48 protein-coding genes and 1 tRNA gene (1 of these 49 running past the window's edge) are annotated in these 57,671 nt (G+C 47.3%); 29 read left to right on the plus strand and 20 right to left on the minus strand.

Annotated elements, in window-relative coordinates; translation table 11 throughout:
* The coding region (locus ACYVI9_RS12620) for a helix-turn-helix domain-containing protein (RefSeq protein ID WP_460764940.1) at positions 1 to 330 on the minus strand (330 nt) is incomplete at its 3' end.
* Between the two features lie 233 nt (positions 331 to 563).
* Between ACYVI9_RS12620 and ACYVI9_RS12625 the strand changes: the two genes are divergently transcribed.
* The 7 genes from ACYVI9_RS12625 (at position 564) to ACYVI9_RS12655 (ending at position 8,602) form a co-directional block, all read left to right on the plus strand.
* Positions 564 to 743 (plus strand): transposase, encoded by a 180-nt coding sequence (locus ACYVI9_RS12625; RefSeq protein ID WP_460764995.1) that lies wholly within the window; start codon positions 564 to 566, stop codon positions 741 to 743.
* Between the two features lie 85 nt (positions 744 to 828).
* Positions 829 to 2,307 (plus strand): aldehyde dehydrogenase (NADP(+)), encoded by a 1,479-nt coding sequence (locus ACYVI9_RS12630; protein WP_460764941.1) that lies wholly within the window; start codon positions 829 to 831, stop codon positions 2,305 to 2,307.
* Positions 2,308 to 2,429: 122 nt separating this feature from the next.
* Positions 2,430 to 3,395, plus strand: coding sequence for a polyprenyl synthetase family protein (locus ACYVI9_RS12635; RefSeq protein ID WP_460764942.1), 966 nt, complete (start codon positions 2,430 to 2,432; stop codon positions 3,393 to 3,395).
* 148 nt (positions 3,396 to 3,543) lie between these two features.
* Positions 3,544 to 5,238 carry an amino acid permease gene (locus ACYVI9_RS12640; RefSeq protein ID WP_460764943.1) on the plus strand — a complete coding sequence of 565 codons (1,695 nt, stop codon included), beginning with the start codon at positions 3,544 to 3,546 and terminating at the stop codon, positions 5,236 to 5,238.
* A gap of 69 nt (positions 5,239 to 5,307) precedes the next feature.
* Complete coding sequence (locus tag ACYVI9_RS12645; RefSeq protein ID WP_460764944.1) at positions 5,308 to 6,324, plus strand: Smr/MutS family protein; 1,017 nt, start codon at positions 5,308 to 5,310, stop codon at positions 6,322 to 6,324.
* A gap of 165 nt (positions 6,325 to 6,489) precedes the next feature.
* The gene (locus tag ACYVI9_RS12650; protein ID WP_460764945.1) at positions 6,490 to 7,512 is read left to right on the plus strand and encodes an LLM class flavin-dependent oxidoreductase; all 1,023 of its coding nucleotides are present in this window, start codon (positions 6,490 to 6,492) and stop codon (positions 7,510 to 7,512) included.
* Between the two features lie 7 nt (positions 7,513 to 7,519).
* Complete coding sequence (locus tag ACYVI9_RS12655) at positions 7,520 to 8,602, plus strand: NAD(P)-binding domain-containing protein (RefSeq protein WP_460764946.1); 1,083 nt, start codon at positions 7,520 to 7,522, stop codon at positions 8,600 to 8,602.
* A gap of 27 nt (positions 8,603 to 8,629) precedes the next feature.
* On the opposite strand, the gene ACYVI9_RS12660 is transcribed toward ACYVI9_RS12655, so the two are convergent.
* The 12 genes from ACYVI9_RS12660 to ACYVI9_RS12715 form a co-directional block, all read right to left on the minus strand.
* Complete coding sequence (locus ACYVI9_RS12660; RefSeq protein WP_460764947.1) at positions 8,630 to 8,887, minus strand: hypothetical protein; 258 nt, start codon at positions 8,885 to 8,887, stop codon at positions 8,630 to 8,632.
* A gap of 428 nt (positions 8,888 to 9,315) precedes the next feature.
* Positions 9,316 to 9,768, minus strand: coding sequence for a carboxymuconolactone decarboxylase family protein (locus ACYVI9_RS12665; protein ID WP_460764948.1), 453 nt, complete (start codon positions 9,766 to 9,768; stop codon positions 9,316 to 9,318).
* A 61-nt stretch (positions 9,769 to 9,829) separates the two neighbouring features.
* Positions 9,830 to 10,177, minus strand: a complete 348-nt coding sequence (locus ACYVI9_RS12670) for a YciI family protein (RefSeq protein WP_460764949.1) — start codon at positions 10,175 to 10,177, stop codon at positions 9,830 to 9,832.
* A gap of 67 nt (positions 10,178 to 10,244) precedes the next feature.
* Entirely contained in the window at positions 10,245 to 11,015 is a 771-nt protein-coding gene (locus tag ACYVI9_RS12675) for an alpha/beta hydrolase (protein WP_460764950.1), read from the minus strand.
* 48 nt (positions 11,016 to 11,063) lie between these two features.
* Positions 11,064 to 11,249, minus strand: coding sequence for a hypothetical protein (locus ACYVI9_RS12680; protein WP_460764951.1), 186 nt, complete (start codon positions 11,247 to 11,249; stop codon positions 11,064 to 11,066).
* A gap of 209 nt (positions 11,250 to 11,458) precedes the next feature.
* Complete coding sequence (locus tag ACYVI9_RS12685) at positions 11,459 to 12,214, minus strand: SDR family oxidoreductase (RefSeq protein WP_460764952.1); 756 nt, start codon at positions 12,212 to 12,214, stop codon at positions 11,459 to 11,461.
* A gap of 67 nt (positions 12,215 to 12,281) precedes the next feature.
* Positions 12,282 to 13,265 carry an alpha/beta hydrolase gene (locus ACYVI9_RS12690; RefSeq protein WP_460764953.1) on the minus strand — a complete coding sequence of 328 codons (984 nt, stop codon included), beginning with the start codon at positions 13,263 to 13,265 and terminating at the stop codon, positions 12,282 to 12,284.
* Positions 13,266 to 13,321: 56 nt separating this feature from the next.
* Complete coding sequence (locus tag ACYVI9_RS12695) at positions 13,322 to 13,618, minus strand: hypothetical protein (protein ID WP_460764954.1); 297 nt, start codon at positions 13,616 to 13,618, stop codon at positions 13,322 to 13,324.
* 385 nt (positions 13,619 to 14,003) lie between these two features.
* On the minus strand, positions 14,004 to 16,694 hold the full coding sequence (locus ACYVI9_RS12700) for a sigma-54-dependent Fis family transcriptional regulator (RefSeq protein WP_460764955.1): 2,691 nt from the start codon (positions 16,692 to 16,694) through the stop codon (positions 14,004 to 14,006).
* A 396-nt stretch (positions 16,695 to 17,090) separates the two neighbouring features.
* Positions 17,091 to 17,474, minus strand: a complete 384-nt coding sequence (locus tag ACYVI9_RS12705; RefSeq protein ID WP_460764956.1) for a type II toxin-antitoxin system VapC family toxin — start codon at positions 17,472 to 17,474, stop codon at positions 17,091 to 17,093.
* Positions 17,459 to 17,674, minus strand: a complete 216-nt coding sequence (locus ACYVI9_RS12710; RefSeq protein WP_460764957.1) for a hypothetical protein — start codon at positions 17,672 to 17,674, stop codon at positions 17,459 to 17,461. Before ACYVI9_RS12710 ends, ACYVI9_RS12705 begins: the two co-directional genes overlap by 16 nt.
* Positions 17,675 to 17,677: 3 nt before the next feature.
* The gene (locus ACYVI9_RS12715) at positions 17,678 to 18,046 is read right to left on the minus strand and encodes a helix-turn-helix domain-containing protein (RefSeq protein WP_460764958.1); all 369 of its coding nucleotides are present in this window, start codon (positions 18,044 to 18,046) and stop codon (positions 17,678 to 17,680) included.
* 583 nt (positions 18,047 to 18,629) lie between these two features.
* Between ACYVI9_RS12715 and ACYVI9_RS12720 the strand changes: the two genes are divergently transcribed.
* Positions 18,630 to 19,181 (plus strand): dihydrofolate reductase family protein, encoded by a 552-nt coding sequence (locus ACYVI9_RS12720; RefSeq protein ID WP_460764959.1) that lies wholly within the window; start codon positions 18,630 to 18,632, stop codon positions 19,179 to 19,181.
* Here the strand turns inward: ACYVI9_RS12720 and ACYVI9_RS12725 are convergent.
* From ACYVI9_RS12725 to ACYVI9_RS12735, 3 genes are all read right to left on the minus strand, one after another.
* Positions 19,178 to 20,176: a hypothetical protein gene (locus ACYVI9_RS12725; RefSeq protein WP_460764960.1), complete on the minus strand. Its 999-nt coding sequence runs from the start codon at positions 20,174 to 20,176 to the stop codon at positions 19,178 to 19,180. The two genes, ACYVI9_RS12720 and ACYVI9_RS12725, sit on opposite strands and share 4 nt — an antisense overlap.
* Positions 20,177 to 20,515: 339 nt before the next feature.
* Positions 20,516 to 20,989 carry an anthrone oxygenase family protein gene (locus tag ACYVI9_RS12730; protein ID WP_460764961.1) on the minus strand — a complete coding sequence of 158 codons (474 nt, stop codon included), beginning with the start codon at positions 20,987 to 20,989 and terminating at the stop codon, positions 20,516 to 20,518.
* Between the two features lie 184 nt (positions 20,990 to 21,173).
* A complete protein-coding gene (locus ACYVI9_RS12735) occupies positions 21,174 to 21,359 on the minus strand; it encodes a hypothetical protein (RefSeq protein WP_460764962.1) in 186 nt (61 codons plus the stop codon).
* A gap of 251 nt (positions 21,360 to 21,610) precedes the next feature.
* Between ACYVI9_RS12735 and ACYVI9_RS12740 the strand changes: the two genes are divergently transcribed.
* The 16 genes from ACYVI9_RS12740 to ACYVI9_RS12815 all read left to right on the plus strand — a co-directional run bounded on the left by ACYVI9_RS12740 (position 21,611) and on the right by ACYVI9_RS12815 (position 46,439).
* A complete protein-coding gene (locus ACYVI9_RS12740; protein WP_460764963.1) occupies positions 21,611 to 22,771 on the plus strand; it encodes a XylR family transcriptional regulator in 1,161 nt (386 codons plus the stop codon).
* A 261-nt stretch (positions 22,772 to 23,032) separates the two neighbouring features.
* Positions 23,033 to 23,809, plus strand: a complete 777-nt coding sequence (locus tag ACYVI9_RS12745) for a glucosamine-6-phosphate deaminase (RefSeq protein ID WP_460764964.1) — start codon at positions 23,033 to 23,035, stop codon at positions 23,807 to 23,809.
* Positions 23,802 to 25,352 (plus strand): beta-N-acetylhexosaminidase, encoded by a 1,551-nt coding sequence (locus ACYVI9_RS12750; RefSeq protein WP_460764965.1) that lies wholly within the window; start codon positions 23,802 to 23,804, stop codon positions 25,350 to 25,352. The genes ACYVI9_RS12745 and ACYVI9_RS12750 overlap by 8 nt, the downstream gene beginning before the upstream one ends.
* Before the next feature lie 34 nt (positions 25,353 to 25,386).
* Positions 25,387 to 28,548 carry a SusC/RagA family TonB-linked outer membrane protein gene (locus tag ACYVI9_RS12755; protein ID WP_460764966.1) on the plus strand — a complete coding sequence of 1,054 codons (3,162 nt, stop codon included), beginning with the start codon at positions 25,387 to 25,389 and terminating at the stop codon, positions 28,546 to 28,548.
* A gap of 10 nt (positions 28,549 to 28,558) precedes the next feature.
* On the plus strand, positions 28,559 to 30,454 hold the full coding sequence (locus ACYVI9_RS12760) for a RagB/SusD family nutrient uptake outer membrane protein (RefSeq protein ID WP_460764967.1): 1,896 nt from the start codon (positions 28,559 to 28,561) through the stop codon (positions 30,452 to 30,454).
* Positions 30,455 to 30,488: 34 nt separating this feature from the next.
* Complete coding sequence (locus tag ACYVI9_RS12765) at positions 30,489 to 31,700, plus strand: DUF5000 domain-containing lipoprotein (RefSeq protein ID WP_460764968.1); 1,212 nt, start codon at positions 30,489 to 30,491, stop codon at positions 31,698 to 31,700.
* Between the two features lie 86 nt (positions 31,701 to 31,786).
* On the plus strand, positions 31,787 to 32,470 hold the full coding sequence (locus ACYVI9_RS12770) for a DUF4998 domain-containing protein (protein ID WP_460764969.1): 684 nt from the start codon (positions 31,787 to 31,789) through the stop codon (positions 32,468 to 32,470).
* A gap of 13 nt (positions 32,471 to 32,483) precedes the next feature.
* Positions 32,484 to 33,434: a phospholipase C/P1 nuclease family protein gene (locus ACYVI9_RS12775; RefSeq protein WP_460764970.1), complete on the plus strand. Its 951-nt coding sequence runs from the start codon at positions 32,484 to 32,486 to the stop codon at positions 33,432 to 33,434.
* 83 nt (positions 33,435 to 33,517) lie between these two features.
* Positions 33,518 to 34,345, plus strand: a complete 828-nt coding sequence (locus ACYVI9_RS12780; protein WP_460764971.1) for a phosphodiester glycosidase family protein — start codon at positions 33,518 to 33,520, stop codon at positions 34,343 to 34,345.
* A gap of 70 nt (positions 34,346 to 34,415) precedes the next feature.
* Positions 34,416 to 35,228, plus strand: coding sequence for a sialate O-acetylesterase (locus ACYVI9_RS12785; protein WP_460764972.1), 813 nt, complete (start codon positions 34,416 to 34,418; stop codon positions 35,226 to 35,228).
* 60 nt (positions 35,229 to 35,288) lie between these two features.
* Entirely contained in the window at positions 35,289 to 36,620 is a 1,332-nt protein-coding gene (locus tag ACYVI9_RS12790; protein WP_460764973.1) for a sugar MFS transporter, read from the plus strand.
* Between the two features lie 152 nt (positions 36,621 to 36,772).
* On the plus strand, positions 36,773 to 37,963 hold the full coding sequence (gene nagA, locus ACYVI9_RS12795) for an N-acetylglucosamine-6-phosphate deacetylase (protein WP_460764974.1): 1,191 nt from the start codon (positions 36,773 to 36,775) through the stop codon (positions 37,961 to 37,963).
* 1 nt (position 37,964) lies between these two features.
* On the plus strand, positions 37,965 to 38,549 hold the full coding sequence (locus ACYVI9_RS12800) for a carbohydrate-binding family 9-like protein (protein WP_460764975.1): 585 nt from the start codon (positions 37,965 to 37,967) through the stop codon (positions 38,547 to 38,549).
* Positions 38,550 to 38,967: 418 nt separating this feature from the next.
* Positions 38,968 to 41,757: a glycoside hydrolase family 2 TIM barrel-domain containing protein gene (locus tag ACYVI9_RS12805; protein WP_460764976.1), complete on the plus strand. Its 2,790-nt coding sequence runs from the start codon at positions 38,968 to 38,970 to the stop codon at positions 41,755 to 41,757.
* Between the two features lie 84 nt (positions 41,758 to 41,841).
* The gene (locus ACYVI9_RS12810; protein WP_460764977.1) at positions 41,842 to 44,373 is read left to right on the plus strand and encodes a glycosyl hydrolase 115 family protein; all 2,532 of its coding nucleotides are present in this window, start codon (positions 41,842 to 41,844) and stop codon (positions 44,371 to 44,373) included.
* A 614-nt stretch (positions 44,374 to 44,987) separates the two neighbouring features.
* Positions 44,988 to 46,439, plus strand: coding sequence for a serine hydrolase domain-containing protein (locus ACYVI9_RS12815; RefSeq protein WP_460764978.1), 1,452 nt, complete (start codon positions 44,988 to 44,990; stop codon positions 46,437 to 46,439).
* Positions 46,440 to 47,577: 1,138 nt separating this feature from the next.
* Here the strand turns inward: ACYVI9_RS12815 and ACYVI9_RS12820 are convergent.
* Both ACYVI9_RS12820 and lepA read right to left on the minus strand, forming a co-directional pair.
* Positions 47,578 to 47,663: transfer RNA gene (locus ACYVI9_RS12820), tRNA-Leu, on the minus strand.
* Between the two features lie 107 nt (positions 47,664 to 47,770).
* Complete coding sequence (gene lepA, locus ACYVI9_RS12825; protein ID WP_460764979.1) at positions 47,771 to 49,564, minus strand: translation elongation factor 4; 1,794 nt, start codon at positions 49,562 to 49,564, stop codon at positions 47,771 to 47,773.
* Positions 49,565 to 49,740: 176 nt separating this feature from the next.
* Here lepA and ACYVI9_RS12830 point away from each other — a divergent pair, with 176 nt between their 5' ends.
* Positions 49,741 to 50,418, plus strand: coding sequence for an outer membrane beta-barrel protein (locus ACYVI9_RS12830; RefSeq protein WP_460764980.1), 678 nt, complete (start codon positions 49,741 to 49,743; stop codon positions 50,416 to 50,418).
* A 64-nt stretch (positions 50,419 to 50,482) separates the two neighbouring features.
* Here the strand turns inward: ACYVI9_RS12830 and ACYVI9_RS12835 are convergent, their stop codons facing one another.
* Positions 50,483 to 52,879, minus strand: coding sequence for a hypothetical protein (locus ACYVI9_RS12835; protein ID WP_460764981.1), 2,397 nt, complete (start codon positions 52,877 to 52,879; stop codon positions 50,483 to 50,485).
* A gap of 232 nt (positions 52,880 to 53,111) precedes the next feature.
* On the opposite strand from ACYVI9_RS12835, the gene ACYVI9_RS12840 reads away from it, so the two are divergent.
* Positions 53,112 to 54,104, plus strand: a complete 993-nt coding sequence (locus tag ACYVI9_RS12840) for an LLM class flavin-dependent oxidoreductase (protein ID WP_460764982.1) — start codon at positions 53,112 to 53,114, stop codon at positions 54,102 to 54,104.
* Positions 54,105 to 54,119: 15 nt separating this feature from the next.
* On the opposite strand, the gene ACYVI9_RS12845 is transcribed toward ACYVI9_RS12840, so the two are convergent.
* On the minus strand, positions 54,120 to 54,947 hold the full coding sequence (locus ACYVI9_RS12845; protein ID WP_460764983.1) for an alpha/beta hydrolase: 828 nt from the start codon (positions 54,945 to 54,947) through the stop codon (positions 54,120 to 54,122).
* A gap of 252 nt (positions 54,948 to 55,199) precedes the next feature.
* On the opposite strand from ACYVI9_RS12845, the gene ACYVI9_RS12850 reads away from it, so the two are divergent.
* The 3 genes from ACYVI9_RS12850 to ACYVI9_RS12860 all read left to right on the plus strand — a co-directional run.
* Positions 55,200 to 56,216: a LacI family DNA-binding transcriptional regulator gene (locus ACYVI9_RS12850; RefSeq protein ID WP_460764984.1), complete on the plus strand. Its 1,017-nt coding sequence runs from the start codon at positions 55,200 to 55,202 to the stop codon at positions 56,214 to 56,216.
* An 88-nt stretch (positions 56,217 to 56,304) separates the two neighbouring features.
* Positions 56,305 to 57,360 (plus strand): phosphotransferase enzyme family protein, encoded by a 1,056-nt coding sequence (locus tag ACYVI9_RS12855; protein WP_460764985.1) that lies wholly within the window; start codon positions 56,305 to 56,307, stop codon positions 57,358 to 57,360.
* Between the two features lie 241 nt (positions 57,361 to 57,601).
* Positions 57,602 to 57,671 carry the beginning of a hypothetical protein gene (locus tag ACYVI9_RS12860; protein ID WP_460764987.1) on the plus strand. The gene runs 572 nt beyond the window's last position, so 70 of the gene's 642 nt are visible here — the first part of the coding sequence; its start codon is at positions 57,602 to 57,604; its stop codon lies beyond the right edge, outside the window.

Raw genomic sequence — 57,671 nt, forward strand, 5'->3', positions numbered from 1 at the left:
TTTTCTCCGTTTACTTTTAAATCGGGGGAACTTAGCATTACCTCTAAAAAAGTTCACAAAGGCGGTGTCTAAATTTCGCAAGGCGGTTTGTAATGTTTGACTGTTTACTTCCTTTAACCATTCAGTTGCTTCTTTCTTTTTTAACTGGGTCAAAGCACCGGCCTGTTTAAGATAATTATCTGATTTTTTATTCTCCTTATACTGCTCAATTCTTTCGTTTAAAAAGTGATTGAACACAAAGCGAACACACCCGAAATGCTTACTCAAAAGCAGTTCCTGTTGCTTTGCAGGCAACAATGCAAAACGGTATGTCTTATGTATTGTTTTCAATTATAGTCTTAATGTTAAGTAATATGTATTGAATATACTAACAATAAATATTATATATATAATCAAAAATAGATAATAATGCACAAAAACATTGTTAAAAGATCTTTAAAGAAGTTATACTATCACAAATATTTAAAATATATTCAAAATGCCATCTCATTTTCGTTTGTAAGTACCGTAAAAAGCTGCTTGTAGGAGATTTGGATAATGACATGAAGTCTATTATGTAGTCAATTACTGCTAAATCTGATTTTGAAGTCGTAAACCACTATTACCTTTGGCAAAAGCACAAAACCATATTGTCAAAGAACTTTTGGGAAGAACATGCTTTCTGGTCAGATGGTTACTTTGTTTGCTCTATTGGAGAAGCAAGTCCTGAAACTGTCCGTCAATATATTCTTTCACAGGGCTAAATTTTTCTTGTGCCTTACATCCCAAAAGCTAAAGACTTTTGGGTTTTGCGGCACGTTTTATAAACTTTAAAAGAAATTCAAAATCATGTACGAAGATGCCAGTCCGGAAACCGTAAATTCAGTTATTGAACAGGCGCATGCGGCTTTTTCAATCTACCGTAATTGCAGCTTAAAGCAACGCGCCAGCCTGATGCTTGCGATGGCGGGGGCATTGGAAGCTACCGGCGATCCTTTACTGGAACTGGCCCATCAGGAAACCCGCCTGCCATTGGAACGTTTGCGAAATGAGCGGGCCAGAACCGCCTTCCAGCTGCAGTCTTATGCACAGGCCTGTGAGCGGGGTGATTGGATGGATATCCGAATCGATACCGGTCGGCAGGAAAGCTCGCCGGATATCAGGAAAATGATGATCCCCCTGGGCCCGGTAGTTGTATTCGGTGCTGCTAATTTTCCCTTTGCCTACTCGACAGCCGGAGGAGATACCGCCTGTGCACTGGCAGCGGGCTGCCCGGTTATCGTCAAAGCACATCCCGCACATGCCGGTACCAGTGAAATGGTTGCCAACGCCCTTAAAAATGCGGTCTCCAAGTCCGGATTGCCTGAAGGTGTATTTTCTCATATACATGGCGCTTCCAATGAAATCGGCAGAATGCTGGTCGAGCATCCTCAGGTCAAAGCGGTGGGTTTCACCGGCTCCCTGGCAGGTGGACGGCAACTTTTTGACTGGGCCGGTCAACGCCCGGAACCGATACCGGTTTTTGCGGAAATGAGCAGTACCAACCCGGTGTTTCTTTTGCCGGAAAAAATGCGGCAGGAGGCTGCAAAAGTGGCTACCGACTATGCGGCTTCCATTAATCTTGGGATGGGGCAATTCTGTACCAATCCGGGATTGATTATTGGTTTGGAGGGGCCTGAACTGGAACTTTTTCTGGCCACCTTAAAAGAAGCAGTAGAAAAAGTGGTCCCGGCATCCATGCTGCACAGCGGTATTCATAAGAATTTTATGGGTAAAAGAACACAGGTACTGGAGCAAAAAGAAGTACAGCTTCTGGCAACAGCCAGTACGACTCCCGGCGAACAACAAGGCCTTCCGACCATTGCCATGACAACAGCCGAAGCATTTATCCAAAATCCACTCCTGCACCAGGAAGTTTTCGGGCCATTTTCGCTGATTATCCGATGCAGCAGTCCTGACCAGATGCTTGAAGTGGCCCGTAGTATTGATGGTCAGCTTACGGCAACACTCATGGCCACTTCCAACGATATTCAGGAGCAGGCTGCCCTGGTAGATGCCATCAAGTACCGGTGTGGGCGTTTTATCCTCAACGGGGTACCCACAGGTGTCGAAGTCTGCCTGAGCATGCAGCACGGCGGACCCTATCCCTCGACAACGGATAGCCGGTTTACGGCTGTGGGCGCTGATGGTATCAGGCGGTTTGCCCGTCCCCTGGCCTTTCAGAACTGGTCTGATGAGCTTTTGCCGGAGGAATTAAAGGATGAAAATCCCTTAGGCATCTGGAGAACCGTAAACGATAATTTGACACAGACGGCTGTAGTACGCTGATTTTGATAACTATAATCCATTTTATTTTTTAATGATCGTATCTGAAGTTTGTAATTTGGCAATCGAAACCATCGTACGGAATCTATATTGATCGCTAACAGTTTTCTTATTATTTTTGGCGCATGCAATCATTTCAGGAATTATCAAAGAAGTTTTCCTCACATTTTGGCCGTACCCATTTCCCCCAGCATCCCGAAACCTTATATACGCCTAATAACTATTTTTTATCCATAGCCGGTAAAAGATTCCGGCCGGTGCTCTGCCTGATGGCCAATGAGCTGTTTGGGGAGATTCATCCGGATGCCTGGAACCTGGCTTCGGCCATTGAGCTTTTTCACAATTTCACCCTGATCCACGATGATATTATGGACAATGCTCCGCTAAGAAGAGGAGAAGCCACCCTCCATAATAAATATGGTCTGAATACCGCCATTCTGGCGGGAGACGTGATGATCGTCAAGGCTTATGATTATATCAACCTGCTGAATCCGGATTTTATTCCGCGCATCCTGCATCTTTTCAATAAAACGGCAACCGAAGTTTGTGAGGGCCAGCAGCTGGATATGGACTTCGAGAAAAGGGATAAGGTTTCTTATGATGAATACCTGCATATGATTACCCTGAAAACTTCCGTTTTGCTGGCTGCCAGTCTGCAGATGGGGGGTATTCTGGGTGGAGGCGGTTTGGGTAACCTGGAACTTTTGTACGAAGCCGGTAAAAGTATCGGCCTGGCATTTCAAATGCAGGATGATTATCTGGATGCATTTGGCGACCCGGAAAAATTTGGTAAGCAAACCGGAGGCGATATACGTTCGAATAAAAAGACTTTTTTATTGATCCAGGCAATGGAACAGGCCAATGCTGAACAGAAAGAGGTGCTGACTGCCTTATTGAAAACCGATGATGCGGATAAGGTACCCCGGGTGCTGGAGATCTATAAGGCCAACCATATTGATGATTGGGCCCGTGAGGAAAAAAGCCGTTTTCTGAATCTGGCCATGCAGCATTTTGATGATATGGCTGTTGTGTCTAAAAGAAAACAGCCTTTAAAGGATCTGGCGCAGCTATTGGTAAAAAGAGATCATTAGGCAGCCGGATCGGTGTGGGCCGGCCAGGTTCCGCTGAGACACCAGTGACCAGTAGGAAAATGGTCGGAATTTCAAAACGGCGGAAAGGCGATAGCCAGGATAGAAGCGCTGGTCCATAGATTGAATCCTATATCAAAAAAAACAGCATATGTCGATACTGCGTAAGAAAAACATTGCTACCATATTAAAGGATGCTGCGGAGGGCTATGGTGACGGCCATGGTTCGGCCCTGCACAAAGTACTTAAAGTAAAAGACCTGACGGCACTGGGCGTCGCCGCCGTGATCGGTGCCGGCATCTTCAGCAGTATTGGTAAGGCTGCGGCCGATGGGGGACCCGGCGTGGTTTTCCTTTATATATTTACGGCCATTGCCTGCGGCTTTGCGGCCCTCTGTTATGCGCAGTTTGCGTCTACAGTTCCCGTTTCAGGAAGCGCCTATACCTATTCCTATGTAGCTTTCGGAGAGATTTTTGCCTGGATCATCGGCTGGGATCTGCTGATGGAATATGCCATCGGTAATATTGCGGTAGCGATTTCCTGGAGTGACTATTTTACCGGCCTGCTGGATAAGGCGGGTTTGCATATCCCGGATTGGCTGAGTATGGACTTTGTTACCGCCCGCCATGGGTTTGAACAAGTGGGGGATGCCCTGGCTGCCGGAGCCACAACTGTAACAATGGAACCCGCCCTGCTTAGCGCCCACACGGCCTGGTCGGAGGCGCCGCGCCTGTTGGGACTGCCCATCATCATGGATTTACCCGCCCTGGTGATCGTTTTTATTATTACCTATATCGTTTATATCGGCGTCAAGGAATCCCGTAATTCGACCAATATTATGGTACTGCTGAAACTGGCTGTTATTTTTCTGGTGATTATCGCCGGTGCTTTTTATGTCAATACGGATAACTGGTCACCCTTTACGCCCACAGGCATCAGTGGCATCCTCAAAGGAGTTTCTGCCGTATTTTTTGCCTATATCGGTTTCGATGCTATATCGACGACGGCGGAGGAATGCCAGAATCCCCAGCGGGACCTGCCCCGGGGTATGATCTATTCGCTGATCATTTGTACCGTCATTTATGTTCTGGTGGCATTGGTACTGACGGGGATGGTCCCTTATACCCAGCTGAATGTCGGCGACCCGCTGGCAATGGTCTTTGATGCCCGTGGGCTCAAAATGATCTCTGCCATCATTGCCGTAAGCGCCATCATCGCTACTGCCAGTGTACTACTGGTCTTCCAGATGGGCCAGCCCAGAATCTGGATGAGTATGAGCCGCGATGGATTGCTGCCCAAAGCTTTTTCACGCATACATCCCAAATACAAAACCCCTTCTTTTGCCACCATAATCACCGGTCTGGTGGTCGCCATTCCGGCCTTATTTCTGAACCTTAGTACCGTGTTAGCTTTGACGAGTATTGGTACCCTGTTCGCCTTTGTATTGGTCTGCGGCGGTATTCTGGTGCTGGACCAGCAAAAGGAGAAGCCGGAATCCAGATTTAAAGTACCCTATATTAACGGAAAATATATTGTGCCCTCCCTGTTTCTGATAGCGGTGATTCTTGTCGGAAGGGAGGCGCCGGCTCATTTTGCGGAACTTTTTACCCTGGAAAAATTCCCCATGCTGATTTTCTGGATCGTCATGGCAATTATTGCCGTGCTTTCCTTTATCAAATGTTTCTCTTTGTTACCTGTGCTGGGGATGGTGAGCTGTTTTTACCTGATGGCACAGGAGAGCCATACCAACTGGCTCCGTTTTCTGGTCTGGCTGGCCATCGGGCTGGTGATCTATTTTAGTTACAGCCGTTTCCATAGTAAACTGGCACAGAAAAAAGTTGCATAGGCAGTGACCTTGCAGGGGTTGGCAATGATCAAGGTTTTAATTCTGCCATAGTCTGTTTAAATTTGCATCATGAAGTTTCAGGTAGGGGATAAGGTGCTGGTATTGCACTCGGAGGAAGAAGGCGAGATTATTGAGTTTATCAATAAGAAAATGGCGCTGGTGGATGTGCGCGGTGTACGGTTTCCCGTTTACCTGGATCAACTGGATTTTCCATATTACAAAAGATTTACCCGGCAAAAACAACAGAAAACTCCTTCTAAAAGGCATATTGACGACATACCCAAAGAGAAGACCGATCATAAGGAGCGGCAGGAGGATGGCGTGATGCTGCAGTTTATACCGGTCATGGACGTCGATGAATTCGGAGATGAATATGTGGAGAAATTGAAAATTTATCTGGTCAATCACACAAAAACGGCTTATATTTTTGACTATCGTTTATCTTTCTTTGGAGAGACGGAGTTTGAGATCAAAAACACCATACAGCCATTCGAAAATTTCTACGTTCATGATGTGCCCTTTGAAGATATGAACGACAGCCCTTCTTTTGAACTGCGTTTTTCGCTGCTTGAGACTGTGAAGACTAAGGCAGAGGAATACGAAGCAATTGTCAAAATGAAGCCCAAACAGATTTTTTCCAGGATTGAGACCCTGCGGCAGAAGAATGAGTCCTCGTTTTCACAACTCCTGTTTGACAAATATCCGGATAGGGCAACACCCACCAAGCTGCCCCTGGACAGCCTTATTACGCGGGGATACAAAGTGTATAATGCTAAAGAAGCACGTCAGCATCTGGAGGCACCACAATCCGTCGTAGATCTTCATATCGAGAAGCTAACCGATGCCCCTGCAAGAATGAATAATTTTGAAAAGCTGACCCTTCAACTCAAGACCTTTGAAAAATATTATGACCTTGCCGTCACCCATATGCTGCCCCATCTCATTATCATCCATGGTGTAGGAACCGGTAAACTCCGCGATGAAATCCATGATCTGTTACGGCTTAAAAAAGAGGTCAGCTATTTTATCAATCAATACCATCCGAGATACGGCTATGGTGCCACAGAAATCTTTTTCAAACATTAAGTCCCGTCCTGAGGGCAATGCCCTTGCCTGTTAGCCTAAAAGGTCCGCTGCATGAGTTCGATGCTGGTAAACAAATGGATCGATCCGGATGTTATCTGCTATATTGTATATTCGGGGAGGCCGGGATCTCATCTGCCTAACCGGTTCACTTATAAATAAAACAACATGAAAAAGATCGGGTTTTTGTCATTTGGGCACTGGGCCGAACACCCGGCTTACCGTGCCAGAACTGCCAGCGACACCCTGTTGCAGTCCATAGATCTGGCCGTAGCGTCAGAAGAAATCGGTCTGGACGGGGCTTATTTCCGGGTCCATCATTTCGCCAAGCAGCTGGCCTCGCCGTTTCCACTGCTGGCAGCTATTGGCGCCCGTACCAATACCATCGAAATCGGCACCGGTGTCATAGATATGCGCTATGAAAACCCGCTTTATATGGTGGAGGACGCCGGCGCAGCGGATCTGATTTCCGGTGGACGACTCCAGCTCGGCATCAGCAGGGGGTCTCCCGAACAGGTTATTGACGGCTGGCGCTATTTTGGTTATGCTCCGGAACCCGGGACAACCGAAGAGGAATGGGGACGTCAGAAAGGACTGGCCTTTTTTGAGAAATTAAAGGGCGAAGGTTTTGCTGAACCGAATCCTAACCCCATGTTCCCTAATCCTGAGGGGCTCCTGCGGCTGGAACCTTTTTCTCCCGGTCTCCGGGATCGTATCTGGTGGGGGTCGGGTTCAGACGCTACCGCAGTATGGGCGGCTCAGATGGGTATGAACCTGCAAAGTTCTACCCTTAAGTTTGATGAAAGCGGGAAACCTTTCCATATCCAGCAGGCCGAACAAATCCGCCTTTTTAAGCAGGCCTGGAAAGATGCGGGTCACCAACGGGAACCCCGGGTATCGGTTAGCCGCTCTATATTTGCTTTGGTCAATGACCAGGACCGGCTTTATTTCGGGCATGAGGCACAAAAAACAGATCAGGTCGGGGCCATCGGTGGGGAGCGTAGGGCCATATTTGGACGGAGCTATGCGGCAGAACCCGATGTGTTGATTGAGCAGCTGGCCAAAGACGAAGCCATCCAGGAGGCGGATACCCTGCTGTTGACCATCCCCAATACCCTGGGCGTGGACTATAATGTGCACGTATTATCTTCTATTCTCGAACATGTAGCACCCGGACTGGGCTGGCGTTAAATCTGAATTGAGTCATAAGATACGATATAAGACGAAAATCGTTGTGATCGGTGCCGGTCAGGCAGGGTTATCTGCGGCCTATCACTTAAGGAAGCTGGGATGGGAACCGGGGGCGGATTTTTTGGTGCTGGATCGCTCGCCCAGGGCCGGCGGCGCCTGGCAGCATCGTTGGTCCTCGTTGACACTAAGTACCGTCAACCGGATTCATGATCTGCCGGGTATGCCATTAAGTGAAACCATTGATACCGGTGAAACCCAGGCGCAAACCAATCTGGTCGTGCCGGAATATTATGAAAAATATGAACAGAAATTCGGCATCAGGGTCTACCGGCCGGTACTTGTGCAAAGGGTATGGCACCGGAATGATCTGTTTAATATAGATACGGACAAGACTTTATTTTCTGCCCGGGGCATCATCAATGCCACGGGTACCTGGGAAAACCCTTATATACCTGAATATCCCGGGGCAGAAAAGTTCCAGGGCCGCCAGTTGCATACCAAAGATTTCAGGGATGCTGCGGATTTTAAAGGCCAGCATGTGATTGTCGTGGGAGCAGGCATTTCCGCCATTCAGCTTTTGGACCAGATTTCCCGGGTAACCACCACCACCTGGGTCACCCGCCGTCCGCCGGAGTTCAGGCAGGGGCCATTCGATGATGCGGCAGGTCACCATGCTGTGGCCAAAGTCGAAGAACGTGTCAGAAAGGGATTGCCCCCTTTATCAGTTGTTTCAGTCACCGGGCTGCCGGTAACTCCTGAAATAATTGATATGGAAAAGCGGGGCGTGCTGAAACGGCAGCCCATGTTTAGCGAAATTACCCCAACCGGCGTCAGGTGGGAAGACGGACGTCATCAGGCTGCCGATGTGATCCTCTGGAATACCGGTTTTAAAGGAGATCTTGACCATCTACAGGAAGTGGTGCCAAGAGAAGAAAGCGGTGGTATTCAGATGGGCGGGAGGCTGGCTACCATGGTGGTTAAAGAGCCCCGGATTCATCTGGTAGGATATGGGCCTTCGGCTTCGACGATTGGTGCCAATCGTGCAGGCAATGCGGCAGCCAGGGAATTGGTAGCTACGCTGAAAGCGTAAATTGTCAACTATCCAAGAGTTACAGAATCATTTTTTCTTTTTTAAGCCGGCGCGAACTTTCTTTACAAAATCCACGGATACCCCTGCGAGATCGGCGGTCTTTTGATTATCAAGGTTTAACTTCAGGATGAGATTTTCAATGAATTCCCGGGACTTTTTTTCTTCCCCTTTGGCCAGCCCTTTGGCTTCTCCTCTGGCTTCGCCTTCCTCAATTCCTTCTTCCCTTGCAGTTTGTAATTGATTGTAGGCATCCCATTGATCCTTAAGGTCTTTCTGGTATAACATATATTCCTCCTTTTTAAGTTGAGATAATCTGCTATACGGAATAGTTTCTGAAAAATCCGTTTATGTAAAATTACTGGTATTTTTTCTAATTTACTCCGATAGCAATACCTGCTCTCCGGTGAACTACCCATTTGCTAAAGACAAATGTGCTGCGCTTCATAGCAATTTGCTTACTGCTCCCAGGAGTTAGATGTCTTACTATCGTTCCACGTGTGTACGCGCAAGTATCTTACGAGGATTTTACATCTTATTCTGATGTTGCGAAACATACTATATTTTACAATTATACAAATAGCAGGTTTCTGCCTTAGATCCCAAAAGCTAAAGACTTTCGGGTCTTACGGCAGGTTTTTTAAGTTTTAAAAACCGGGAACAGGTCCTTTGACCAGTCCCGGTACTTTGTTATTCCGACAATATTTGGATGGGTATCAGGAGAAACTTTCTCCCGGTTGCAGCAGACTGCTGATCGCGATCCTGTTCCAGCTGTTAATAATTACGACAGCCATGATGATCTGTGCGATCTGATTTTCATCAAAATGCTGGCGGGCATTTTCATAAATGGTTTCGGGCAGACCATTTTGATGTATTAAAGTGACTGCCTCAGTAATAGACAATACCGCCTTTTCCTCTTCGGTGAAAATACCCTGGGTTTCTTTCCAGGCATTTAACAGGAAAATCCTTTGGTTGGTCTCACCATTTTTCAGGGCTGCCTTTGAATGTAGATCGATACAGTAACCACAGCCATTGAGTTGAGAAGCCCTGATTTTAATCAGATCTTTCAGGGTGTCGGAAATTGCCGTTTGATACAGATAACTTTCAAGACCCATCATCGCCTTCAGGGCCTTAGGTTCTGCAGAATTAATGTTTATTCTTTTGTTCATTTTGGAAAATTTAAAAATGATAAAAAGGAATGCCCTAATAGATTAAAGGCATTCCGTGGAATCAGGCTGCGGGTAAGGCCTTCCGGACTTCTACGATAGCCCCATATTTAATGATGGGACATTTCTCTGCGATGGCAACCGCATCCTGGTAGTTCTCTGCCCGGATGAGGAAAAGACCACCCAGGGAGATGATACCTTCGGCATAGGGGCCTTCATGTACTTTTTTTGCCGTACTGACAACCCGGCCATCGGTATCCCACCTTTTGGGTGGTGCGACCAGCTGACCACTGGCGGCGATATCAGCCACCCAGGAGCGGTAAGGTTCGAGGGCTTCTTTCATCTGATCGTTGGAAGGGCTGGGACGCTTACTGGTAAGATCCCGGTGGATTACAATTAAAAACTCATTCATGATATCTGTTTTAAAGATGGATGATTAAATACATTTTGAAGCGTATCTGGGATACGAGGAACTGGAATTACAGGCTGCCGGCGGCCTGGATGATAAAGTCTGCCACTTGCTGCGGTTGCGCTATCATGGGCACATGACTGGTGGGTAGTTCCAAAGTGGTGGCCTTAATTTGTTTGGCCTTGAAACGTTCCAGGTCGGGATTAATCATGCCGTCCTCGGCAGCGACGATATACCAGCAGGGTTTATAGGCCCAGGCAGGATCAAAAACTTTCTGTTCAGTAGCAGAAGCGGCCCAGGGCATCTGGGTAGCGTAAATGATTTTTCTGTCGGCTGCCGGCAGGTCCTGGGCGAAAAATTCGTCAATGCCTTTTTCAGACAGGGACAGGAACCCTTCGGAGCTCAGCCGGAACTCGGGACCTACAGCGGTGGGCGCCATGGTGGCGTTCACGTCATTAACGTTCTGGCCGTCTTCCGGTACCAGGGCAGCCACATACAGTAGTCCGCTTACTTTGGGATCTTTGCCGGCTTCGGATATGACCATGCCGCCATAGGAATGTCCTACCAGCAATACGGGACCGTCCGTAGCTGCCAGTGCCCTTTTGGTAGCTGCCAGGTCGTCTTCAAACGACGTAAGGGGATTTTGAACGGCAATGACATGAAAACCTTTTGCCTGCAGGATGGGAATGACTTTGGACCAGCTGGAACCGTCTGCGAAGGCGCCGTGAACCAGTACAATATTTTTAACGCCTTTTGTTTCAGTAGAATGATTCGACTGATCAGTGGCGGGGAATAACAGGGCGGCCAGCGCCAGTGTTATTGAGCTGAGTTGTTGTAACATAATTGTTGATTTTGTTTTTAATGATGGTTCAGGTGTATACCTGAAAATTTACTGTTTGCCTTTGGTGGCGTTCCAACCGAAAGGCTGCTCTTCCATTCGCCAGAAGTCGTCCATAAATTCTCCGCCATCAGTGATATTCATTTCGTGGCGGTTGGGGAATATACTTCCCTGGAAGGTTTCTGAATAGGAAGGCATCGTATCCGGTCGCTTTTTGGGGATAGTACGCGCTTTCATGATGCTGAAATAATTATGGGAATTAAAAAATGCTGCCCTGGTATCGTTGTGTAGCTGATCGGCTTTGCGGAGACGCCGCGCCGACGTAGGTTTGTCTCATGCACGAACGGGTGGAAAGTGCATGCCCGTTACAGCCGCCTCAACGAACTGACACCCGTCGTCTTCGTCACCTGAGGCAGAAATGAATTTGTTGCTTCGGAAAATACTTTCTACACTTTTGCCAGCTCCAGTCGCAGCCAGTCCTGGTAGCGCTGCTTGCCCAACCGGGGATTTTCTGCCGGCACCAGGGAATGGTCGTCAATTTCACTGCCGAAGTAGGGCGCATGGGGGTCTTCGACCACCTGGCGGGGATCTCCGGTCGTCTTCAGGAAATACCGGATGAATTCACTCATCTGAATCCGCTCGGGACCTGCGACTTCGGTAATGCCATTCAGCGGATGCCAGCTGACGACATCAGCCAGTGCGGCTACGACTTCATCCGAGGCAATGGGCTGAAAGACTGCCGGAGAGATATGCACTTCGCCATTTACTGTTGCAGAAGCTGCGATACGGTCGGCAAACTCAAAAAACTGGGTGGAACGCAGGATGGAATAGGAGATACCCGAGTTTTGAATGATGGCTTCCTGTGCGACTTTGGCACGCAGATAGCCACTGGCCGGGAGTCGGTCGGCGCCGACAACGGACATGGCCACATAATGACGGATGCCGGCTTTACGTGCTGCTTCCACCAGGTGTTTACCTGAGGTTTCAAAAAAATCCAGCACCGCCTGATCTTCAAAAGATGGTGAATTGGAAACGTCTACCAGCACTTCGCTGTCTTTCAGGGCCGCGTCCAGGCCTTCACCAGTGAGGCTGTTGACGCCGGTGGCGGGGGAAGCCGCCAGTACATTCTGGCCACGTTGCTGAAGTTTTTGGACCAGGTTTGAACCGATAAGGCCGGTTCCGCCGATTACTACAATTTTCATGATATGTATATATTGAAGGTGAAAAAATTTCTTTAGGTGGTGTTTCATGATCACTGCGCATTACAGTTTAGCGCAATGCCTTTTTAATAACTGCAGCCGCCTGTCCTAATGCTGTTTTAACCGCCGGGACTGCTGCTAAAGCATTCAATAAACCATAGTCGTGGATCAAACCGTCATAGCAGGTCAGGGTAACTGCTACGCCCGCTTCATCCAGTTTGCGGCCGAAGGCCTGTCCTTCGTCATGCAGCACATCATTTTCAGCGATTTGAATCAATGTCGGCGGCAGGCCTTTGAGCTGATCGACGGAAGCCTCCAGAGGTGCGGCATAAGGTTGACGACGGGCATGCGGATCCGGCAGGTACTGATCCCAGAACCAGATCATCATATTGCGGCTAAGGAACCTGCCTTCGCCCATGGTTTGGTAGGATTTGGTATCAAAACGGGCATCGGTTACCGGCCAGAACAGGACCAGTTGCTGAATCTGCGGACCCTGGCGGTCCTTGGCCATAAGGGCTACGGCAGCGGCCATATTGCCTCCTACGCTATTGCCGACAATGGCCAGCTTACTGCTATCTACACCGATCTGTGAACCATTGACCGACACCCATTCCAGGCTCGCATAAATTTGTTCGATGGCTACCGGAAACTGCGCTTCCGGGGCCGGGCTGTAGTCGGGGAATACCGCAATGACGCCACTGGCCACCACCAGATCCCTCACGAATCTTCGGTGCGTGGGATAATCTCCCAGTACCCAACCGCCTCCATGGATAAAAATAAAGGCCGGTCGCTCCCGGTTCAGCCCGGCTGGTTTTACGATATGCAGGCGCAGTGAACTGTTATTTACGGGAATTTCTATTTCAGATTCCAGAATGCCGGAGACATCTGTTGCTACGCCTTCCTGGGCGTCTGTCAGTACCTGGCGTGCCTGCACAGGCGTTAATGTTTCGATGGGAGGGCCGTCGCCGGCATTTAACGTTTCCAGGAATGCGCGGACTTCCTTCAGTATATGAGGATCATTGGCCGCAGTAAGGTTCATCTTGGTGTTGGTCATGATAGATGGTTTTATAGTGAAAAATATTTGGCAGATTCAAGTGTCTTGTGTCGGATTTAGCTGCTTTGACCTGCCTGCAGGTTTCTCTTATCTACCTGGCAGGCTGCGCCGCCATAATCATCCAGCACATAACCTTTTAAACCGGTGATGCTGGATATGGCCAGCAGCAGGTAGCTTTTTCCATCTGCAGCGGGTGGAAAGCGATAGGTCTCGTCGATAATAAATTCCTGGGGATCCAGTCGCAGATCGAGGTCGCCACAATACAGGCAAACATTGTCGGTGGAAAAATTTGCACAGTAACCTCTCAGACGAAGCTGGGTTAGTGCTTCGTGGACATTTTGATAGCGATTCATATTATTGTTTTTTTAGGGTCATTGAAAATGGTATTGCCTGGATAACTGCTCCCGAACCCGGGTGTTGGTAAACGCAGCCAAACCGGAGTTATAAATTTGAAAGTCGACAGCTGGTTGCGCCGATTTTTGATCGCCAGAAACTGTCGGAGGCGGGTGGCCCATTGTTCTGGTAGGGATGTAGAACCTTTCATTTTGATTCATTTGAAAGGGCCAAAACAAAGCCTGTGCCATTGCGTAAATGACAGAATATCAATAATATATATATAGAGTGGATTTGGGAAATCAACTACATATCGTCAATTGACGAGCAGGTACGCTGTATATCGTGGATGGGGTAAGAGAACAGTTAGTGAGCAGTAAGTGTCCCGGGAATGAAGAAAAATGTTTACTGGTGGTAATCACTTTTCAGAATCTGTAGTTTTTTCATTTTGGAATGCAGGGTAGTAGCCGGGATACCCAAAATGCCGGAGGCACCTCCTGAACCGGATATTTTACCCTGACAATTTCGCAATACTTCGATAATATGGGCTTTTTCGATTTCATCGAGGGTTTTTGTGCTGCCATTAGTTGCCGAAGCATCGGCACCCGGTGCGGGTTGTGGCATCGTGATTTCGTGAAGCACAGGGCCGGGCGTGAGCAGGATGCTTCGTTCTATCAGGTGTTCCAGTTCGCGGACATTACCGGGCCATTCATAGGATTTCAGGGTATGGATACATTTTGAAGAAATGGTCTGGATATTTTTACCGGCATTTTTGCAATACCGTTCCAGGAAAAAATATGCCAAAGCTTCAATATCTTCCTTGCGATGCCGGAGTGGTGGCAGGGTTATCGGAAATACATTCAGGCGGTAGTAAAGATCTGAGCGGAAACGACCGGCTTTTACTTCGGCTTCGAGGTTCCGGTTTGTGGCGGCAATGATTCTGACATCCACCTGTATGGTGGCGCCGCCGCCAATACGTTCCAGTTCACGTTCCTGTAATACCCGAAGAAGTTTTACCTGCATTTCCGGTGTCATCTCGCCAATTTCATCCAGGAACAGGGTACTGTTATTGGCCATTTCAAACTTGCCGATCCGCCTTTCCAATGCCCCGGTGAAGGCCCCCCGTTCGTGGCCAAATAACTCACTTTCGATCAGATTGGCGGGCAGGGCTGCACAGTTGACTTTTACCATCAGTTTATCCTTTCTGGGAGAAGCATTGTGAATAGCCCTGGCTATAAGTTCTTTGCCGGTGCCGGTTTCTCCCAACAGCAGCACTGTGGAATTGCTCTCTGCGACTAGGGAGATCAGCTGGTAGACTTGTTGCATTGCCGGTCCGCTGCCAATGATATCGGTAAAATTATAGATGGTCTTGATTTGTTCCTTGAGATAGTCATTCTCAACTTCCAGTTGTTTTTTATAAGCGAGTAATTTTTCATTGGCCTGTATATTGGAGATGGCAATGGAAATCTGGGCACAGATGCTATTAACGATCAGTTCACTCAGTTGATTGGCATGCAGCCAGATGGTACCGATATTCTTGCTGCCGGTACGCAGGGGGAGGGCGTACATGTTCTGATAGCCGATGGTCTCCCATAACCGCGCATAGGGATTGCCTGTAGCGGCTTCAGCGGCTACATTATAAATAATGCCTTCCCCGCTGGATAATACCTGCGCAGTATAATGCTCATCAATAGTGACCCGAGTGGCCAGCATTTTTTCAAAAAAATCCTGCGCATGTGCTTGCTTATAGATGCGGGCATCATACATGAAGGGACGCAGGTTAAATTCGTCCTCTTCGATCACCTGAATCATTCCCAATTGAATATGCAGGGTCTTTTCCAGTACTTTGAAGATCGCTGTCTGAAGTTCATCCTTGGTTCGTACCCGGGCGATTTCCTTACTAAATTCCAGGAGGAAATGCTGTTCCAGGCTTTTCTGGCTGATCTGTTCATTGGACAGGATATTAGATACGGCCACTGATAAATGGGCGCAAACCGCTTTCAGCAGATGCGGTTTGATCCGGTCTTTACTGGCTGCATCCAGGTGCAAAAACGCACAACCAACATTTTTTTCACCCACATGTAATTTCATAGCCAGGATATATTTCAGGCCGGCCATCTTCCAGAATCCGACGAAATCGGGCATCCCGGGTTCCTGCAGCAAGGCATCAATGTCAAGTAACAGGGGATCATCTGATTGCAAAATCCTGTCAAACAAGGGGTCGCTTATGTCATAATCGGCAGTCGTGATGCTTTCGAATCCTTTGACTTGCTTTAAATCCTCGGTAACGTCCATTATAAAAGAACGATAGCTGTTCTCCTCGCTATTAATTTGAGCAACGCCAAACTCCCGCACGCCGAAAAGCTTCTTGATCCTGGTATTTACAATATGCAACAGGTCTTCCCTTTTTCTTAGGGCGGCTATTTCCTCACTCAGTGCCAGTAGCAGGGATTTTTCATGCTCCCTTTCTTCCATCTCCAGGTTGATAATGATATTGGCAACTGCGTTGGATAAATGGGGCGCGATACCTTCCAGGACATTTTCAAAGGCTTTGGGGAAACTATCGGTTCTGTCAGAATACATCAGTACATGCCCAATGGTCTCCATTTTATTTTTAAGTCGCACAATCATCGCCTTTTTCACACCACATTCATAGTTTACTTTCAGGAAAGCCGGAATCCCTGCTTCGTCAATAATGGATTCCAGCAAAAATGCTGCGGTGGTTTTTTCTTCCTTTAGTTGACCAAGAAAAGGGTCATCGATAACAAATTGCATTTGCAAAAGGGAAGGGAGCTCATTGCGATGGCGAATGGGCATGGATTCACGATCTATCAGAAAGGGATAATAAGTGCCTTTTTCATTGTCAATAAGAGAAATTACTACATGGGTGAAATAGAAATATTCTTTCAACCGGCTGGAGAATACTTTGACCAGGTCGTCTTTTCCCCTGACCCTGGTAATATCATTGCTCAGGTTCAGCAGAATGGTGCGTTCAGCCTGGGGTTCGGATGACTTCTCCGTTGTTACCCCCGCCTTTCCTTTGGAAACAGCCGATGCCGTTTTTTTAATGATTGATTTCTGTACCTGTGCTGCCATTGCATTCGTTTTGAAGCCGGGAGATTGGTTTAAATGGTAGAAATGACGGACAATGCAAAAATAATCAAAACGATTAAAACCTTTGCAATACAAGACTTTGTAAAATAACATACCTGGCCTGCGCGTTCCGGGGATTAAGGACATAATGGTAGTCTACCAGTCCGTTCATTTATATAATAATTAACCGATTATATTTCAATTTCTTGAGAATTCCGAAGGATAATGGGGCTGGAGAAACTAAAAGATGAGCAGAAAGAAGTAGGCAGAAACGAGAGTAAAGATGAAAAAACCGACAAAACGAGTTAAAAGGGTAAAGTAAAGAAACTCGTCTCTATTTAAAAAATAAGGATCCTTTTCGGGGAGAACCTTAATTGGAAAAGTCCGGGCTTTATTTTTTCATAACTTATGTGGGTTAATAAATTTCAGCCTTTTGATATTGGCAAAATCCTTTTCGTTATTGGTGACAAGCGTAAAGCCGTAAGCCAAAGCAGTAGCTGCAATAATGGCATCAGGGGTTTTTATTTTCTTGCCTTTGCGTAAAGCCACACAATGGGCAATCACATCGGGGCTAATATCCAGTATATCACTGTCGGAAATAAAATTTTTTACATTTTCCGTAGTGGTATTATCGGCATTCCAGCAAAGGAGTTCTATTTGAGAAATTACCGAAAGGTTGGGAACGGCATCAATTACTGTGTCTAGAAAACCAATACCGGCTGCAGGCAACGAAGCAGACAGGTAATCAGAAACTACATTGGTATCAATCAGATATTGTTCCATTCGCTACGCATTTGTTTAATGTGTTCGTTAAGGTTTTTTCCTTGTTCTTTGCTGATAATCCCTTTGTATTTATCAGAGAGCTTTGTTTTTACCGGAGCATAATTTTCCTTTAGTACTTTTATCAAACGTAGTTCTTCTAGTTCGTGCAAAAGTCCTACGGCTTTTTGGTTGGTTACCTGTATCAGCATTGTATTGTCCATAAGTCAAAAATTATTAGTGAGTAATGTTTGTATTTTGGTTTTAGCGATGTAGGCGTCCATCAAAGAGAGAACCGTTTTTTTATCTTCGGTTCCCAAGTCCTGCACTTCTTTAAAACGCCTTATCAGTTCTTTTTCTAGCCCCGCATCTTTTACCATATCATCAGCTGTACCGTTCAGTAAAAAATCAACGGTAGTATCCAAAGCCTTTGCCAGTTTGGTCATTGCTTCAGCATTAGGCTTTGTTTCCCCTCTTTCATATCGACTCACTTGCGTAAAATGCACCTCTATCAGTTCAGCCAGTTCGCCCTGCGAAATCCTTTTTCGCTTGCGAAGGTCTTTTAATCTGTCTGCAAACTCTGTTTTATTAAGCATTAGCGTAAATATTGTACTGCAAATTTAGCTTAAATATCAATAATTAGCAAGTTTATTTAGACAAGAGAGCAGGAAAATAGATTTTTATGCTTGTTTTCTTAGACGAGTTCGCTAATTTTTCTTGTGAATTTGCAAGCACAAAAGAAATTATTTTATGGAGATAAAAGAGATACTTCAAAAGCTATCAATCCAAACGGTATTGCAGCACTGCGGATTGCAGCCGGACAGTAATAAAATTTTAAGCTGTCCCTTTCCACGACGACAAACTTCAGTAGCGAAGCAAAAAGGCATAAAAAAAATGTCATAATATTGAAGCTATTCTAAGGTGACTTCTGCGTTATAAATGGACAATGAGGACCTAAAGCAAAACGGGTTGCAGTACCACCCATTACAATAGGGTAATGACACGCACAAGCACGGCCTAGGATTACCACCGCACAAATTCCACACTGCAAGCCTGCTACATTGTTTCCGCAATAGTCCTGATTTTTTTTCTTCAATTGAAAACATCAGATGAAAAGATCCAACCCGATTATTTAAATGGCGACAAATATATTTGTAATTAAAAGAAGCGTTTATAGTTATGAAGCAAGTTATATTGAACCTCGCCGTAACACTGGATGGTTTTATTGCGGGGCCTAACGGGGAGATCGACTGGTGTATCATGGATGAAGACATGGCATTTGACCGATTTCTGGACAAAGTGGATTCGATTTTTTATGGCCGGATCAGTTATGATGCCTGGGGGAACTATCAACCGGAACCTGAAGCTTCAGCAGCGGATAAGGCATTCTGGGATGCGATACATGCCAAAAAAAAGTATGTGTTCTCCAGGAATTTTAAATCGGATCCGGCAGCGACCTTTATCAGTGATGCGATTGGGGAACAAGTAGCTGCCATTAAAAAATCTGGTGCAGGTGCCATCTGGCTCTACGGAGGCGCGTCTTTAATTCATAGTTTTCTCCGGCTGGGTCTGATTGATGAATACCAATTGTATGTACATCCGGTGGTATTGGGCAGTGGAAAACCACTGTTTAAAGATCCGGAACAACCTCTTTCACTGAATCTCGTATCCAGCCGTCAATTCCGGTCCGGTGTGGTTGAAATGATCTATCGGCCGGCAACCAAAAGTTAATGCAGATCTTCCGGAATCACCAGGCGCGATAAAACCTGGTCTTTGTAGAATTGTGCGGTCAGCCTGGAGGCTTCACTCAAAAGTCCATCCACGGGCGTTTCCGATAGTTTGAGGTATTTTTTTGCGCTCAGCATAGCCGTTTTCCTGTCATCGGCCAACCCCGCATCCAGTAGCGCATCTTCCATTCCCGTAAAATCCAGGCCACGATCCTTTAGTCTGCCCAATTGATCGATCATCCAGCTCAGGGCATAAAAATCATCCCTGGAAAGCAGTAGTGGCTGAACTTGTTTGTCTTTCACGGAGGGCAAGGTATTATAGGGGGATTGAACGATCTCCGGGGTCAGGTATTTTTTCAGCCGCTGATGTACGGGCAGGGTTTCTGCTAATTGAACGCCGCCGTTCAGGGCAGTGGCATAGATACTGAGCCAGCGCAGCTTTCTGCGTAGTTCATGGACACCGGCTTCCAGTTCGTCAAAATATACCCGGCCGTTATTTGTGAATTCGTTGATTTCCCGGATTTCCTTTAGGTAAAATGCGCTCAATTTTGAATTGTCCTCACCGGAATTTTTCAGGTCGGCCTTTCGAATCGCCTTTCTGAATTTTCGGATTCTTTTACCGCTCAGCCAGCCCTTTTTCTCCAGTCTCCGGTTCAGGTCTTTCAGGGTCTGCATGTAATGGCGGGCAAAATGCTTCTGCACCGCTTTCGGGATATCCTGTCGCGACTGGTATTGCTGCACAAAGACTGCAAAATAATCCAGTTGGCCAATCAGGTCCTCCATTTTCTTGGCCTGCTTCAGTAGCTTTTTAACGTGTTTGTTATCATCTTCAATTTCAGTGTAAATCCGGGCGAGGGCTTCCAGCTGAAACAGGGGCGCCCGGAAATTTTTCTGGTAGAGATATAGTCCCGGATCCTTTGCTTTGATCGCAGCATTGAGCAGGGATTCCAAGGCCTTAAACTGTTTTTCGAATCGTTTCTCATGTATATTACTGTTCATACCGGTTGGATATTTCTGTAAAATTGTATCGCGTTGATGACCTGCCTAAAATTAAGGACTTTGGTGAAATTCAGGGCCTGGCAGCACCTTGCGTTCAGGATCCGGATGGTTTTTTAAGGCAGAATCTATTGATTCGGCAGGACGGCGAAATATAATTTCTAAGGGGTGAACTTGGTTTTACACAGGCATTATGTGTCAGTAATTACTGGACATAGCCGAGATATTTGCATTGATATCCAAATAGTTATTTGTTTATTATTAGTTTGAGCTTCGGGATTCTTGATCCCAATCGTTGCTATAATCCAGGTTTGCCGAAGTTTAAAACAGGCAGTTACCGGATTATGACCGGCCTTTCTTGTTCAGCAGCGCGAGTATAAAAATTGAACTGCAAAACAGGGTCAGAAAAGTTCTGAGGGTATGGAATAGTTGCCAGTGATCCCGAATCTCCGCCCAATCCGCCGGCAGGTTGTTGGCATTCCATGTCTTTATCTGGTTGTCAATCGGCACTTCTATAGTCAGGGTGATAATTAGTGCCAGGATAAACAGGACCAAAGACGTGAGTATACAATAAAAATAAAGCGCTTTTGTCTTCCATGTACTGAACAGTAACAGGAGCAGACAGATTATTGAGGCTGGCATCATTACACTCATAGGTACGGCCACATTCGCCATAATTTCTTTTCCAATAGTAATAAAGTAATCAGGAGGCAGGTGATGCATGGTTCTGCTCAGCGAAAACCAGGTTCCCCAGAAAATACCGGTTACCAGTATCAGGAGTACCGCGGTGATCAGTTCAAGGGTCTTTTGTTTCATGCCATAATTTGCACAAATTTCGCACCAAATCAGCTGGATCTGCTTTGTTATTTATGTCCGAATGCCGTTTGCAGGTTAATTTACATTGCTGGTTTTACTCCTGAATGGGATGGGTTGGGGCACATCGTTTGATGATTTCTCCGGAAGAACCGAATCTGCCAGGAAACAATGGCGCGCCGGTTTCTCAGGCTTCGTCCTTTGTATTCTTCACCAGGCCTATGCCCGAAGAGAAGAATATTAAACCAATGATCCCTATAACAATAAGGGATCGGTAGTTGGTGCTTCCCTTAATCAGCTCATATCCGGTATAGATTAATCCGATAATGCCTAAAATGGTAAGTACGGTTCCAAAAAGACGTTTAACATTCATAATCCTGATTTTAAGGTAGTAACGCAATATCTATGCCTAAAGAAGGAAGCTGCTTATTGGAACCATTGCGCAACCTGAAGTCGTAACTGCATTTTACGGTAAATTACTCCTGACCTGCTGCTCAAAAGCTAAATGACCATGGGTCTTCAGCTGCTTTACATTAAGTGCCACAAAAAATCCGCTTCAATTTGCTATTTAAACTGTCTAATTTCTAATTTAGCCATAATTCAGAGGCACTTAAACAAATAAATTTGTACCGGATACTATTACTAATTGATCATTCGAGTAAATTCAGCAGGTTGCTGCTGAGAGGACTGGTACGGTATTCCAAAGACAAGGGACCCTGGCTGTTCTACCGGATACCATCTTATTTTAAGTCATTACACGGTGAGGAAGGGATATTAAAACTGGCGCGTGAATGGGGGGCAGATGCCGTTTTCGCACAGGCTGATCAGGATGAGGTGACTTATCTAAAAGAGCTGAACATCCCCGTAATCGTACAGAACTATAAGAAACGAAGCGATCATTTCTCCAATTTAACAGGCGATTACAGGGGGACCGGAAAAATGGCTGCTCATTTTTTTATCCAGCGCCGGTACCGGAATTTTGCCTTCTATGGCAATAAGGACGTGGTTTGGTCCACCGAGCGGGCGGAAGGCTATAAAGCTGAACTAGAGAAAGCCGGCGGGCGTTTTTTTTACTTTGAAACTGAAAATCTCAACGAAAAACAATGGGGAACCGACCATGAAAAACTAGATCAGTGGCTCTTATCCCTTCCCAAACCAATCGCCTTGTTTGCCTGCGACGACTATTTTGCACTACAGGTTTCAGATATATGCAAGCTCAATAATATAGCGATACCGGGAGATATCGCCCTGCTGGGTGTCGACAATGATGACCTGATATGTAATATCTCTGATCCTCCGATTTCTTCTATCCAGCTTGACGTTATGAAAGGCGGCTACGAGGCGGGGAAGCTGCTGCAGGATCTTCTGGAAAACAGGCGAACCAAACCCTATAATATTATTGTCAACCCGGTTCGGATTGAATTAAGACAATCTACGGAAAAGTACAATATTGCAAATGAATATATCAATGAAGTGGTCCAATATATAGAAGCTGCTTTTACAACGCCCATCTCCATCGAATCGCTGATCCGTAAGGTACCGCTGTCGAGACGAAATCTTGAAACCAAGTTTAAGAATGAAATGGGTTTATCCCTTTACCAGTTCATATTACAGTGCCGGGTCGATCACCTGGCTGAATTATTGTTGACCAAACCAGAGCTCTCCTTATTGGACCTGGCCATACAATCCGGTTTCAATGACAGCAGAAATCTATCCCGCACTTTTAAAAAGTTCAAGGGATACACGCCCAAAGAATACCAGCAGAAATTTGCATCCCTGGAATAAAGTTTGCGTTTTTTGAAACAATGATTGCGGTATTCACATGACGTTTGCCCTGCTCCGACGCTAATTTCGGCTAAACGTATTTTGATTTAAAAATTTCAATTGCATGCCATAGCCAGGGACTGCTTTAGACTTACCATTCAGCCCCAACAGTAAATAATATGTATAGCAGCCGGGAATCATACCCGGACAGGTTGGTGGTTATTACTATAGCCAGCCCAAGGAATTTCATTGGCCCGGAAAATAAAAGAAAAAGTCTGATTGATGGAGAAAGTAGAAGGATTTACAAAAGATAATTTGGTGATTCGGGTATTTGAAACCCGTAAAGATTTAGGAAGCGCTGCAGCTATTCAGGTAGCGCAAAAAATCGGGGAACTATTGACAGCCGGTAAGGCGCAGGTGAATATCATTTTTGCTGCCGCGCCCTCGCAAAACGAATTCCTGGAGGCATTGGTGAACGAGTCCGTGGACTGGTCGAAGGTCAATGCCTTCCATATGGATGAATATATTGGGTTGGACCCGGAAGCACCCCAGGGATTTGGCAATTTTCTGCGGCAAAAGATATTTGACCGGGTGGATTTCCGGAAAGTGTATTACCTGGATGGCAATGCCACGGATTTCACTAAAGAAATTGAAAGATATACCGGACTTCTGGATAAGTACCGGGCAGATATCGTATGTATGGGGATCGGCGAGAATACGCATATCGCATTCAATGATCCGCATGTTGCTGACTTTGATGACCCACAACTGGTAAAAGTAGTAGACCTGGATCTCGTTTCCCGCATGCAGCAGGTGAACGATGGTTGCTTTACAAGTATTGATGAAGTGCCCACACATGCATTAACACTGACCATACCGGCCTTACTGAATGCAGATTTTATTTTCTGTATCGTTCCGTCCGCCTTAAAAGCGGCGGCCGTCCGTCATACCCTTCATGAACCCGTTTCTGAAGCATTTCCTTCAACTATTTTAAGAAAGCATCCGCAGACTGTCCTTTATCTGGATCAGGCAAGCGCCAAATTATTGAAAAATGAATAAGTATACCAGGACCCTGCTGTTGGTACTCACCATATTCCTGTCGATATCGGATCTGCAGGCAGCAAACTTCCATGCAGGAACCGGTCATGATTTTCAGGTTAAGGGATTTCATCTGGATCTCCGCATTCAGGTAATGAAACCAGCGGCCTTAAAGCAGTTTGCCCGCAAATTAAGCGAAGCAGGTATAAATACCCTGGTGATGGAGTACGAAGCTAGCTTTCCTTTTGAGCAACATCCCCTGATACCCAACCGCTACGCATATACCAAAGCGGAAATTGCAGATTTTGTAAAATATTGTTCCGGCCTGGGCATTGATGTGATCCCTTTGCAGCAAACTTTTGGACATGTTGAGTATATATTACGTTACCCCCGATATGCCGCGCTACGCGAATCTGATAAGGACTTCTCCCAGGTCAACCCGACAAAGGAAGCACTTTGCCGGCAGCTTTTCAAGGAACTGATAACTGAAATGGCTTCTTTGCATCCTTCAAAATACTTTCATATTGGCTGCGATGAAACCAGGTTATTGGGACATAGTGCAGCCAGCAAGGCCAAAGTGAAAAAATATGGTGTTGGCCGATTGTATGGCGACTATGTAAAAATGATCTGCGATATCGTACTGGAGCTGGGTAAAATACCGGTCCTATGGGCAGATATTGCCCTGAAATATCCCGAGGCCCTGCAGTCATTGCCTAAGGAAGCCATCCTGGTCGACTGGAACTACGGTTGGGACCTGAACCGGTTCGGTGATCACCAGAAATTAATGGCGAGTGGCTTCGAAATATGGGGTGCCCCCTCACTGCGTTCGAGTCCGGACAATTATAACCTGACTACCTGGGACCGTCATTTTAATAATATCCATGATTTTATTCCGCAGGCACGCCAGCTGGGTTACAAAGGCATCATCATGACATCCTGGTCCACCTCCGGACTCTATTCCTATTTACATGAAAGCGGTCCCGATATTATCGAACTCTATGCCATCCGACGTGTGTATCCGATAACCGGGTTTAACCTCCTGCTGGAAGCCTATTTCAAAGCCATCGGTCAGCAGGAACCCTTAGATATAAACAGGTTTGTGCAGGCTTATACCAAAAAGCATTATGGGTTCAGTCCGGAACAGTCCGACCGCTTTCTGGATGCATTGATGACCGTTCCCTACCAGCTGGGACATGGTAAGGTCAATGGCCAAAAGAACCTGTCCATTAAAAATATGCTAGACAGTGTCCGCCATGCGGGGCAGGTACTGGACGCGCTACAACCTTTAAGGAATCTCGGGGAGTTTACCCATTACCGGCTGATGGCCAGAACCCGGGTTTTGTATATGGAATTTCAGTATATCGCGGAACAAGCCAGTCTGCCTGCTGCACCGAAGGGATTGACCAACCAACTTAAAAACCTTATTGCAAAATGCCAGCAGCTGAACGCCGATTATATAAAAGCCAATGAAGATAGCTTTTATGCTTCCGAGCTGGCTGTAGATAACGAAACCAGAATTGCAAAAATGAAGCAATTGTATAACCGGCTGGCCAGGGTAAGATAAGCCGGCAACCAACAACGTATTAAACTCCGAAACGATGAGCAAGTATAAAAACGAATTTCGCTTTTCCTTTTCATTTACGACTGCTATGGTACTACTTACCTTCTGTGGCATCCTTGCCTTTACCGGCGCTACAGCGGCAAACCAGGCGCTGCAACAGCAATCCGGCGTAAGGGGGACCGTACGTGATTCTCTGGGTGCGCCTCTTGCCGGGGCAACGATCACCATCCAGGGATCGGCGGTAAGTACCCAGTCTGATTCCAAGGGCGCCTTCTTTTTTCCCGCCATTGAAAAAACGGCCACCCTGACCGTTACGTACACTGGCTATCTGAAGCAGGATGTTCCCATCGCCGGTCGCGATGTTCTGGAAATCATACTGAAGCAGGATCCGGGGGCAATGGGTGAAGTTGTGGTGGTCGCTTTCGGTACCCAGAAAAAGACGGATATGGTCGGTGCCGTCACCTCCGTAAAGCCTTCTGACCTGCGTGTGCCCTCCAGCAACCTGACAACGGCACTTGCCGGCCAGGCAGCCGGCATCATTGCCTATCAGCGCAGCGGGGAACCCGGGCAGGATAACGCCAGCTTCTTTATAAGGGGTGTTACCTCTTTCGGTACCGGTAAGGTAGACCCGCTGATCCTCATAGACGGGGTGGAACTGAGCGTTACTGAACTGGCAAGATTACGCCCGGATGATATAGCGAGTTTTTCCATCATGAAAGACGCGACATCTACCGCATTGTACGGTGCAAGGGGCGCCAATGGGGTAATTTTCGTAACGACCAAACAGGGGCGGGAAGGTCCGGTATCGGTTTCACTGCGCGCCGAAGGTTCCTTATCCCAACCCACTTCAGAAGTTGAACTGGCCGATCCCGTTACCTATATGAAATTGTATAATGAGGCGCAAATAGGGCGTGCACCACTGGATAGGCCACTGTATACGCCTGATAAAATTGATGGTACGGCGGAAGGCCTTCACCCCATTTTATATCCAGCGGTAGACTGGCGCAGTGCCTTGTTTAAGGATAAGACCTTCAATCACCGATACAACCTGAATGTCAGTGGTGGCGGAAAAGTGGCAAGATATTATGTGGCCGGCTCCCTGGCACAGGATAACGGCGTGCTGAAAGTTGATCCGATCAATAATTTCAACAATAATATTGATTTGAAAAGTTATACGCTAAGGGCCAATGTGAACCTGAATCTTACCAAAAGCACAGAGCTGATCGTGCGCCTGAACGGTAATTTTGATGATTACAAGGGGCCAAAGGAGGGTGGGGCTTCGCTGTATAACAAGGTTATTCGGGCCAGCCCGGTCGACTTCCTTCCGGCTTATCCCAGGGATGCGGCACACGCCCATATAAACCATGTGATGTTTGGCGGGGTTTCCACCCGAAGTTTTTTAAATCCCTATGCGGATATGGTGAGCGGATACAAGGATTATACCCGCTCCCTGATGATGGCCCAAATGGAACTGAAGCAGAATCTTTCTTTTTTCACAGAAGGGCTGTCTTTCCGGGCCATGTTCAATACGAACCGGATTTCAAGGTTCGATATTGCCCGGTCTTACCAACCCTTTTACTATGAATTAACCTCCTATGACCGGCAGACCGGTGCTTATTCCATTGCCTCTTTCAACGAAACCGAGGGAACCGAGTACCTCGATTTTACCCTCGATCAAAACCTGCGGCAGCAAAGTTCCGTGTTCTACCTGGAATCGGCACTGAACTATAACCGGGTATTTAATGAAAAGCATGCATTAAGCGGCATGCTGGTCTATATCATGCGTTCGGGGCTAAATGCGCGGGCCAATAGCTTGCAATTATCGCTGCCCTCCCGTAACCTCGGTGTATCCGGCAGGACGACCTATGCTTACGACCGCCGGTATTTTCTTGAATTCAATTTCGGCTATAACGGATCGGAGCGGTTTCACGAAAGTCTGCGCTGGGGCTTTTTCCCCTCGGCAGGCATTGCCTGGAGCGTCTCCAACGAAAAATTCTGGGAGCCGCTTAAACATACCATCAACAAGTTCCGGCTCCGGGCTACTTATGGCCTGGTCGGTAATGATGAAATCGGCAGCTCTGATGATCGGTTCTTTTATCTTTCAGAAGTGGATATGGATGCCAGCAACCGGGGCTTTACTTTTGGCGAAAAGGCGAATGAGTCTATGGGTGGCATTAACGTAACCCGTTATGCCAATCCTAATATCAGTTGGGAAACATCTTACAAGACCAACCTGGCCCTGGAACTGGGATTGTTCAATAAACTCAATATTCAGGCCGACTTCTTTTCAGAATTGCGTACCAATATCCTGATGGTTCGCTCCGATATACCTTCCACCATGGGGTTGACGGCAGCGGTACATGCCAATGTGGGCGAGGCCACCGGTAAAGGCGTGGATATTTCCGCCGATTATTCGGGAAGTATCGGAAAGGACGCCTGGCTGCAGTTGCGCGGGAATTTTACCTATGCCACCAGCGCCTACCGGGTGTATGAAGAACCGGTATACGATAACGAATGGTGGAAGTCAAGAATCGGCTATCCCATTTCGCAGCAATGGGGATATATTGCCGAGCGGCTGTTTGTCGATGACAAGGAAGTTGAAAATTCACCCCCTCAGAATTTCGGTTCGGCCAATATTGCAGGTGATATCAAATACCGGGATATTAATGGCGACGGACAGATAACCGTGCTGGACCAGGTGCCGATCGGATTTCCTACGACACCGGAAATTATTTATGGAGCCGGCTTTTCATTTGGATGGAAGAGTATCGACCTGTCCTGTTTTTTCCAGGGTTCTGCCAACTCCTCTTTCTGGGTAAATCCTGAGAATGTACAGCCTTTTGTAGGCGGAAGGCAGGTAATGGCGGCATTTGCCAATGACCATTATTCCCCCTCCAACCCTGATATCTATGCCTTATGGCCCAGGATGAGCATTGAAAGTCACGACAATAATACCCAAAGGAGTACCTGGTGGTTGTACAATGGTAACTTCTTGCGATTAAAACAAGCTGAGATTGGCTTGACCCTGCCACAGAAAATGGCAGAACGTATGCACCTGAAAACATTCCGGTTATACGCCAGCGGTACCAACCTGCTGCTGTTCAGCCGATTTAAGCTATGGGATATTGAAATGGGAAATAACGGACTGGGCTATCCGCTGCAAAAAGTATTTAATATCGGTATCAATGCAACTTTTTAATCATAAGACTATGAAGTTTATAAAAATAATATGCGTCCTGACATTATTTCTGGTTATTGCGGGTTGCAATAAATATATAGATGTGGTGCCGGATAATGTTGCCACATTCGAGTATGCATTCAGGATGAGGACGGCAGCACAGAAATACCTGACCACCTGCTATTCTTTTATGCCCGACCTGGGAACCAAGACCGGGAATCCGGCTTTTTTTGGTGGTGATGAAATGTGGCTGGCTACCACCGAGACGCCGGGCAATCAGATGATTGGAAGGGGAGAACAGAATACGAACAGTCCTTATAACGACTATTGGAACGGCCTTAACACCGCTTCCAACCTTTGGGTGGCCGTGAGCCAGTGTAATATTTTTCTGGAAAATATAGGAACTGTTCCGGACATGACACCGGAAGAGATTGAGAAATGGAAAGCAGAGGTCAAAACCCTGAAAGCTTATTATTACTTTTTTCTGGTACGGATGTATGGGCCTGTTCCCGTACTGCGGGAGAATATACCGATCTATGCTTCCGGTGATGAAGTACGGGTGTCGCGTCAGCCGGTAGACCAGGTATTTGATTATATAGTCGAATTGCTGGACGAAGCTTATGAGGCCCTGCCATTGGTGGTAGAAGATCCTATTACAGAATTGGGCAGAATGACGGGTCCGATCAACAGGGGGATAAAAGCTGTCGCACTGGTATATGCGGCCAGTCCCTTGTTCAACGGTAATACGGATTATGCTGATTTTAAGGATAAGGAAGGACAGCTCCTGTTTAACCAGACCTACCAGGTGGCAAAATGGGAAAAAGCTGCAGCAGCCTGTAAGGAAGCGATTGACTTGGCGCATAGCCTGGGTTATAAACTCTATAAGTATGAAACCGTTTCGGATAATGGTAATATCAGTGAAGGCACCAAATTACAGATGAACTATCGTGGCAGCGTAACAGAGGAGTGGAATACGGAGATCATCTGGGCCAATACCAATAATACCACCAGATCTTTGCAAACCAATGCTGCCCCAAGAGCATTAAACAGCGATCAGCGGGAGTGGCAGGTGGTAAGGGGCGCCACAGGGGGCACCCTGAATATAGCCAACCAGTTTTATACCCGCAACGGTTTGCCCATCGACCAGGATATTGACTGGGATTATAACAACCGGTTCCAGCTGCGCACCGGCACGGAAGACGAGAAATTTATCATCAAAGAGGGGTATACCACGGCCTATCTGAATTTTGACCGTGAGCCCAGGTACTACGGAGGATTTGGTTTTGATGGCGGCGTCTGGTACGGCAACCAGAAATATGATGATAACAATCCCTGGTGGCTGGAGTGTAAAGCGGGCCAATACTGCGGGAATCTTACACCGAGCTTTCATTCCGTAACAGGGATCTATATAAAGAAACTCATCAACTACCGGAATACACCGGTGAATAAGGATACCTATTCTACGATTAATTACGCATGGCCCATGCTTCGGCTGGCTGATCTGTATCTGCTCTATGCCGAGGCATTGAACGAAGCCTACGGTCCGGGTGCCGAAGCATTTCAATACCTGAACCTGATACGGGAAAAAGCAGGTATACCAACGGTACAGGAGTCCTGGGATCTTTTTTCCAAATCACCCGGAAAATACGCGCAGCAGGACGGGCTCCGGGAGATTATCCAGCGGGAACGCGCCATAGAAATGGCATTTGAAGGTCAGCGGTTCTGGGATCTCAGGCGATGGAAAACGGCACCGGTGCACCTCAACCGCCCCATTCTGGGATGGAGCATCACGTATGGGGATGCGGAAAGATACTACCGGCCTTCCACCGTTTTTACCCGTCGGTTCGAGTTCAAGGACTATTTCTGGCCTATCCGGGAAAAGGATTTGGTTGTCAATAAAAACCTGGTTCAAAATCCGGGTTGGTAGGCGGTACACTGTTGTAAATTATAATATGCATATCATGAACTATAAGGATTTTACCAATAAGAGGCCGGGGCTGATAACCTGTCTGTTATTACCCCTGATGCTGCTTATATCCTGCGGAAAAGAAACCATAAAGGGACCCCTGGAAACCGGTGACGGCACACCCGGGAAGCTCACCAATATACAGGTAGAGAATTTGCCGGGAGCTTCCAAAATCAGTTACACTTTACCCGATGATCCTAGTGTGTTGTACGTACTGGCGGAGTTTTCCACCCAACAGGGGGAACTGCGGATAGCAAAATCATCGGTGTATACCGATAATATCGTTTTAGAAGGTTTTGCCAGTACGGACGAGCAACAGGTGACGCTGTACGTGGTTAACAGATCAGAGGTCCGTTCTGAGCCCATAGAAGTGAAGATTAACCCCCTGCTGGCACCGATCCATGAGGTATACGAGGAACTGGTCGTCCTGGAAGATTTCGGGGGGATCAAATTACAGATACGCAACGACCTGGAAAGAGAATATGTACTGTATACGCTTCGGAAAAATGAAAATGGGATTTTTGAATCCTTTGACCGGCTGTATACGAATTCAAAACTCAGGGAGTACCTGATGACCGGCCTCCCGGCAGAACCCATGGACTTTGCTTTTGTCTTAATGGACAAATGGCAGAACAAATCTGACACATTGTATAAAACCCTGACGCCTTTATACGAGGAAAAACTGGATAAATCAAAATGGAACCTGAAAGTGCTCGACAATGATACCTATTTATCGGAAAGTAGTGATAATCCCAGGCTATTATGGGATGATATTACGACCAACCGTTTCAGACTTCGCAGTGCGACGCCGGATCCGCCGCACTGGCTGACCATCGATATAGGGCAGACCGCCATGCTCAGCAGGATCAGGGTGAATGCCTACTGGACTTCCAATGGAAACTGGCTTTTCAACAGGCAAAGCCCGAGATATTTTGAAATCTGGGCCAGCAATAACCCCAGTCAGAGTGGCAGCTGGGAAAACTGGGATAAGCTGGGATCTTATGAATCCGTCAAACCTTCCGGACTTCCTTTAGGCGAGTTTACCAACGAAGATCTGGCAGTAGGAGCAGCCGGTGAGGACTTTACCCTGCCCTATAATGGTGTATCCTATCGCTATATCCGGTTTGTAACCATCAGTACCTGGGACACCAGGCCCAATACCTACTGGGGCGAACTTACATTATGGGGCAACCCTGAGGATGAGTAGGATCCGGATGAATATAATTACTTATTGGTTGGCGGCTGCGAACATTTAGGAGAAACCACCCGCCCACCTAATTTAATACCTGAGCGATGAAAATGAATATAACTTACCAGATCCTGTTTTTAATAGGCATTGTGCTCATCCCTTCCTGTAAAAAAATGGATGATGTTCACCGGCAGTTCCTGGACATGGGTGAAACCATTTATGTAAGTAAGGCAGATGATGTAGTAACAAGGGGCGGTAACCAGCGGATCGAAATTTCCTGGCCGCTGATTTCAGATCCCAAAATCAGTCGGTATAAAATTTACTGGAATAACGGACGGGATTCTGTGGAAGGACCTGTGCCGAAAATAGCTGAAAGCGACTCGGTGCGGGTGCTGCTCGATAACATGAACGAAGGCATCCAGTACTTTGATATTTATATGTTTGACAACGAAGGCCATTCTTCCATTAAAACCGCTGTTCATGGGGTGGTATATGGTCCGGTTTACCGGTCTTCACTGTTATCCAGATCCTATACTTCGGCCACAAGAACGGACAATGATGTAGCCATCCAATGGGTACCGGCCTCCGATGACCTGGTCGTCGTCTGGATAAAATATACAGACACCTTAAACTTATCCGTGGACCATATCCTGTCAGGAAAGGAAAATTCAAGTCTGCTGAAAGACGTATTGCCGGAGGCTTCCATTACCTATGCTACCGGCTTTCTTCCCGACTCCACCGCACTGGATACCCTATACACTTCGTTTATTCCGCTTAATCTGAAATAAACAGCCCGAAGTGATGAAACCGATTTTCGAAGCGAAAAACTATAAGTTTCTATTTCTGATAGCGGCCCTTTTGCCGGCCGGCTTTACGGTATATGGCTGGGGAAGCAAAGGGCACCAGATTCAGGCCCGGGTGGCAGTCGCCCACCTGCCGATGGAGCTTCCGGCTTTCCTGCGGAACTCTGCCGATGCAATGTCCCTGTTGATCTGCGAACCTGACCGCTGGCGTGATGCTGAGCAACCGGCACTAGACGAAGTTACCGGCCCTAATCATACCTTTCGTTGGGAAATTGCACCAAAACCATTGCCGGCCAACCGGCATTTCTTTATCATTGAATTGGCGCAGCAGGGCAAAATAGCCGCCCGGACCAATGGCGTTCGTGCCTATGGTACGGCCCCTTATGGCATACAGGAATGGGCGGAAATGCTTACCGGCGCTTTCCGACGCTGGCGGAGAATGAAGGAGCGGACACCTGACGAAATTGAGAGAAAGCGTACCCAGGAGCAGAGCATCCGCTTTATTGCCGGGGTATTGGGCCATTGGATCACCGATGTATCGAATCCGATGCATGCCTCTGTCCATGTACATGGCTGGGACCCGGGCTTTCCGAATCCCAATGGTTATGCAGGTAAATCCGATAACCTGCACAGCCGGTATGAATCGGTCTATGTGGAAAATCATATTGAACTGAGTGATGTGAATGGCCTGGTTGATACAGCGGCTCGTGTGGTGGGCGGTTGGCTGGAGGAAGCAGCAAGCTATATCGCTACCAGTAATTCCTATGTGGAGCAAATTTTCGCCTGGGACAGGTCGGGCCGGTTTGGAAGCGGGAAGGAACCGAAGGCCGCCAAAGCCTTTACGGCCGCACGTCTGGCGGATGGCGCCCGGGAACTGCGTGATATCTGGTATACCGCCTGGGTGAAATCAGGCGCGCCCATGCCGGGAAAGAAAAAATCCGGTAGTTAATATATCGCATGCCGGCAGTCACGAATCGTCGGTACCCCGGTCGCGCCAAAAAAACAGTATTTTAAAAAATCAATTGAACAAAAATGAAAATAATCCATTCCCTAATTATCCCCTGTATGACCCTGCTATTGGTGAGTTGCGCATCTACACGCACAAACACAAAGCTGGCACCGGAAATTACCGGTGAATATTACAGGGTTACCAAACATTATGATGCGCCGTCCAAAACCTGGTATTTTCTCACTAAAATAGACCATAAGGACAAATCAGGTGACCTGATCCCGTTGCGTCTGGAACTTGCCATTAAAGATACCGGAGAAACAGTAAGACAGTTTGCCATCAGAAAGGGTACCATGCTGGCCTTTAATGCTTCCACACAACGCAGGCCGACGCCCCAAACCAAAGCACCTTCAGGAACGCAGATCGTAGCCGGAAAAATTGTCCAGGAACTGCCCAAGAACACTTATACCCTGGGTATAAAAGCCAATAACGAACTGGTGGCTTACCCGCCCGGAACCAGTGGGGCAGGGATGCTGCAGGACGGATCTGTCAACGCACTGACGGCATTTATTCCCCTGATCGAGGGGCATAAGAATGTTCATGACAGCCTGCTGACCATTGTCCGGAATTTCAATGAAATTCATCCCCGTCAGATTATCGCCCAGTTCGACAATCTCGACCTGCTGTTCCTGAGTTGCGGCGGAAGGGGCTTCGATGGAGAAGGCATGACTTCAAAGGACCTGATGCGCATCTTACAAAACCTGGAAGTGAAATTTGCCTATATGCTTGATGGCGGCGGCAGCACTTCGACCGTAGTGGGTAAGACACTGATTACAAAAAAGATCGATGAAAACGGGACACAGGAACGTACCCGCCCGAACTTTCTGTTTTTTATGCCTGTGCAGGAATGAATTTAGTTGGCCGGTGCCCTTCGATTCCATAATTTAACCCCGGAAATATCCGGACATTAAAATTATAATAATGAATTATCTACTCAGGACCTGTTACGCGATAATGCTCGGCTGCATTGGCTTCTCCTGCAGCCCTGCGGCCAAAACCGCTACTTCGGGAAGATCCGCTACGCCAACAGGACAGTACCAGGTATACCTGCTGCTCGGCCAATCTAATATGGCGGGCCGGGGTCCGCTTACCCAGCAGTACCTGGACATTCACCACAACCGGGTACTGATGCTGGATAAAAGCAATAATTGGGTACCGGCCAGACACCCTTTACATTTTGATAAACCGAAAGTCGCAGGCGTGGGTCCGGGACTTTCCTTTGCTGCAGCGATAGCAGAAGCCTATCCCAATGATACCATTTGTCTGGTACCCGCTGCGGTGGGTGGTACTTCCATCTCCAAATGGGAGCCAGGTGCCTATGATCGGGCAACCCAGACCCATCCTTATGACGATGCAGTCAAAAGGATAGAGGAAGCCAGGAAAAAGGGCCCCATAAAAGGGGTGATCTGGCTACAGGGAGAAGGGGATAGCAGACCGGCTTCAGCGGCCGTATATTTAGCACGTCTCAGGACACTCATTGAACGGATCAGAAAGGTAGCCTCCAACCCAAAGCTGCCTTTTGTCGCTGGCGAATTGGGACGTTACAGGGAGAAATATCAACTCATTAATGAGCAATTGGCACGGTTGCCTCAGGAAGTTCCGTTTACGGCAGTCGTTTCATCCGCCGGACTGGTACATAAAGGGGATAGCACGCATTTTGACAGCCCCTCCATGGTGGAATATGGTAAGCGCTTCGGGAAAGGCATGTTGGAATTGCAGCGTAAAAAAAATTAAATAAATCATCAAAACAAGTGATGCGTGTCCGCAACAGGCGCTAAAATCCAGAATAAGTAAATGAGTACCAAAAAAATAACTTCCGATCAGCTGACAAGACGCGATACAACCATTTCCATCGTATTAATCGGGATGATATTTTTCATCATTGGTTTTGTGTCATGGATCAATGCCATACTGATACCGTTTTTTAAGATCGCCTGTGAATTGACCAATTTTCAATCCTACCTGGTTGCCTTTGCCTTTTATATTTCCTATCTGGTGATGTCGGTGCCGTCTTCCTATCTCTTAAAAGCTATGGGTTTTAAGAAAGGCATGATGACGGCGTTTTTTGTGATGGCTGTGGGCGCCGCTTTATTTATTCCCGCCGCTTACTACCGGACCTATTGGATATTTCTGGCCGGTTTATTTACGCTGGGCTCCGGACTGGCCATCCTGCAGACAGCCTCCAATCCATATATTACCATATTGGGCCCGCAACAAAGCGCCGCCCAGCGAATCAGCATCATGGGTATGTGTAATAAATTTGCCGGTATTATGGCGCCACTGCTGTTTGCTGCAGCCGTTCTTAAGGCAAGTGATGCCGAACTTTTTAAGCAGATTCCTTTAATGGGTGAACTGGAAAAAGCGGCTGCGCTGGACGAACTGATCAGAAGGGTCATGTTGCCTTATACCGTAGTCGCAGTGGTGCTTATTGGCCTCGGCCTGTTTATAAAGTATTCACCCCTGCCCGAGATAGACACAGAAACAGAACACGGTGAAATAGCCGCCTCCAACTCAGATAAAACAAATATCTTTCAGTTCCCGCATTTGATTTTGGGAGCCGTCGCCATTTTTTTGCATGTCGGTGCACAGATATTAGCCATTGATACAATCATTGGTTATGCAGGATCGATGGGTATCACACTGGTAGAAGCAAAAGTATTTCCTTCTTATACACTTGCCCTGACGATGCTGGGGTATTTAGCCGGTGTCCTGGCCATTCCGCGTTTTCTGAGTCAGGGGAATGCCCTTAAAATATGCACCATTTTGGGGACGGTATTGAGCCTGCTGATCGTTTTTTTAAAGGCTCCGGTCACTTTACTGGGCCATACGGCCGATATTTCTTTATGGCTGGTCGTCATGCTGGGTCTGGCCAATTCTTTGATATGGGCGGGGATCTGGCCGCTGGCACTGGATGGTCTGGGGAGATTTACAAAACTGGGCTCCTCGATCATGATTATGGGGCTTTGCGGAAATGCCATCATGCCGGTCATTTATGGTCATATCGCAGATACACATGGATTGAGGGAAGCTTACTGGTTGCTGCTGCCCTGCTATCTTTACCTGGTCTATTATGCCTTACACGGACATAAATTAAGAAGATGGCGCTCGGTTAAGCCGGCTTCATAAATTGGTATTAAGGTAAACGCAAGGAGCGGGTCGGATTGGTGTCCCGTGCGAGGGAAGTTCGCTGATCAGGGCAGGAGGTAATCCCATTTGAGGGAAATGGAAACCATATCAGTTTTATTGATAAAGCCATCATCAAACTAAAAGGGGAGTTAATGAAGTTCAAAATCATCAATGGCCGGATAATTACACCCGACCAAATTATTGAAAACGGAAGCATTCTGGTGGAGAACGGTCGTATTGCCGCCATCAGCCATTCGGAGATGGAAGCCGAATGCGACGATATTATTGACGCGGAAGGCCATTATATTTCACCGGGATTTATTGATATACATGTACACGGCGGCGGTGGCTATGATTTTATGGATGGCACGGTGGAGGCTTTTCTGGGGGTTGCCGAAGTACATGCCCGCTTCGGAACTACGGCCATGTTTCCAACAACTTTAACCAGCGAAGTAGAAGATCTTTTTTCTACGCTTGATGCTTATAAGGAAGCCAGCAGGCAGAACAGGAATGGCGCAGCATTTATGGGTGTGCACCTGGAAGGGCCTTATTTTGCCCTGAGCCAGCGGGGTGCCCAGGATCCCCGGTATATACGACATCCGGACCCGGAAGAGTATAAAAGGATACTGGATTATTCAGATGATATTGCCCGTTGGAGTGCAGCGCCCGAACTGCCCGGAGCGCTGGAATTCGGGCGCTATGTAAGGTCCCGGGGAAAAGTATTGGCGCTGGCCCATACGGATGCATTATACGATGAAGTCGTAGAAGGATTTAATAATGGCTATACGCTGGCTACGCATTTCTATTCCTGTATGAGCGGCGTATCCCGTAGGAATGCGTTCCGGTATGCGGGCGTCATAGAAGCGGGTTACCTGATTGAAGCGATGGACCTGGAAGCAATCGCAGATGGTATTCATTTACCGCCACCGTTGCTACAATTGATATACAAGATAAAAGGCCCGAACCGGACTGCCCTGGTTACGGATGCGATGCGGGGCGCCGGTATGCCGGAAGGCGAAAGTATATTGGGAAATATTCATACGGGCCTCAGGGTCATTGTGGAAGATGGCATTGCCAAACTGCCGGATCGTTCGGCATTTGCCGGAAGTGTGGCCACGGCCGACCGTCTGGTAAGAACGGTCGTTAAACAGGCGGACATACCCCTGGCAGACGCGATAAAGATGATGACTGAAACGCCGGCGCGTATCATGGGGATTGATGCCCGGAAGGGCAGTCTGGCCACCGGTAAGGATGCGGATATTGTGGTATTTGATCCCGATATCAATATTCTTAAAACTTTCGTGAAAGGCCGGCTTATTTATTCAAAAGGCAAGCTTGACTAGTATGGATCAGGACCTTGTCTACCAGGAATATAAAATAGACCAGCAGCCCTGGAGCGCCTGTCACACCGAAAAAATACAGGCAGCGGTAAAGCTGGCGCACAGACCGGAGGAACTTTTCCTCGAATTTATGGTCCGTGAACCGGTGGCCCAGGCCAGATTCCGGAACACCAACGGTGAAGTATACAAAGACAGCTGCGTGGAATTTTTTGTACAATTTGACCAGGATGCCAATTATTATAATCTGGAATGTAATGTATTGGGTAATATAAGATTTTTCTATGGCCCTGACAGGAACAACCGATCGGCCATAGCCGCCGAAACTATTGAAAAAATAGAACGTAAATTGGTTTTCCAACCTTATTTGTACCAGAATCAATTGTATATCGAATGGCGTTTAACTGCCGTACTGCCACTCTTCGTATTTGTTCATCACCGCTTAAACCGACTAGAAAATCACCGCATCAAGGGTAATTTTTACAAATGCGCGGATGAAGGCTTGCCGCATTATCTTTCATGGTCCTTCATTAAAACTGAACAACCTGATTTTCACCGACCGGAGTATTTCGGATTATTGGATTTTAAATAGCATTCCCGCTCCCCGAAAATAACCATACTGATCGGCGTTAATGCTGAAGTCCCCCTCACACTGAGATTGCAGGAGCCAGGCCCGCCTGCTTATAGATGTCGGATCAGTACGGTTCATTAGGCTGATAATTAACCTTTTATATTTAGGATCCTGCTTTAAATGTATCAATCGGTCAGTTTTTTGCATCATTTGAACTGTAGGAAGCTGCGTGAAACCGATAGCTTTGAGTCCGGATAACAGCTGATAAAAAGAACCTGATCGCCTCAGGATTAATTGACCGATACCCTGTCCGGGAATGCTGACATGATTTACCGGTCCGACAGCTTTTAAGTTATCCGCCAATAAAGTAGTATAACGAAGCATAACGATGTAGGAGGCTGTTAATATGGGAAAATACTTCAATAATTGTCGTCTAAGGTTGGTTTTTTCTGTCCTGGTTTGGGTGGCCGCCGGAACGGGAATTTTACAGGCGCAGCCAACAAGCAGCGCTGAATTGCTGTACCTGTCGGGAACGGATGCTGCGCATACCCGAACCTGGAACTTTATGGTGACCGGTGGTCGCAACAGCGGTCATTGGACGACCATAGAAGTGCCTTCACACTGGGAACAGCAGGGTTTTGGCAATTATAATTATGGCCGCGACAATGTCACTTTCGGAAAAGGATTTCAGTATGCCAGCGAACAGGGCTTATATCAATATGCATTTCAGGTACCCGAAGATTGGCGGAACCGGCAGGTAAACCTGGTTTTCGAAGGTGTCATGACCGATGCCGCCGTGCGCATCAACGGTCAGGTAGCCGGGCCGGTACATCAGGGTGCCTTTTACCGGTTTAGCTATAATATCACCGACAAACTCAGGTTCGGTGCAGAGAATTTACTGGAAGTGACCGTAAGTAAGATGTCGGCAGCACCCTCGGTCAACCGGGCGGAACGAATGGCCGATTACTGGATATTTGGGGGGATTTATCGTCCTGTTTACCTGCAGGCCCTTCCTGGTAACCATATAGCGTGGACTTCGATTGATGCAAAGGCCGATGGCAACTTCCGCCTGGCAGCCCATTTAAACCGGCCGGCCCGGGGCGCTACACTCGAAGCGCTTATTCAGGATCCCGATGGCAGGCAGGTGGCCACCATAAAAAAAGTCATCAACGGAGCGGATACCCTGATCAGGCTCAGTACCCGGGTCAAAGCACCCCGCCAGTGGACCGCTGAAACGCCCCATCTTTATACCGTTATTCTTAGGTTAACTCCTAAGGGGAAGACGGGTTTTGTCAGCCGGGAGAAATTCGGTTTCAGAACGATTCAAGTTCGTAAAGGGGACGGAATTTACCTGAATGGAACAAAAATAAAAATCAAGGGGATCAACCGGCATGTGTTCTGGCCCGACTACGGCAGGACCAGTTTTCCCGACGCAGACCTGCTGGATGTCCAGCTGATGAAAGATATGAACCTGAATGCCGTCCGTTGTTCCCATTATCCACCCGATGCCAACTTTCTCCGGAACTGTGATTCCCTGGGTCTTTACGTGATAGACGAGCTGGCTGGCTGGCAAAAAGCCTATTCCACGGACGCCGGAAAACCGCTGGCTCGGGAAATGGTCATCCGGGACGCCAATCATCCCTCGATTATATTCTGGAGTAACGGAAATGAAGGCGGCCATAATATGGAACTGGTAAATGAATATGCAAAATATGACCTGTCAGCCCGCACCGTGATTCATGCCCACCACCGACCAGGTCATGCCATCAACGGAATTGACTGCAATCATTATGAAGATTATTACAGTACCCGGAAGATATTGCAGGACAGCAATATCTATATGCCTACCGAATTTTTGCATGGCTTACATGACGGTGGTGCTGCTGCAGGACTGGCTGATTTCTGGGAACTGCATTGGAATGCCCAAAGGGGCGCCGGCGGTTTCATTTGGAATTTTGCGGATGAGGCGGTGGTGCGCACCGACAGAAACGGGCAGCTGGATGCCAATGGCTATAATGGCACAGATGGGGTTCTGGGGCCTTATCGTCAGAAGGAAGGCAGCGCTTACGCCTTGAAGGAAATTTACGCACCGGTAAAGATCCGGTTAAAGGAATTACCCGAGGATTTTTCAGGGAGCATCGAACTGGAGAACCGGTTTCATTTTACCAACCTGAAAGCCTGTCGCTTTCATTGGGCCTTACTCAAATTTGACCCGCAAAGCACCGGCCATTTCGTCGCGGATTCGGGTGAAGCCAGCGCGCCGGATATCGCACCCCTGCAGAAGGGTCGCCTGCAACTTGGTCTTCCCGATCAGTGGCGCGCCTCGGATGCATTGGCCCTGACCGCTACCGATCCTCATGGCCGGGAAATCTACCGCTGGACCTGGCAGATTAAACAACCTATCGCACTGCTTTCCGATCTTTTCCCGGCTGAAGCCTCCGGAAAGGACCTCCTGGTAAAGGAAGAAAAGGCTTCTCTGGAGCTTTCAACAGCGCAGCTGACCCTGCGTTTCGATAAAAAAACGGGATGGCTGTCAAAGCTTAGTACCCAGGGCAGCCGCAATCTGTCCCTGACTCAGGGGCCGGTATTTGTCAGCGGGGATGCGGTTTATAGTCATTTGGAACATCACAGGGCAGGGGACAGTGCCGTGGTGGAGGTTTTCTATCGGGGAGATCTGAACCGGGTCCGCTGGGTGCTGCATAAAGACGGACGATTATCGCTCCACTATCGATATCAGCTGGACGGGGACTATCCTTTTGCCGGCGTCAGTTTTACTTATCCGGAAGCCCTGGTTACCGGTGTGAAATGGCTGGGCAGGGGACCGGGACGGGTGTGGAAGAACCGGTTGCAGGGCATGCATTTTGATATTTTCGAAAAAGCCTATAATGCCACTGAAACCGGCAGGGAACCCTGGATATATCCGGAGTTTAAAGGCTATTATGCAGACGTCGTCTGGATGGAACTGCAAACGATGGAAGGCCGCATCAGGATGGGTACACCCGACAAAGATCTGTTTGTCCGGCTATTTGATTTTTACGCCACCAGCGGGGAAAGAAATCTGCCCAGGTTGCCGGCGGGAAATCTTTCTTTTTTGGACAGGATTCCGGCGGCAGGTTCAAATTTAAAGAAGGGAGGCAGTACCGATGTCAGCAATCTGGGGCCTTCCAGTGCGCTCAATAGTATTCATCAGCAATTGGAACGTACGCTTTACTTCTATTTTGGCAATTAACGATGGCGGAGAGGGCCTTTCCATGTCGTACAAAGATTGTTTTACACTATGCCCGGAATTGCGGGCAAATAATAAAATTCGTAGATGAAAAAAAAATGTTTGTTACTGGCGCTTATCTGTTGTAGTGCCGTGAACTTTTCAAGGGCAGCTGATTTTATATGGTATGTTGGCCGGCAGCCCGTCACTTATGCCATGGCAGAAAATGTTTCACCTGTGGTTCATACGGCCCTGCAGATGTGGATGGACGATCTGCGACAGGTAACCGGCCTTTTACCTCAACAGTCTCGTAATGCCCGGTCAGCCACCGTCCGGATCCTGCAACTGGATCAGTATTCGGGCAAAGATCTTGCGGGTCTGGGACTGCCGCTGGACAAACTGAAAGCCCGGAAGGAAGCTTTCTATATCGCGGTAAAAAACAATCAACTTATTATTGCCGGCAGCGATCGCAGGGGAACCGCCTACGGACTGCTGGAACTGTCCCGCCTGGCCGGTGTCTCGCCCTGGATCTGGTGGGGCGATGTGGTGCCTGAAAGAAAGCAACGCCTGAGCCTGCCGGCAGATTTTCAAAGTTTCCAAAGTCCGTCTGTCGCGTATCGCGGAATTTTTCTCAATGATGAAGACTTCAGTCTCCAGCCCTGGAGCTGGAAGCATTTTGATCCCCAGCAAAAATCGGGTATGATTTCGGCGAAAACCTATAAGCAGATTTTTAAGCTGCTGCTACGTCTTCGTGCCAATGCCATATGGCCAGGTATGCATGGAATTTCTGTGCCCTTTTATCTTGTTCCGGGCGCCAAGGAAGCAGCCGACAGCTGCGGTATTGTGATGGGTACTTCTCATTGTGAGCCCTTAATGAGCAATGCCAATGGGGAATGGCTGGACGAGCAGCGGGGTGCCTACAATTATATTAGTAATAAGTCATCGGTACTGAATTTCTGGCAGCAGCGACTGGACTCGGTTCGCCACTACGAAAACATTTTTACCATGGGCATGCGGGGCAAGCACGACGGCTCCATGCAGGGAGTTAAAACCATGAAGGAAAAAACAGCGGCATTGCAGCAAGTGATTTATGATCAACGGAAAATGTTGCAACAAATTGTAAATCCCGACCTCACCGCATTACCGCAGCAATTTGTACCTTACAAGGAAGTGCTGGATATCTATGAAAGGGGACTGGATGTGCCGGAAGATATCATGCTGACCTGGTGCGATGATAATTACGGCTATATGAAAAGATTGAGTGACAGTGCACAGCAAAAAAGAAGCGGTGGCTCTGGAGTTTATTATCATTTTAGTTATTGGGGCCGTCCACATGATTATTTGTGGCTCACGACTACCCAACCCGGGCTTATCTATCAGGAAATGAAAACTGCCTACGCCCATAACGCCCGCAGACTCTGGATCGTCAATATACATGATATCAAGCCAGCGGCCTACCAGCTGGAATTATTCATGGATATGGCCTGGAATATTCAATCTATTGATGAGGTATCCGGTGTTGCAGGTCATTTGAAAAACTGGCTGCAAAACAATTTTGGTGCACAGGCTGGCGGAAAGTTATTTCCTGCGATGCGTGAATATTACCGGCTGACGACGATCCGCAAACCCGAGTTTATGGGATGGAATCAGGTGGAACTGGATAAGAAAAAATATCGTCGTGGCATGTCTCCGGTTCAACCAACGGAGTTCAGCTTTACCAGTTTTAATAACGAAGCCGATCGGTACCTGAACGATTATGAGAATATTAAGCAGCAAATTCTGGAAGTGGAAAAACTCCTTCCCGAGAATAGGAGAGACGCCTATTTTGCAGCCATCAAGTATCCGGTCTTTGCTGCAGCCGCCATGGCAGAAAAAATACTCGAATCCCAGCGGACAAGAGCCATTGCTTCCGGTGGATATGATGAAAAGCGTTGGAAGCGGGATGACCAGCTCCTTCGGGCGAGTGCCAGAAGTATGGATGCCTATTACAGGATCCGGGAACTTACGGCATATTATAATGATTCGCTCGCGGGTGGTAAGTGGAAATACTCAATGTGTTATAATCCCCGCGATTTGTACGTGTTTGATTCACCGGCCTTGCCGGTCGCAGTTACCCCAAAGGAAATGACTGGCCTGCTAAAATCGGAGAAGCCCGACAAATATCCTTCGGTACCGATCCAATCAGATGGTTCCTTTATTGCCCGCAACGCTGCTGCATTTAGCCATGCTTCGGTTCAGGTTTATCCTGTTAAAATGCTTGGCCACAGCATGAATGCGGTGCCATTGCCTAAGGGAGCAACACTGCGCTATGAGTTTGAGGCCCCGGCGGCCGGGGACGTGGTGCTACGTACAGCGCTCATACCAACGCATCCCAGCGACAAAGGCGATATCCGGTTCAGTGTACAGTTGGACGACGCACCGCCACAGATCATCTCTTTCAGGGAAAAAGGTCGCTCGGAAACCTGGAAATTGAATGTGCTTCGGGGGCAGGCGGTTAAGAACAGCCAGCTTCATCTCAGTGCCGGGAAGCACACACTCCGCTTTACGGCATTAGATGATCACGTAACTATAGATCAGTGGATGATTGATTATGTTGCGGACAGGAAGTTTTATGTTTTTCCGGTTGATCCAGATTATTGATGAAAATAGCCCAGGGAGATGTCTTGTTTTCAGGCGCTCTCGCAACCGCTTCCTGAACGGAACTATAATTTTCCGACCCTGATAAATCTACGACTGCGTCAAATTTCGGGTCAGGCACTTCCAGCAAACTGTTCAGATACACTTCCAGGTTGGTAAATACGGTGTTGCGCAATGTTGCCGTTTTGCCGTCCGAGCCATCATTCAGATTCAAATTGTTTGAAGTTTCCCACCAGTCAGGCAAACCTCACTATCGGAATCTTTCAGGAACCTGTCAGTGGTAAAAAAGCTCTAAGGCCTGACGAACGCTCTAATCTGGCAACACACATGGTTCAGCGATATGGTGTAAGCCAACGTCAGGCATGTACAGCAGTTTGTTTACCCAGGAGTTTCTTTGGCAAGTCTAAGCAGCCCTTTTTTCTTTGGGATTTCCATACTATAGTTGAGGTCTTTTAGCAAATAAAACAAACTATGTGTAAAAATAGTACGCGTAAACGGCCGTTAAAAAACCGGACGCCATCAGGCGCCTCTTTGCTCTCATGCCCTGAGATGGGAATAATAGGTACGCCATTTTTTCAGAAAATAGCGATAACTTAGAAGTTTTAAAATTGGTATGTATGAAAGCCCTGCTGATATGTTTACTTTTGCCTTGCGTGGTTATAGGGCAGCCAAATCTGCGCTCTGTTAATGATACCATTCTGGAAGTAGAAGGTCATTTAGCGCCCGATATTGTTTATGGTGAGGCCATTCCTGCGCTGAACCTCAAACAGCGTATGAAAGAAACCGGTGTGAAAGGTTTAAGCGTTGCCGTCATTAAGGATTATAAAATTCATTGGGCGAAAGGATATGGATGGGCTGATGAATCGTCTGCAAAAAAAGTTACTGCCACTACAAGATTCCAAGCCGCTTCTATCAGTAAAAGCCTGAACAGCATGGGTATATTAAAGCTGGTAGCCGATCGTAAGATACAGCCGGAAGCGGACATTAACACTTTACTAAAAAGCTGGCAGTTCCCTTACGATTCCAATTCCGGGAATAATAAGATTAATATATACCATCTTCTAAGCCATACGGCAGGCCTTGGCATCCACGGTTTTCCCGGTTATAAACGAACAGATCCATTGCCTACCTTACAGCAGATTTTAGACGGAAAGCCACCAGCAAATACTATGGCAGTTCGATCACAATTTGAAGCCGGCAGCCGCGAACAGTACTCCGGAGGTGGCATCACCATTTCTCAACTCATTGTTGAAGATATTACAGGAAGGCCTTACAGTGAATATATGCAGGAGGCCGTGTTGCAGCCATTGGAAATGACCCATAGCAGTTTTGCTCAGCCACCTGCTGATACGACAGATCTTGCGACCGGGTATTATACGAATGGCCAGCCCGTGAATGGCAGGTATCATATTTACCCCGAACAGGCGGCCGCAGGACTATGGACTACGCCCACAGACCTGGCAAAATATATCATCGAATGCCAGTTGGCATTAAAGGGGCAATCACATAAGGTGCTGTCCCAACAAATGATGCAAACCAGGATGACCCCCTACCTGAGTAAAGAATCAGCTTTGGGTGTAGCCATCATAAAACGGGGAGAGCAGCAATTTTTTATACACAATGGCAGTAATGAAGCGTTCCTGAGTACAGCGTACGGAACTATGGAGGGTGGCAATGGCATCGTAGTCATGATCAATGGCGAGGACTTTTCGGTAGTGAGCGAACTATTAAACAGCATTGCCCGTGTCTATCAATGGAAAGGATTTTATGCTCCTTCCATAAAAAAATTAGTACAACTCACGGCTCAGCAGATGAAGCTATTTACAGGTGTATATCATTTAGGTAAAAGCGACACGCTGAATGTGTATCGCTCCGGAGAAGACCTATATATACAGCAAAGCGGGCTTCGGGACAAAGGCTATAAGATGCTGTTTGTAACCCCTACCGCATTTGAGCTGGTCGAACGACCAGGTTGGCAATTTTCATTTGTCGCCAGTCCGGGCGCCCAGGCATCTAAATTAAATATTACGATGCAGGGCAGGACTTTGGAGGCCATCCGGTCTGAATAAGAAAAATATGATATAAAAAACCTTACAAATCATGATGATTTTATGGATGTCACCTTGGAAAATAAAAAGGGAACAAATTAATATTGCTCCCCGCACAGGCTGGCTTAAACCGCCTGCTAAACTGTAAATATAACAAAGAAATATTTGGTTCATAACTCAGAATCTTAGCTATTGGTGACAGTTTATTCTATTCAATTTTTAAGAGCTTTAAAACCTGTTTTTCGTACTTGGCGTATGAAGCCCTACCGAGTTGAATCATTCTATTTAATTTCTCAAGTACGTTACTTTTCCCCGATTTGCTTCTACATTTCATTATTTTCGGGATGAGTTCTTAATAGAGGGATTCAATCTCTTCTATTTTATGACCCAACCCAATTAACGCTGCAATTATTGAACCGGTACTTGTTCCATAAATAAGACCAAATGACTCACATAGAGTTTGCCAAGCTTAAGCTCAGGTTCTTTTAGAACACCTAAGGTATAAACACCCTTAGAGCCACCTCCATCTAATACTAGTATGTTCAGATACTTGTTCGTTATTATTATCACTGTAACTCTAAATGTGGCATCAGGTTTAAATCAGAATACGTCAATGATAAATTCTAAGCTAAACTAAAAAAATATACAACCAGAGAAGGCACGGTGGAAACATATTCAAGAGTGATTAGCATTTCCTACAATAACTACTGCAAAGGTGAGCGACAAGATATCAAAAACTTACAAGCTAAGATTGACGAACTTAGTATTGCCATTACTAAGGCGCGTAAAAAATTCATGCTTGACAGCATTTCTGAAAAGGATTACAAAGAATTTCGACAGGAATGCGAGATCGAAATAAATGTAATCGAAGTGAAATTGTTCGAACTTAACAAGACAAAAATCCTTAATGGAGGAAATTTGAACCAGGCCGTCTTTAAAGTTTTGAATTTGAATACGTTATATAAAGAAGAGAAAAATATTGATATTCGGCGTAAAATTATCGGTTCGATTTTCCCCGAAAAACTGGTATTTGACGGTAATGACTTTCGAACCGCCAAGGAGAACGAAGTCATTCGGCTGATGTACTTGCTGGACAAGGGTTTCCGCAAAATAAAAAATGGAGAAACCGAATCAAATTTCGATTTCTCCACCCCCTTAGTGCCCGAGACTGGATTCGAACCAGCACGCCGTGTTACCAGCACTACCACCTCAAAGTAGCGTGTCTACCAATTTCACCACCCGGGCATGATAAGAACTTTTTTTAAAGCGCTGCAAATATAAATATAACAACACTTATGGAAACGTTTTACAGCCAATAAATTTATGACTTAGCTTCGCCGTAATACTTCTGGCTAATCATCCAGTTTGAGTACGGCCAGAAAAGCCTCCTGGGGTACTTCCACATTACCGATCTGCCGCATCCGCTTTTTACCCTCTTTTTGTTTTTCCAGCAGTTTGCGTTTCCGGCTGATATCTCCACCATAACATTTGGCGGTTACATCCTTGCGCATCGCAGAGATATTCTCCCTGGCGATAATCTTGGCACCAATGGCGGCTTGAATTGCAATCTGAAACTGCTGGCGGGGCAGTAATTCTTTGAGCTTTTCACAAAGCTTCCGTCCGAAATCCTGTGCCCGGCTTCTGTGGATCAGTGCACTCAGTGCATCTACCTTGTCGCTGTTCAACAGAATATCCATCTTGGCAATATCACTGTCGCGGTAGCCCATAGGATGGTAATCAAATGAAGCATAGCCGCGGGTCTGGGATTTCAGTTTATCATAGAAATCAAAAACGATTTCTGTTAAAGGCATTTCAAAAATTAATTCCACCCGTGTGGTCGTAAGGTAACTTTGGTTGACCAGTATCCCTCTTTTACCCAGGCACAAAGTCATAATATTACCGATATACTCCGGCTTGGTAATGATCTGCGCCTTAATAAAAGGTTCTTCAATACGGTCGGTCTTGACAGGATCCGGAAACTCTGTCGGGTTATTGACGATAATTTTTTCTCCCTTGGTGGTATGGGCGATAAAACTCACGTTGGGTACCGTAGTGATAACGGTTTGATTGAACTCGCGCTCCAGCCTTTCCTGAATGATCTCCATATGGAGCATGCCCAGAAAACCGCATCGGAAGCCAAAGCCCAGCGCCTGAGAAGTCTCCAGTTCGAAAGTCAGCGAGGCGTCATTGAGCTGCAGTTTATCCATGCAGTCTCGCAATTCCTCAAATTCATCGGTATTGACCGGGTAGATACCGGCAAATACCATCGGTTTTACTTCTTCAAATCCTTTGATGGCCAGCGGTTGGGTATTGCTGGCCAGGGTAATGGTATCACCGACTTTGACCTCTTTGGCATTTTTGATACCGGTAATGATATAACCCACATCACCCGCTTTAATTTCCTGCTGCGGGGTCATTTTTAATTTCAGAATACCGATCTCGTCGGCTTCGTATTGCTGACCGGTGCTCACAAATTTTACCAGATCACCTTTGCGTAGTTTGCCGTTAAGTATCCGGTAATACACGATAATGCCCCGGAAACTATTATATACACTGTCAAAAATTAATGCCTGCAGGGGAGCGGTCTCATCGCCTTTGGGTGGGGGGATGCGTTCGATAATGGCTTCCAATACTTCGGGGACGCCGAGACCGGTACGGCCGCTGGCCAGCATGATTTCTTCGGGTTTGCAGCCAATCAGATCGATGATCTGATCCTTGACCTCTTCGATCATGGCACCGTCCATATCGATTTTATTGATCACCGGGATGATTTCCAGGTCATTGTCGATCGCCAGATATAGGTTGCTGATGGTCTGCGCCTGGATACCCTGGGTGGCGTCCACCAGCAGGAGCGCACCCTCACAGGCGGCCAGTGCCCGGCTGACTTCATAACTGAAATCTACGTGCCCGGGGGTATCGATCAGGTTCAGCACATACTGCTGACCATCATTGGCTTTATAATTGATCTGTATCGCATGACTCTTGATGGTAATGCCTTTCTCACGTTCCAGATCCATATCATCGAGCACCTGGTCTTTCATTTCCCGGTCACTGATGGTGTTGGTAGATTGCAATAAGCGATCTGCCAGGGTACTCTTACCATGGTCAATATGTGCAATAATGCAGAAATTACGAATATGCTTCATGATCAATATCCCGTTTCAGGGCGGGCAAAGGTACAAATTTCAGGGCGCTTTAACGCTAATTTTTTAGCCGGATACAGGCTGATCCGGGCCTTTAGGATCCGTTTTTGCCGGGTAGGGCTGTTCACAGTCGAGAATTGCACGGTCTTTGCTTTTTGAACTGCCATAAAGCATTCCGTATGAAAAAATACTGTTTCCTGCTGATTTTGGTGATTTTTAGCGTTTCTGCCGGCCTGGCTCAGGTTAAACTGGGGGTGCAGGGCAGCCTTCTGCGATCTCAGGTGACCATGGAGGATACCAGTAGTTTCGTGATGGCCATACACGGAGACAACAAAGCCCGATTTGGCTTCCGGGCCGGGGTCTTTGCAGAACTACCTCTTAGCGGCTCCTTATTTTTAGCTTCCTCTCTCAATTTCGTCCGAAAAGGGGCTGAATTCAAATCCCGGTTCTTTAGTGAACAGATTTCCACAAAATATATCACCCATCACCTGGAATTGCCGGTAAATCTTATGATTAAAAACAGCGGATCAGGTGGTTTTTATGGAGGCGCCGGACCCACCCTGAGTATTGGCCTGGGAGGTAAAAGAAAATATTACAGTATTTCGGATGCCAATGAGGAAAAGTCTTCGGAATTGAAAATCAAGTTTGATAATAAAACCTGGGCAGAAGCCGGTATGAAGGATTATCACCTTAAATTCCTGGAACTGGGACTGCAGGCATACGCCGGATATGAATTGCCCAACAGAATCCGGCTGCAGCTGGAATATCATCAGGATCTCAGCAATTTATCGGTAAGCCCTGAGACCAGTTCTTATAAGAACCGGTACCTGGCCCTGACAGTGGGTTGCCTGCTCTGACCTCTGTACAGGCAACGATTTTTTACCTAATCCTATTTTCCTTATTCCACATCGTAAATGAATACTATTCCATGGTTTGTTCCAGATGGGCGAGTTTGCCATCGGCGGTCATGCCCTCAATCACGACCCGGAAAGCATCGGTAACATCATTGTTGTAAAAGGAAATAACGACCTGCCGGGTCTGGGGGTCTATGGTTACATTGGGGTTCCAATACAGTGTGGTACGCACATCCCGGTCTTCACCCTGCGCCGGCGGCTGGGTATTGATATACCTCGGAGAATAAAACTGGCGGATCGGTGTATAGCCGGTAAGTTTCACGCTGGGGATGCCCTTACTTTCTGTTTTCACATCACCGCCCCGGCGGGTATAGATGGCAATGGCACCGTTGGCACCGTTAAATCCGCCCATAAATGGGGGACGGAAAGCCTTGATATAGGCCACATCATTAATATTCACGCTCGAAACCATATTCACATCCGTCGGCGATTCATCCAGGTAGATCTGGGGGGCACCGCCCCGCCAGCTCAGCGTGGCATTCGCGCCCTGACCACTGATCTGTAAACCGGCGACTTTTCCCTGCAGGTAAGTGAAAATATCACCAACTTTTCCAAAGGGATCATTGAGTACATCAAGCTGTATGGCATCACCGGTAAACAGTCCCGATGCATATTTTTCATCCAAAACCTCTACGGGAGACTTGGCCCTTGCCTTGACCGTAACCGTTTCCAGTTCCTTGACATTATCCCTTGCGGTATAGCCGTTTTGTTCATCTGCCAGTTGGAAATGCCGCCACATACCGGTTGTATCCGGCCAGCGCATATTCAGATTGAGGTTGCCTACCGGTGGCGTTCGCAGTTTATTGGGCTGGAACTGCAATGAAACGCCCTGGAGACTTTTGTCCTGGAACTGATAATACACTTTTGCCGTATCAAAGAGAATCATGCTGGGATCGTCAAAACTGCCATCCCGATTAATGGGCATCAGGATCATTTTATTTTCCTGATCTTTCTGGGTAAGAATCAACATAGCGGCCGAACCATCGCCAATGGCACCCGGCATAGCGCCCTGTACATGACCCGAGAGTGACATAAAAGAGGTATCGCGGCCATAACCGACAGCGGGCAGGGTGCCGGTATTGACCTTTTGCCAGTCAATCCGACGCCAGCCATTGGTCAACATCACCAGATCCAGTTGTTGCTGTTTGGCCGGCGAAGGGTTGGTAAAATAATAGGCCGGACGATGGACTTTGCCTTTCAGCTCACTGGTCAGCATCAGGTGTGAAATGATATTGTCGGAACTGTCGGCATCGATGGAAAGATCGGTAACAGAGACAGACAGCGAAGAGGCTACTGCTTCCGGAACCGTGATCCGGACTTCATCGCGTGCCCGGTAGCTGAGTCCCCAGTGCTGGACTTCCATCTCCGGCTTAAATATATAGGGCGCGTTGTTATCTATATAGGTAATGCGTTCCGCCAGGGGTGCCCAGTGCTGATCAAACAGGGTAATGGTCAAAATCCCATAGGGAAGGTTGGCAGTGGGAACAACCGCTTTAATATCTCCTTTGGCAGATTTATTTACCGTGAACACCGGATGCTGGTACATACTGCCTACCAGGTGAACGCTGTCATTTTTGGCTGCCAGGTCGGCACTGAGCTGGGCCATAAATTCTCTTTTACCTGCGGCCACTGCTACCTGCAGTACGGCGCCGGAACCTTTGATGACGGGCAGGGGCGTGCTATGACTTTGCTTTTGTTCGTCGGTCCATTTCGCGGTATAGGACTGTCCGGCCTGCGGGTGGAGCATGATAAAACCCATACCGTCGTGCAGGAAGCGCAGACTATCGACAAATTTACCGGAACCGTCTACCACAGCGCCTTTTACAGTGATTGGACGACCCCACTGATCCGTTGCCTTGAAAGCAATTTTATTGGCCATGCCGGCAACGGCATCTCCGCTTTCCGGAAAAAAGTCCAACAAAGGTTTTATGGTAATGCTGCGCGGTGCCATTATCGAATCCCGGTGCAGCACCGGTATGGCTTTGCGGTACAGAAAAGCGGAATCGAAATTCAGCATCCATTTGGTATAGGCCCTTACGGCCACATAGCCGCCTTTATAATCTGCGGGTATATCAAATTGCCCGTTGGTAAAACCGTTTACCAGTGGCGCTACGGTATGCTGCAAGATCTGACCCTTGTCGTCAATCCAGTCGACATAAAAGTTTTTGCTTTCGGCGGCAGCCACGATCTCATTGAGCAGGTAGGCCTTGAACCAGATGGTTTCACCTGGTACATAGGAGGCTTTATCATAATGCAGATAGGCCCGTTCAGGGCTGTAACGGGCAGCGTAATTTTCCAGTTTTGCAGCGATATCCTGTGCCGCTGCGTTGTGGATGCTGCCGATCAGCAACAGGGCAGGAAAAGCAAGCTTCATAAGACCGATCCAAAATACTTTATGCTTCATTTTCTGTATTAATTAGCTCAAATGGTACCATTCTTTGGTTCAAATACCGCTGAAAATTAAAGCCTGCAGCCTTTATGGCAAAATCTTTAATCATATTTAGAGCAATTTTAGGAATATTAATGCCTGTACACCTGAATACTATCCGTCGGGAACGGGACCCGCTAACAAAAGCACCGGTTTTTTGTTATAACAGCAAAATTGATTATTTAAACCCACATCATTAATAAGACTTATGGCAATTCCTGTATCTGCTTTGGACCTGGCCCTGGTACCTGAAGGCGGTAATTATAAAACGGCGATAGACAGGGCGGTGGCAATCGCCCAGTTTCTGGAGGCGACAGGCTACCGCAGGATCTGGCTCGCGGAGCACCATAATATGCCCCATATCGCCAGTTCGGCGACCACCCTGCTCATCGGTCATATTGCCCAGCAGACCCGTTCCATCCGGGTCGGATCCGGTGGGATCATGTTGCCCAATCATTCCACCCTGTCGGTGGCTGAACATTTCGGGACCCTGGAAGCCATGTTTCCCGGCCGGATTGATCTGGGACTGGGGCGCGCACCGGGTACAGATAACCGCACGGCACTGGCACTCCGGGGCGAGAACTATCGATTCGATTATGATTTTGAAGGCCATATCCTTCAGTTGAGGTCCTATCTGGAAAACGACTCCAATATAACGCCCGTCCGGGCTTTTCCCGGGGAGGGAGCCGATATCCCTTTTTATATACTGGGATCCAGTACCGATAGCGCCCACCTGGCTGCCAAGCTGGGCCTTCCTTATGCCTTTGCGGCCCATTTTGCACCCCGGATGCTGGAAGAAGCGGCTGCGATCTATCGGGCAGAATTTCAGGCGAGCTCTTATCTGAGTCAGCCGTATTTTATGGTCTGTGTTAATACTATTATCGCAGCAACGGATGAGCAGGCGCAGTATTTGTCGACCAGCCTGTACCAGACCTTTATTGGAGTGCTCACCAATAACCGTAAAGCCCTGCAACCGCCGGTAGAAAGTATGGAAGGTCTGTGGAATGAGGAAATCCGGTACCACCTGAACAATATGTTGTCGGCCAGTTTCATTGGTTCGCCTACAACTGTAGCGCCTGCTTTAAAGGGCTTTATTGACCGGCTTCAGATTGACGAGATCATCGCCAGTGCCGCGTTATACGACATGGAAGATCGCAAAAACGCCTACCGGATGTTAAAGGAAATACTGGATCAATACTAAGTCCCAACGGCGGGTTTAGGGCTTGAGAATTTCTTTGGATCGCTCTCTTACTTCCCTGATCAGCAGAGAAAAGGCGCCCAGGGGCATATTGCCATGATCATAGCCGTCGAGTTCCAGTAGCCGTACCCGCTGGTTTCCTGCCAGTTGCAGCATCCGCCAGAGATAGGCATTTTCTTCATAGCGTCCGAGCATTTCCAGATTACGGTCTCCGGTAATCAGGGTGGTGGGGGGCAGGCCTTTGCGTACAAAATACAAAGGTGCCAGGGAGTCAATTACCGGCTGGAGCTCACCCTGACCTCGTTCCTGACGAATGGTAAAATGGGTAATGGTATGGCCGCTGAAGGGAACCAGGGCCGCAATTTGATCCGCATCTATATCATAACGGCCCAGGTATTTCTTGTCCAGGGTCACCATAGTTACCAGATAAGCGCCTGCAGAGTGTCCCGACAGGAATACCAGTTTGTCACTGCCGCCATATTCCCTGATATGTTTAAATACCCAGGCTACTGCGGCTGCAGCATCTTCAATATATAAGGGTGCTTTTACCCGGGGGGAGAGCCGGTATTCTACCGCTGCTACTGCAAAACCCTGTTCCAGCAACTGTTTCGGCAGTTCGCGGTGGCCGCCGGTAATACCGCCGCCGTGCAGCCAGACAACAGTGGCAAAATCCTTCTTTCCCTTAGGGTAATACAGGTCCAGAACACACATGGAATCCTTATAAGTAGCGGAGGCTTTGCCGGCATCAGGGTAGTACCGAATACCTTTCTGGGTGGTATAGGATGTCTGGGCATCGGCCTGAGTAAACAGGATCAGGGCCAGCAAACAAAGTTTTATTTTTTTCATACAAGATAGTTATCGTGGTATGGCAACCACCTGTGATCACCTGCCGGTAAAAGCCGGATACCGAAGCTTTTGTCATCGCCAGGCGGGTTCAAATGTAAAGATTCGGGCGCAGAATCTAAAAAAGCAGCAAAGATCGGAGACTGTCCGGCAATCGCGGGGGATCGTATGGCGCTATCAATGGGGCATATTTTAAAAACTAAATAACCGGTTTGGATGGGTTCATATAGCCGATTTCCCTATCTTTAATCTGCTGTGAGTGATGTACCTACCATTAAAGAGATCGCAAGAAGACTGAAAGTTTCTGTGTCGACTGTTTCCAGAGCGCTGAATGATCATCCCCGTATCGGGTTAAAAACAAAACAGGCGGTGCAGGAACTGGCCAAAGAACTGAACTATGAACCCAATCATAAAGCGATCTTCTTCAAACAGAAAAAAAGTTTTGTCATCGGTGTGGTCCTGCCATTGATCGCTGAGGATTTTTTCTCTAAAAGCATCAGCGGCATTGAAGATGTGGCCATGGAACACGGCTATACCATACTCTTTGGACAGAGTCATGACAGCATTGTCAAAGAAAAGACAGTGATTGAAGCGATGACCAAACAACGCATCGACGGCCTGTTGATCTCCTTGTCCAAGGAAACCAACCATTTTGAGCATTTGGTAGCCCTCAACAAGTATAATATTCCCATCGTCTATTTTGACCGGGTGCCGCCGCTGAAGGATGTGAACAAGATATTTTCCAACCTGTACCAGGGCACGGCAGAGATGATCGACTGGCTGTTTGCCCAGGGCCGTAAAAGAATTGCATTTATCAATGGTCCGGATGAGATCGCAGCCAGCAGGGAAAGATTGAAAGGTTATATCGACGGGGTGGCCCGCCGGAAGTTAAAAGTGGACATGCAGATGGTTGAGAAGACAGATCTGTCGGAAGCAGGCACCCGGGCAGCCATGGATCAACTGCTTTCGCTGAAACGGCCGCCGGATGCGATCATCAGTTTTAATGATTATGTACATCTGGATGCTGTACAATATGCTTTGGAAAAAGGGGTGTCGGTCAATAATGAAGTGCTATTTGCCAGCTACGCCAATATCTCGATCAACAAACATACCGCCTATCCACCGGTAGTGTCGATGGACCAGTTCCCCTATAAGCAGGGACAGATGGCCATGAATATGCTCATTAATATATTGGATACTAAACAGTCAGATGAAAAAAAAGCCCTACAACCGCAACAGGGTGAAGTTGCCGCAGCACTGGTCTTTAATTAAACCGGAATATATTCAATCGTTTGCACAAGTTTGGTTATGCATTCAGGCATATCTTTATACGCCCTGATAAATAAAACTATGTATGCCGATGGAGGAAGTGCTTTCTTATTATGGATTTGATGCCCGACAAACAGAATACAGGCCGTATGGATCCGGCCTGATCAACGATACCGCTATTGTTTGCTCCAATGGTCAGGAGTATATTTTCCAGAGAGTCAATGATGAAGTTTTCAAAACGCCGTTTGCGATCGCAGAGAATATTGATCTGATTGAAGATTATCTGCAACGGCAGTCTAACGGATATATATTTACCGGACCTTTAAAGACGACGGAAGGCCGATCGATGGTATATATTGCCGGCAAAGGATACTACCGTGCCTTTCCCTTCGTTGCAGGCAGTCATACCATCGATGTCGTACAAACCCCCGGGCAGGCTTATGAAGCCGCCAGACAGTTTGGGGCTTTTACCAAAAAATTAGCAGGCCTGGACGTGCGCCGCCTGCATATAACCCTGCCAGGCTTTCATGATCTTTCATTCAGATATACCCAGTTTCTGCAGGCACTGAATGCCGGCAATCAACAGCGTATTCAGGAGGCCGCGACCTTGATCGGCTATCTGAAGGAACAGGTGCATATCGCCCGACAATTCGATCAGTTAAGATTGAATGATCAATTTAAAATCAGGGTGACCCATCACGATACCAAGATCAGTAATGTACTGTTTGATGAACAGGACAAGGGTATTTGCGTCATCGACCTGGATACGGTAATGCCTGGATATTTTATCAGTGATGTGGGCGATATGATGCGTACCTATCTCTGTCCGGTCAGCGAAGAGGAACAGGATTTTGACAAGATAGAAGTGCGGGAAGATTTTTATCAGGCCATCGTTGCAGGTTATGGAGAGTATATGGGCAGCGAACTGACGGTGGTGGAGCAAAATCATTTTTTCTATTCCGGCAAGTTTATGATATACATGCAGGCATTGAGATTTTTAACTGACCATATTAATGATGATATTTATTATGGCGCCCGTTATGAAGGCCATAACCTGGTTCGGGCGCAAAACCAGGCCATTCTCCTGCAACGGCTGACGGAACAGGAATCTGTCTGGATTACTTCCATATCATCCGTAAAATTGTAATCAATCCTGGATCGATTGCCGGATGCCGGCAACGGTACCCGCATCAGATGAAGGCCGACTAGACGCAGTTCCTTTTAACTCATTGTTTTCAGGGGTTGCCGGTAGGCATAAATTCCAATAGTTTTGTGGCTTTGACAGTTCCCGACGAAACTTATGCGCTGTCCCATATCTTTGCCGGCAGCAGGGAGCGCATCGCTTTCGGTGATCAGTTATTAAAAAGAATTCAATCAAAAATTTAACCATGAAATTGTCTTTAAAAAAATCTATTGTCGGATTACTTGCGGTATCCATCTTCAGTCTGGGCTGCAACA

Source organism: Niabella terrae (assembly GCF_054783135.1).

Excerpts from the sequence above, each read along its gene's own strand:
- ACYVI9_RS12690 (WP_460764953.1), bottom strand. The coding sequence starts at position 13,265 with ATGACCAACACCAAGATGAACCTTACTGCGGCCAATGATCCTCATATA.
- ACYVI9_RS12830 (WP_460764980.1), top strand. The coding sequence starts at position 49,741 with ATGAAAAAATACTGTTTCCTGCTGATTTTGGTGATTTTTAGCGTTTCT.
- ACYVI9_RS12845 (WP_460764983.1), bottom strand. The coding sequence starts at position 54,947 with ATGAAAAAAATAAAACTTTGTTTGCTGGCCCTGATCCTGTTTACTCAG.
- ACYVI9_RS12770 (WP_460764969.1), top strand. The coding sequence starts at position 31,787 with ATGAAAATGAATATAACTTACCAGATCCTGTTTTTAATAGGCATTGTG.
- ACYVI9_RS12705 (WP_460764956.1), bottom strand. The coding sequence starts at position 17,474 with ATGGAACAATATCTGATTGATACCAATGTAGTTTCTGATTACCTGTCT.
- ACYVI9_RS12665 (WP_460764948.1), bottom strand. The coding sequence starts at position 9,768 with ATGAACAAAAGAATAAACATTAATTCTGCAGAACCTAAGGCCCTGAAG.
- ACYVI9_RS12800 (WP_460764975.1), top strand. The coding sequence starts at position 37,965 with ATGGATCAGGACCTTGTCTACCAGGAATATAAAATAGACCAGCAGCCC.
- ACYVI9_RS12855 (WP_460764985.1), top strand. The coding sequence starts at position 56,305 with ATGGAGGAAGTGCTTTCTTATTATGGATTTGATGCCCGACAAACAGAA.
- ACYVI9_RS12730 (WP_460764961.1), bottom strand. The coding sequence starts at position 20,989 with ATGAAACAAAAGACCCTTGAACTGATCACCGCGGTACTCCTGATACTG.
- ACYVI9_RS12630 (WP_460764941.1), top strand. The coding sequence starts at position 829 with ATGTACGAAGATGCCAGTCCGGAAACCGTAAATTCAGTTATTGAACAG.
- ACYVI9_RS12745 (WP_460764964.1), top strand. The coding sequence starts at position 23,033 with ATGGAGAAAGTAGAAGGATTTACAAAAGATAATTTGGTGATTCGGGTA.
- ACYVI9_RS12790 (WP_460764973.1), top strand. The coding sequence starts at position 35,289 with ATGAGTACCAAAAAAATAACTTCCGATCAGCTGACAAGACGCGATACA.
- ACYVI9_RS12640 (WP_460764943.1), top strand. The coding sequence starts at position 3,544 with ATGTCGATACTGCGTAAGAAAAACATTGCTACCATATTAAAGGATGCT.
- ACYVI9_RS12840 (WP_460764982.1), top strand. The coding sequence starts at position 53,112 with ATGGCAATTCCTGTATCTGCTTTGGACCTGGCCCTGGTACCTGAAGGC.
- ACYVI9_RS12660 (WP_460764947.1), bottom strand. The coding sequence starts at position 8,887 with ATGTTATACCAGAAAGACCTTAAGGATCAATGGGATGCCTACAATCAA.
- ACYVI9_RS12720 (WP_460764959.1), top strand. The coding sequence starts at position 18,630 with ATGAAGCAAGTTATATTGAACCTCGCCGTAACACTGGATGGTTTTATT.
- ACYVI9_RS12680 (WP_460764951.1), bottom strand. The coding sequence starts at position 11,249 with ATGAAAGCGCGTACTATCCCCAAAAAGCGACCGGATACGATGCCTTCC.
- ACYVI9_RS12725 (WP_460764960.1), bottom strand. The coding sequence starts at position 20,176 with ATGAACAGTAATATACATGAGAAACGATTCGAAAAACAGTTTAAGGCC.
- ACYVI9_RS12675 (WP_460764950.1), bottom strand. The coding sequence starts at position 11,015 with ATGTTACAACAACTCAGCTCAATAACACTGGCGCTGGCCGCCCTGTTA.
- nagA (WP_460764974.1), top strand. The coding sequence starts at position 36,773 with ATGAAGTTCAAAATCATCAATGGCCGGATAATTACACCCGACCAAATT.
- ACYVI9_RS12785 (WP_460764972.1), top strand. The coding sequence starts at position 34,416 with ATGAATTATCTACTCAGGACCTGTTACGCGATAATGCTCGGCTGCATT.
- ACYVI9_RS12760 (WP_460764967.1), top strand. The coding sequence starts at position 28,559 with ATGAAGTTTATAAAAATAATATGCGTCCTGACATTATTTCTGGTTATT.
- ACYVI9_RS12780 (WP_460764971.1), top strand. The coding sequence starts at position 33,518 with ATGAAAATAATCCATTCCCTAATTATCCCCTGTATGACCCTGCTATTG.
- lepA (WP_460764979.1), bottom strand. The coding sequence starts at position 49,564 with ATGAAGCATATTCGTAATTTCTGCATTATTGCACATATTGACCATGGT.
- ACYVI9_RS12810 (WP_460764977.1), top strand. The coding sequence starts at position 41,842 with ATGAAAAAAAAATGTTTGTTACTGGCGCTTATCTGTTGTAGTGCCGTG.
- ACYVI9_RS12650 (WP_460764945.1), top strand. The coding sequence starts at position 6,490 with ATGAAAAAGATCGGGTTTTTGTCATTTGGGCACTGGGCCGAACACCCG.
- ACYVI9_RS12735 (WP_460764962.1), bottom strand. The coding sequence starts at position 21,359 with ATGAATGTTAAACGTCTTTTTGGAACCGTACTTACCATTTTAGGCATT.
- ACYVI9_RS12815 (WP_460764978.1), top strand. The coding sequence starts at position 44,988 with ATGAAAGCCCTGCTGATATGTTTACTTTTGCCTTGCGTGGTTATAGGG.
- ACYVI9_RS12765 (WP_460764968.1), top strand. The coding sequence starts at position 30,489 with ATGAACTATAAGGATTTTACCAATAAGAGGCCGGGGCTGATAACCTGT.
- ACYVI9_RS12645 (WP_460764944.1), top strand. The coding sequence starts at position 5,308 with ATGAAGTTTCAGGTAGGGGATAAGGTGCTGGTATTGCACTCGGAGGAA.
- ACYVI9_RS12700 (WP_460764955.1), bottom strand. The coding sequence starts at position 16,694 with ATGGCAGCACAGGTACAGAAATCAATCATTAAAAAAACGGCATCGGCT.
- ACYVI9_RS12775 (WP_460764970.1), top strand. The coding sequence starts at position 32,484 with ATGAAACCGATTTTCGAAGCGAAAAACTATAAGTTTCTATTTCTGATA.
- ACYVI9_RS12755 (WP_460764966.1), top strand. The coding sequence starts at position 25,387 with ATGAGCAAGTATAAAAACGAATTTCGCTTTTCCTTTTCATTTACGACT.
- ACYVI9_RS12710 (WP_460764957.1), bottom strand. The coding sequence starts at position 17,674 with ATGGACAATACAATGCTGATACAGGTAACCAACCAAAAAGCCGTAGGA.
- ACYVI9_RS12835 (WP_460764981.1), bottom strand. The coding sequence starts at position 52,879 with ATGAAGCATAAAGTATTTTGGATCGGTCTTATGAAGCTTGCTTTTCCT.
- ACYVI9_RS12715 (WP_460764958.1), bottom strand. The coding sequence starts at position 18,046 with ATGCTTAATAAAACAGAGTTTGCAGACAGATTAAAAGACCTTCGCAAG.
- ACYVI9_RS12635 (WP_460764942.1), top strand. The coding sequence starts at position 2,430 with ATGCAATCATTTCAGGAATTATCAAAGAAGTTTTCCTCACATTTTGGC.
- ACYVI9_RS12695 (WP_460764954.1), bottom strand. The coding sequence starts at position 13,618 with ATGAATCGCTATCAAAATGTCCACGAAGCACTAACCCAGCTTCGTCTG.
- ACYVI9_RS12670 (WP_460764949.1), bottom strand. The coding sequence starts at position 10,177 with ATGAATGAGTTTTTAATTGTAATCCACCGGGATCTTACCAGTAAGCGT.
- ACYVI9_RS12685 (WP_460764952.1), bottom strand. The coding sequence starts at position 12,214 with ATGAAAATTGTAGTAATCGGCGGAACCGGCCTTATCGGTTCAAACCTG.
- ACYVI9_RS12750 (WP_460764965.1), top strand. The coding sequence starts at position 23,802 with ATGAATAAGTATACCAGGACCCTGCTGTTGGTACTCACCATATTCCTG.